54 protein-coding genes are annotated in these 56424 nt (G+C 71.9%); 27 read left to right on the forward strand and 27 right to left on the reverse strand.

Annotated elements, in window-relative coordinates; all coding sequences use genetic code 11:
- From AB0B41_RS18195 to AB0B41_RS18210, 4 genes are all read right to left on the reverse strand, one after another.
- A partial coding sequence (locus AB0B41_RS18195) for an MmgE/PrpD family protein (protein ID WP_358204513.1) occupies window positions 1-519 on the reverse strand: 519 nt, incomplete at its 3' end.
- Complete coding sequence (locus AB0B41_RS18200) at window positions 516-1901, reverse strand: MmgE/PrpD family protein (protein ID WP_358204515.1); 1386 nt, start codon at window positions 1899-1901, stop codon at window positions 516-518. The genes AB0B41_RS18195 and AB0B41_RS18200, both read right to left, overlap by 4 nt.
- Before the next feature lie 9 nt (window positions 1902-1910).
- A complete protein-coding gene (locus AB0B41_RS18205; protein WP_358204517.1) occupies window positions 1911-3038 on the reverse strand; it encodes a citramalate synthase in 1128 nt (375 codons plus the stop codon).
- A complete protein-coding gene (locus tag AB0B41_RS18210) occupies window positions 3031-4167 on the reverse strand; it encodes a CoA transferase (RefSeq protein WP_358204520.1) in 1137 nt (378 codons plus the stop codon). The genes AB0B41_RS18205 and AB0B41_RS18210 overlap by 8 nt, the downstream gene beginning before the upstream one ends.
- Before the next feature lie 224 nt (window positions 4168-4391).
- Between AB0B41_RS18210 and AB0B41_RS18215 the strand changes: the two genes are divergently transcribed.
- Entirely contained in the window at window positions 4392-5645 is a 1254-nt protein-coding gene (locus tag AB0B41_RS18215) for an IS110 family transposase (protein WP_358204522.1), read from the forward strand.
- A gap of 29 nt (window positions 5646-5674) precedes the next feature.
- On the opposite strand, the gene AB0B41_RS18220 is transcribed toward AB0B41_RS18215, so the two are convergent.
- From AB0B41_RS18220 to AB0B41_RS18240, 5 genes are read right to left on the reverse strand one after another with little or no spacing between them, the layout of a single operon-like run.
- Complete coding sequence (locus AB0B41_RS18220) at window positions 5675-6430, reverse strand: N-acyl homoserine lactonase family protein (protein ID WP_358204523.1); 756 nt, start codon at window positions 6428-6430, stop codon at window positions 5675-5677.
- Window positions 6427-7233, reverse strand: a complete 807-nt coding sequence (locus tag AB0B41_RS18225) for an SDR family oxidoreductase (protein WP_358204526.1) — start codon at window positions 7231-7233, stop codon at window positions 6427-6429. Before AB0B41_RS18225 ends, AB0B41_RS18220 begins: the two co-directional genes overlap by 4 nt.
- A 32-nt stretch (window positions 7234-7265) precedes the next feature.
- Entirely contained in the window at window positions 7266-8423 is a 1158-nt protein-coding gene (locus AB0B41_RS18230; protein ID WP_358204528.1) for an acyl-CoA dehydrogenase family protein, read from the reverse strand.
- A 26-nt stretch (window positions 8424-8449) separates the two neighbouring features.
- Window positions 8450-9241, reverse strand: a complete 792-nt coding sequence (locus tag AB0B41_RS18235; RefSeq protein ID WP_358204530.1) for an enoyl-CoA hydratase-related protein — start codon at window positions 9239-9241, stop codon at window positions 8450-8452.
- Entirely contained in the window at window positions 9238-10554 is a 1317-nt protein-coding gene (locus tag AB0B41_RS18240; protein ID WP_358204532.1) for an MFS transporter, read from the reverse strand. The genes AB0B41_RS18235 and AB0B41_RS18240 overlap by 4 nt, the downstream gene beginning before the upstream one ends.
- Window positions 10555-10730: 176 nt before the next feature.
- Between AB0B41_RS18240 and AB0B41_RS18245 the strand changes: the two genes are divergently transcribed.
- Window positions 10731-13052 (forward strand): LuxR C-terminal-related transcriptional regulator, encoded by a 2322-nt coding sequence (locus tag AB0B41_RS18245; protein WP_358204534.1) that lies wholly within the window; start codon window positions 10731-10733, stop codon window positions 13050-13052.
- Window position 13053: 1 nt separating this feature from the next.
- A complete protein-coding gene (locus AB0B41_RS18250) occupies window positions 13054-13845 on the forward strand; it encodes an IclR family transcriptional regulator (RefSeq protein WP_358204536.1) in 792 nt (263 codons plus the stop codon).
- A gap of 2 nt (window positions 13846-13847) precedes the next feature.
- On the opposite strand, the gene dmpG is transcribed toward AB0B41_RS18250, so the two are convergent.
- The 3 genes from dmpG to AB0B41_RS18265 all read right to left on the reverse strand — a co-directional run bounded on the left by dmpG (window position 13848) and on the right by AB0B41_RS18265 (window position 17033).
- Window positions 13848-14900, reverse strand: coding sequence for a 4-hydroxy-2-oxovalerate aldolase (gene dmpG / locus AB0B41_RS18255; protein ID WP_358204539.1), 1053 nt, complete (start codon window positions 14898-14900; stop codon window positions 13848-13850).
- A complete protein-coding gene (locus tag AB0B41_RS18260) occupies window positions 14897-15802 on the reverse strand; it encodes an acetaldehyde dehydrogenase (acetylating) (protein ID WP_358204541.1) in 906 nt (301 codons plus the stop codon). Before AB0B41_RS18260 ends, dmpG begins: the two co-directional genes overlap by 4 nt.
- Window positions 15803-16448: 646 nt before the next feature.
- Window positions 16449-17033 (reverse strand): hypothetical protein, encoded by a 585-nt coding sequence (locus AB0B41_RS18265; RefSeq protein WP_358204543.1) that lies wholly within the window; start codon window positions 17031-17033, stop codon window positions 16449-16451.
- A gap of 308 nt (window positions 17034-17341) precedes the next feature.
- Between AB0B41_RS18265 and AB0B41_RS18270 the strand changes: the two genes are divergently transcribed.
- From AB0B41_RS18270 to AB0B41_RS18280, 3 genes are all read left to right on the forward strand, one after another.
- On the forward strand, window positions 17342-18358 hold the full coding sequence (locus tag AB0B41_RS18270; RefSeq protein ID WP_358204545.1) for a tyrosine-type recombinase/integrase: 1017 nt from the start codon (window positions 17342-17344) through the stop codon (window positions 18356-18358).
- Between the two features lie 109 nt (window positions 18359-18467).
- The gene (locus tag AB0B41_RS18275) at window positions 18468-18758 is read left to right on the forward strand and encodes a hypothetical protein (RefSeq protein WP_358204546.1); all 291 of its coding nucleotides are present in this window, start codon (window positions 18468-18470) and stop codon (window positions 18756-18758) included.
- A gap of 69 nt (window positions 18759-18827) precedes the next feature.
- Window positions 18828-19010: a hypothetical protein gene (locus AB0B41_RS18280; protein WP_358204548.1), complete on the forward strand. Its 183-nt coding sequence runs from the start codon at window positions 18828-18830 to the stop codon at window positions 19008-19010.
- Between the two features lie 503 nt (window positions 19011-19513).
- On the opposite strand, the gene AB0B41_RS18285 is transcribed toward AB0B41_RS18280, so the two are convergent.
- The 4 genes from AB0B41_RS18285 to AB0B41_RS18300 are packed head-to-tail and all read right to left on the reverse strand — an operon-like array spanning window position 19514 to window position 24688.
- Complete coding sequence (locus AB0B41_RS18285) at window positions 19514-20392, reverse strand: enoyl-CoA hydratase (protein WP_358204551.1); 879 nt, start codon at window positions 20390-20392, stop codon at window positions 19514-19516.
- A gap of 1 nt (window position 20393) precedes the next feature.
- Window positions 20394-21200, reverse strand: a complete 807-nt coding sequence (locus AB0B41_RS18290) for a phytanoyl-CoA dioxygenase family protein (protein ID WP_358204553.1) — start codon at window positions 21198-21200, stop codon at window positions 20394-20396.
- A 15-nt stretch (window positions 21201-21215) separates the two neighbouring features.
- Entirely contained in the window at window positions 21216-21899 is a 684-nt protein-coding gene (locus AB0B41_RS18295; RefSeq protein WP_358204555.1) for an ATP-binding cassette domain-containing protein, read from the reverse strand.
- On the reverse strand, window positions 21896-24688 hold the full coding sequence (locus tag AB0B41_RS18300) for a branched-chain amino acid ABC transporter permease/ATP-binding protein (protein WP_358204558.1): 2793 nt from the start codon (window positions 24686-24688) through the stop codon (window positions 21896-21898). Before AB0B41_RS18300 ends, AB0B41_RS18295 begins: the two co-directional genes overlap by 4 nt.
- A gap of 161 nt (window positions 24689-24849) precedes the next feature.
- Between AB0B41_RS18300 and AB0B41_RS18305 the strand changes: the two genes are divergently transcribed.
- From AB0B41_RS18305 to AB0B41_RS18340, 8 genes are all read left to right on the forward strand, one after another.
- A complete protein-coding gene (locus AB0B41_RS18305) occupies window positions 24850-26019 on the forward strand; it encodes an ABC transporter substrate-binding protein (protein WP_358204560.1) in 1170 nt (389 codons plus the stop codon).
- On the forward strand, window positions 26016-26957 hold the full coding sequence (locus AB0B41_RS18310; protein ID WP_358204562.1) for an SDR family NAD(P)-dependent oxidoreductase: 942 nt from the start codon (window positions 26016-26018) through the stop codon (window positions 26955-26957). The genes AB0B41_RS18305 and AB0B41_RS18310 overlap by 4 nt, the downstream gene beginning before the upstream one ends.
- Before the next feature lie 102 nt (window positions 26958-27059).
- Entirely contained in the window at window positions 27060-28205 is a 1146-nt protein-coding gene (locus AB0B41_RS18315) for an LLM class flavin-dependent oxidoreductase (protein WP_358204565.1), read from the forward strand.
- 3 nt (window positions 28206-28208) lie between these two features.
- Window positions 28209-29696 carry an NAD(P)/FAD-dependent oxidoreductase gene (locus tag AB0B41_RS18320; RefSeq protein ID WP_358204567.1) on the forward strand — a complete coding sequence of 496 codons (1488 nt, stop codon included), beginning with the start codon at window positions 28209-28211 and terminating at the stop codon, window positions 29694-29696.
- Window positions 29693-30121, forward strand: a complete 429-nt coding sequence (locus AB0B41_RS18325; protein ID WP_358204569.1) for a nuclear transport factor 2 family protein — start codon at window positions 29693-29695, stop codon at window positions 30119-30121. The genes AB0B41_RS18320 and AB0B41_RS18325 overlap by 4 nt, the downstream gene beginning before the upstream one ends.
- The gene (locus AB0B41_RS18330) at window positions 30118-31077 is read left to right on the forward strand and encodes a cyclase family protein (RefSeq protein ID WP_358204572.1); all 960 of its coding nucleotides are present in this window, start codon (window positions 30118-30120) and stop codon (window positions 31075-31077) included. The genes AB0B41_RS18325 and AB0B41_RS18330 overlap by 4 nt, the downstream gene beginning before the upstream one ends.
- A 9-nt stretch (window positions 31078-31086) precedes the next feature.
- Window positions 31087-32319, forward strand: a complete 1233-nt coding sequence (locus AB0B41_RS18335) for an acyl-CoA dehydrogenase family protein (protein ID WP_358204574.1) — start codon at window positions 31087-31089, stop codon at window positions 32317-32319.
- A gap of 14 nt (window positions 32320-32333) precedes the next feature.
- Window positions 32334-33392, forward strand: coding sequence for an acyl-CoA dehydrogenase family protein (locus AB0B41_RS18340; RefSeq protein ID WP_358204576.1), 1059 nt, complete (start codon window positions 32334-32336; stop codon window positions 33390-33392).
- A gap of 7 nt (window positions 33393-33399) precedes the next feature.
- Here the strand turns inward: AB0B41_RS18340 and AB0B41_RS18345 are convergent, their stop codons facing one another.
- Both AB0B41_RS18345 and AB0B41_RS18350 read right to left on the reverse strand, forming a co-directional pair.
- Window positions 33400-34563, reverse strand: a complete 1164-nt coding sequence (locus tag AB0B41_RS18345; protein WP_358204578.1) for a serine hydrolase domain-containing protein — start codon at window positions 34561-34563, stop codon at window positions 33400-33402.
- Window positions 34560-36197: a class I adenylate-forming enzyme family protein gene (locus AB0B41_RS18350; protein WP_358204581.1), complete on the reverse strand. Its 1638-nt coding sequence runs from the start codon at window positions 36195-36197 to the stop codon at window positions 34560-34562. The genes AB0B41_RS18345 and AB0B41_RS18350 overlap by 4 nt, the downstream gene beginning before the upstream one ends.
- Window positions 36198-36403: 206 nt before the next feature.
- On the opposite strand from AB0B41_RS18350, the gene AB0B41_RS18355 reads away from it, so the two are divergent.
- From AB0B41_RS18355 to AB0B41_RS18390, 8 genes are all read left to right on the forward strand, one after another.
- Entirely contained in the window at window positions 36404-37150 is a 747-nt protein-coding gene (locus AB0B41_RS18355; RefSeq protein ID WP_358204583.1) for an SDR family oxidoreductase, read from the forward strand.
- A gap of 11 nt (window positions 37151-37161) precedes the next feature.
- Window positions 37162-38118: an NADP-dependent oxidoreductase gene (locus AB0B41_RS18360; protein ID WP_358204586.1), complete on the forward strand. Its 957-nt coding sequence runs from the start codon at window positions 37162-37164 to the stop codon at window positions 38116-38118.
- The gene (locus tag AB0B41_RS18365; protein ID WP_358204588.1) at window positions 38115-38870 is read left to right on the forward strand and encodes an SDR family oxidoreductase; all 756 of its coding nucleotides are present in this window, start codon (window positions 38115-38117) and stop codon (window positions 38868-38870) included. Before AB0B41_RS18360 ends, AB0B41_RS18365 begins: the two co-directional genes overlap by 4 nt.
- 99 nt (window positions 38871-38969) lie before the next feature.
- On the forward strand, window positions 38970-39869 hold the full coding sequence (locus tag AB0B41_RS18370; RefSeq protein WP_358204590.1) for an alpha/beta hydrolase: 900 nt from the start codon (window positions 38970-38972) through the stop codon (window positions 39867-39869).
- A 25-nt stretch (window positions 39870-39894) separates the two neighbouring features.
- Entirely contained in the window at window positions 39895-40980 is a 1086-nt protein-coding gene (locus tag AB0B41_RS18375; RefSeq protein ID WP_358204593.1) for an LLM class flavin-dependent oxidoreductase, read from the forward strand.
- Window positions 40981-41007: 27 nt separating this feature from the next.
- Window positions 41008-42234 (forward strand): bifunctional 3,4-dihydroxy-2-butanone-4-phosphate synthase/GTP cyclohydrolase II, encoded by a 1227-nt coding sequence (locus AB0B41_RS18380; RefSeq protein ID WP_358204595.1) that lies wholly within the window; start codon window positions 41008-41010, stop codon window positions 42232-42234.
- 78 nt (window positions 42235-42312) lie between these two features.
- The gene (locus AB0B41_RS18385) at window positions 42313-43002 is read left to right on the forward strand and encodes a GntR family transcriptional regulator (protein WP_358204597.1); all 690 of its coding nucleotides are present in this window, start codon (window positions 42313-42315) and stop codon (window positions 43000-43002) included.
- Window positions 42999-43682, forward strand: coding sequence for a GntR family transcriptional regulator (locus AB0B41_RS18390; RefSeq protein WP_358204599.1), 684 nt, complete (start codon window positions 42999-43001; stop codon window positions 43680-43682). Before AB0B41_RS18385 ends, AB0B41_RS18390 begins: the two co-directional genes overlap by 4 nt.
- Here AB0B41_RS18390 and AB0B41_RS18395 read toward each other — a convergent pair whose 3' ends face one another.
- The 7 genes from AB0B41_RS18395 to AB0B41_RS18425 are packed head-to-tail and all read right to left on the reverse strand — an operon-like array spanning window position 43683 to window position 50059.
- Window positions 43683-44459, reverse strand: a complete 777-nt coding sequence (locus AB0B41_RS18395) for an SDR family oxidoreductase (RefSeq protein WP_358204601.1) — start codon at window positions 44457-44459, stop codon at window positions 43683-43685. It abuts the gene before it with no gap.
- A 14-nt stretch (window positions 44460-44473) separates the two neighbouring features.
- Window positions 44474-44854 (reverse strand): hypothetical protein, encoded by a 381-nt coding sequence (locus AB0B41_RS18400; protein WP_358204604.1) that lies wholly within the window; start codon window positions 44852-44854, stop codon window positions 44474-44476.
- Between the two features lies 1 nt (window position 44855).
- Window positions 44856-45887 carry a phosphotransferase family protein gene (locus tag AB0B41_RS18405; RefSeq protein ID WP_358204606.1) on the reverse strand — a complete coding sequence of 344 codons (1032 nt, stop codon included), beginning with the start codon at window positions 45885-45887 and terminating at the stop codon, window positions 44856-44858.
- Complete coding sequence (locus AB0B41_RS18410; protein ID WP_358204608.1) at window positions 45884-47419, reverse strand: AMP-binding protein; 1536 nt, start codon at window positions 47417-47419, stop codon at window positions 45884-45886. Before AB0B41_RS18410 ends, AB0B41_RS18405 begins: the two co-directional genes overlap by 4 nt.
- Before the next feature lie 12 nt (window positions 47420-47431).
- Entirely contained in the window at window positions 47432-48409 is a 978-nt protein-coding gene (locus AB0B41_RS18415) for a hypothetical protein (protein ID WP_358204611.1), read from the reverse strand.
- A complete protein-coding gene (locus tag AB0B41_RS18420) occupies window positions 48406-49233 on the reverse strand; it encodes an enoyl-CoA hydratase-related protein (RefSeq protein WP_358204613.1) in 828 nt (275 codons plus the stop codon). The genes AB0B41_RS18415 and AB0B41_RS18420 overlap by 4 nt, the downstream gene beginning before the upstream one ends.
- A gap of 4 nt (window positions 49234-49237) precedes the next feature.
- Window positions 49238-50059 (reverse strand): SDR family oxidoreductase, encoded by an 822-nt coding sequence (locus AB0B41_RS18425; protein ID WP_358204615.1) that lies wholly within the window; start codon window positions 50057-50059, stop codon window positions 49238-49240.
- Window positions 50060-50203: 144 nt separating this feature from the next.
- Here AB0B41_RS18425 and AB0B41_RS18430 point away from each other — a divergent pair, with 144 nt between their 5' ends.
- The 5 genes from AB0B41_RS18430 to AB0B41_RS18450 are packed head-to-tail and all read left to right on the forward strand — an operon-like array spanning window position 50204 to window position 54258.
- Entirely contained in the window at window positions 50204-51391 is a 1188-nt protein-coding gene (locus AB0B41_RS18430) for a lipid-transfer protein (protein WP_358204618.1), read from the forward strand.
- Window positions 51391-51855 (forward strand): MaoC family dehydratase N-terminal domain-containing protein, encoded by a 465-nt coding sequence (locus tag AB0B41_RS18435; protein ID WP_358204620.1) that lies wholly within the window; start codon window positions 51391-51393, stop codon window positions 51853-51855. Before AB0B41_RS18430 ends, AB0B41_RS18435 begins: the two co-directional genes overlap by 1 nt.
- A complete protein-coding gene (locus AB0B41_RS18440) occupies window positions 51852-52253 on the forward strand; it encodes a MaoC/PaaZ C-terminal domain-containing protein (protein ID WP_358204623.1) in 402 nt (133 codons plus the stop codon). The genes AB0B41_RS18435 and AB0B41_RS18440 overlap by 4 nt, the downstream gene beginning before the upstream one ends.
- Window positions 52250-53035 (forward strand): SDR family oxidoreductase, encoded by a 786-nt coding sequence (locus tag AB0B41_RS18445; RefSeq protein WP_358204625.1) that lies wholly within the window; start codon window positions 52250-52252, stop codon window positions 53033-53035. Before AB0B41_RS18440 ends, AB0B41_RS18445 begins: the two co-directional genes overlap by 4 nt.
- A gap of 41 nt (window positions 53036-53076) precedes the next feature.
- Window positions 53077-54258: a helix-turn-helix domain-containing protein gene (locus tag AB0B41_RS18450; RefSeq protein ID WP_358204627.1), complete on the forward strand. Its 1182-nt coding sequence runs from the start codon at window positions 53077-53079 to the stop codon at window positions 54256-54258.
- 140 nt (window positions 54259-54398) lie between these two features.
- On the opposite strand, the gene AB0B41_RS18455 is transcribed toward AB0B41_RS18450, so the two are convergent.
- Window positions 54399-54665 (reverse strand): helix-turn-helix domain-containing protein, encoded by a 267-nt coding sequence (locus AB0B41_RS18455; RefSeq protein ID WP_358204629.1) that lies wholly within the window; start codon window positions 54663-54665, stop codon window positions 54399-54401.
- A 421-nt stretch (window positions 54666-55086) separates the two neighbouring features.
- Window positions 55087-56418 (reverse strand): MFS transporter, encoded by a 1332-nt coding sequence (locus AB0B41_RS18460; protein ID WP_358204632.1) that lies wholly within the window; start codon window positions 56416-56418, stop codon window positions 55087-55089.
- Window positions 56419-56424: the final 6 nt, after the last annotated feature.

A 56424-nucleotide genomic window follows, 5' to 3' on the forward strand; every position in this document is an offset into this window, starting at 1 on the left:
GTCGAGCCCGAACGCGCGGGCGGCGGCGGCGCTCGCCCCCGCCGCGGCGAAGGTCGGGCTGGGTCGGTGGCCTCGGCGCATCATCGCAACGGCCACCTCGCCTGCGCCGCCTAGCCAGGCGGTGGTCGAGTAGCCCGCGACTAGGCCGTCGAGCAGCTGGCCGTAGCTCGCTGCGGCTTCGACGGCGGCGGCCACCGCGGCCGGCACGACGAAGCTGCCCGGGTGGCTCCACGACCGCATATCGGTGTCGTCCTGGAAGCGGGCGCACACCGCGGCGGCGTTCGCCTGCACGGCGTCGGCGGCCCCGAGTCGGCGCCCGGACCACCAGGCGAGGTGGTCCCCGTGCCCCGCGCCCAGCTCCAGCAGGTCAGTCGCGCCGGGTACGGAGTCCGCCGCGCGGGCCAGGACCAGGGCGTCGGCCAGCAACGTCCGGACGTGCGCGCGGACCGCGGGATCGGAGTAGGTCTCGTGCGCGACGAACGCTGCGACGGGGTCGAGCAGCGGGTCGGGCGCACTCATCGCGCTGCCGCCAGCGCCCCGAACCCCGTGAACGGGGTGTCGTCGCCGAAGGCCGTCAGCTGGGTGTGCACGGTGTCGGCCGCCGCGCCGAGCCCGGCGAAGTCCAGGCAGTCGACGAACTTGCGGCGTAGGTCGGCGTCGTCCAGCGGGGCCCGGCGGTCGCCGTGCGGAACGTCGACCCGGTTGGTCTCCCGCTTGCCCGACCGGTAGCCCACCTCCAGGACGGCGTAGGCCTGGTCCCACTCGGACGGGCCTAGTGGCGGGCGGGCCTGCTCGGCCACCCAGACCCGGGCGAGAAGTTGCTGCGCGGCGGGGCGGCGCACGGCGTCGGTGGTGTAGGTGCGCAGCCCGATCGCGCGGTCAAGCAGGGCGGCGGCCACCGCGTACTCGGCGCTGAACTTGCCCTCCAGCCCCGTCGTCGGACGGTGGTGGATGAGGGGGTCGAGGCCGCCGGGCTCGACGGTCAGCCGCACCTCGTCGATCTCGGCCGGATCGAGGCCACGGGCGGCGATCTCCAGGGCGGCGTCGAGGGTGCGCTGGGTGTTGTAGCAGGCCGGGTACTTCTTCACGTTCACCCCGTGGGCCAGCACGGCGGTGCCGGGTTCTGCGGGGAGCGCGGGCAGCACGCGATCGAGGTCGCCGGGACCGTCGCCGTACAGGGCGAAGAAGCCGAGCGGACCCTCGAGCTGGGTGGTGTCGGCGGTGAAGCCTGCGGTTGCCAGCCGAGCAGCCAGGACCCCGTCTCGGGCGGCGAGCCCGGCATGCAGCGGCTTGGTCATGGTGCCGAAGTTCTGTCTGCTCCCACCGGCCATGGAGGCGGCGATACCCAGGGCGACCGCCGCCTGCTCGGGGGTGGCGCCGAGGAGGCGGGCCACACCTGCGGCGGCGCCGAGCACGCCGAGGGTGGCGGTGGAGTGCCAGCCGCGGGCGTAGTGCCTGCGCAGGGTGAAGCCCTCGGTCAGGGCCAGTTCCACGTCGAAGGCCACGAGGTAGGCATCAACCAGCTCGCGGGTCGTCGATCCGCGGTCCTCGCCGGTGGCGAGCAGCGCGGGCCATAGGACGGTACTGGGATGGCCGTAGAGCGCGTCGACGACGTCGTCGTAGTCCAGGGCGTGCGCGGCGACCCCGTTGAGCAGCGCCGCGTCGAAGTCGCGGACCGACGTGCCGTCGGTGAGGACCGTGGCCCCACCGCCGCCGGTGCCCACCAGGGTGCGGGCGATCATCACAGCGGGATCGTGCCGTGCTCCGAGGGCGACGCCGACGGTGTCGACGAGTGTGCGGCGGGCCAGGGCCAGGGCCGCCGCCGGGACACCGGAGAGGTCGGCCTCGACGGCGTACCGGCCGAGGGCCGTGGTGAGCCCCGGGCGGCTTCCAGCGGACATGGGCGTCTCCTAACCGTTGGGGCGGAACTCGGATGTGATCGGCTCCCGCCACGGGCGGAGCGGACCGGCGTAGGCGGCGGGGCCGCGGCGGAAGTGGCGAGCCTCGTCGAGGGTCTCGATGAAGGGCATGTCCATCGGGTAGAGGCGATCACCCTTGGGGAACCCGCCTGCTTTGGACACGTGGCCGTACAGAGGGTGCCCCACAATGCGCTCCGCGAGGTGCACGGCGTCGATCAGCCGGTCCGGGTCGATGCCGGTGGGGTAGCCGAGACTGTCGAGGAGCAGGGCGATGTCCTCGGTGGGGGCGAGTGTGGCGGCGCGACCGTTACCACAGTAGGGGCAGCCGGCCATGCCGCCGATGCTCGTGTCGAGCACGAGGCGGCGGCCGGGGCCGAGAGTGGTGAGCGCGGCGTAGAGCGAGATGGGAGCCATCCCACGGGTGTTGTGCAGGTGCAGGTGGATCGTGGTGATCTCGGGCCAGCGGTCGAGGACCGCCTGCAGGTCCGCCGCGACCAGGTGCGGCAGGTTCCAGCCCATGGGGTCACCCAGGAACACCTTCGTCACCGCGATGCCAGCGTCGGTCCACAGCCGGTGCTGTTCGGTAAGGAAGTACAGCCGCTCCTCTGGAGAGAATCGGCCGAGCCAGTTGGACCCCCAGGCGGCGTTCACGCCGATGCCCGCCTCGGTCGCTCGGGCGTCGACAGCGCCCTTCACGATGGCCGGCCAGGCAGCGATCTCGGCTGCCCGGGTGCGGTTGGTGTTGCGCTGGGCGAACACGTCGCAGAGGTGGAGCAGCGTCGCGGGCCGCGGGTCCTCGGGGGACAACGGGTCCGGGATGTACTGGGCCCTGCGCTCGACGCCCCCGGCGTTGAGTGCGAGTGCGGTGTAGCGGACGCCCTCGACCGGGGTGAACCCGCGGATCAGCTCGTCGATCCCGGCCATCTGCGGGGTCCACCTCGGGCTCACGAAGCTGCCCACCACGATGCGGCGCAGACCGGTCACGGACAGCGCGTCGAGCAGCCGGATCTTGTCCGCCACAGGGATCGCGGCGTCCTCGATCTGCAGGCCCTCGCGCATCCCCTCCTCGACCAGCACGACGTCCGGGAGGCCGGCCGGGCCCGGGAACACCTCACTCATCGAGCCACTCCGGGGCGTGCTCGTCCAGCAGCGGGGCGGGTCGGCGCAGCGCCGGATACTCGCCGCCGTTGCGCAGCGGCAGGCGCACTGTGCGGAAGTCCGGGATCCGTGGGTGCGCCACCGCGCCGATCGCGCCCATGCCACGGACCTGCTCGTGCGCCACGACTTGGTCGAGGGTCTGGATCGGCGCGCACGGCACTCCGACGGCCTGCAGGGCCTCGACCCAGGCCGCGGTTCCGCGCTCGGCCAGCGACTTCGACAGCTCGGCGAACAGCTCGTCGCGGTGGGCGACGCGATCCGGGTTCTCGGCGAACCGGGGATCGGTCACCAGATCGGGCCGCGCGAGCAGCTCGCATAGGGCGAGCCACAGCGACTGGTTGCCCGCAGAGATCACCACCCAGCCGTCCGCCGTCGGGAAGGCGGCGTAGGGGTAGATGCCGATGGTGCCGGAGCCGAGCCGGCCGGGGACAGTGCCGTTGGCGAAGTAGTTGCCCAGCTGGGCGGGCTGCCACATCAGGGCGGTTCCGAGCAGGGAGACCTCGAGGTGGGTGCCGGAGCCGGTGCGGTCACGCTCGCGGAGCGCGTCGAGCACCGCGATGGCTGCCCACATCCCGGTGCCCTGGTCCAGGATGGACACCGGGATCCGGGCGGGTGGCCCGCCGTCCTCGCCGGTGATCGCCATCAGCCCGGAGAAGGCCTGCATCAGCGGGTCGTAGGCGGGTAGGTCGGCCAGGGGGCCGCCGGAGCCGTAGCCGGTCATCTCGCAGTAGATCAGTCGGGGGTTGCGTCGCAGCGCCTCCTCCGGGCCGAACCCGTTGCGCGCCAGCGCCCCGGGCCGCAAGTTCTGCACCAGGACGTCTGCGGTGTCGACGAGCTTGCCGAAGGTCTCGGCGTCCGCGGGGTCCTTGAGATTCAGGGCAACGCTGCGCTTGTTGCGGTTGAGCGCGGTGAAGTGCGGGCTCTCGCCCGCCCAGAAGGGTGGGCCCCAGCGGCGGGTGTCGTCTCCGCTGCCGCGCCGCTCGACCTTGAGCACGTCAGCGCCCAGGTCCCCGAGGATCAGCGCGGCGAACGGGCCCGCCACGCTGGTCGTGACGTCCAGGACGCGGATCCCGCCGAGCGAGCCGGTCACTGGTCCACCCTCTTCTGTGCAGGGGTCATGGGTGCCTCTGTGGTAGGAAGCGGTCGGGAACCGGGGTGACGGCCCGAGTCGGTCGCCGTGAGACGGCCGCGATGACACTGCCGCCCCCGGTTCCTGCCCGGTCTGAGATCGACGACAGAGGGCTGCTGCCGGGTGGAGTGCCGGTCAGTGACCACTCGACTCGCGGCCGGGCTCTCGACCGTCTCCTGCCCACTGTGGACAGGAAGGCGACGGGCGTGTCGCTGGTGGGTGCGGAGTTCTTCGTGGGGATCGACTGGGCCGCCAAGACCCATGCGGTATGTGTGCTCGACTCGACCGGCCGGCAGAGGGCCGGGTTCGCTGTCGAGCACACCGCGGCCGGGTTCACCGGCCTGATCCGCCGCCTGGGCAGGCTGGGTGAGCCGGGCGGGGTGCCGGTGGCGATCGAGCGCCCGGACGGGCGGCTGGTCGACGCGCTGCTCGTGGCCGGGCACCCGGTGGTGCCGGTGAAGCCGAACGCGATCAAGACCTGGCGCGAGGGTGAGGTGATCTCCGGGGCGAAGTCCGACCCGGGCGACGCCTACGTGATCGCCGAGTACCTGCGCCTGCGGGCGCACCGGCTGCGCGCGGCGACCCCGCTGACCGAGGACACCACCGCGCTGCGCCTGGTGTCGCGCACCCGCACCGACCTCGTCGGCGCCCGGGTCGCAGCGGGCAACCAGCTCGCTGCGCTGCTCGAGCACGCCTGGCCCGGGGCGAAGGAGATCTTCGCCGACGTCACCTCGGCGATCAGCCTGGCGTTCCTGCACCGCTACCCCACACCCGGCCATGCCGCGCACCTGGGCGAGAAGCGGATGGCCGCGTTCTGCATCAAGCACGGCTACTCCGGGCGCCGCACACCCGCCGAGTTGCTCGCGCGGCTGCCTGGCGCTCCGGCCGGTGTCAGCGGCCCGACCGTGACCGACGCGCTGCGCGACGCCGTCCTCGCCCTGATCACCGTGCTGGGCGCGCTCAACGCCGCGATCAAGGACCTCGACCGGTCCAACACCGCGCACCTGCACGCCCACCCCGACGGGGCCGTGTTCACCAGCTTCCCCCGGGCCGGGCAGGTCAACGCCGCCCAGATCCGAGCCGAGCTCGCCGAGCCCGACGCCTACACCGGTCCCGACGCCATCGCCGCCCTCGCCGGACTCGTGCCGGTCACCCGCGCCAGCGGCAAACACCGCTCGGTCGGGTTCCGCTGGGCCTGCAACAAACGGCTGCGGGTCGCGTTGACCACCTTCGCCGACAACTCCCGCCACCAGAGCCCCTGGGCCGCCGAGGTCTACCGCCGAGCCATCGCCTCCGGGAAGGACCACCCCCACGCCATCCGCATCCTCGCCCGAGCCTGGGTCCGCATCATCTGGCGGTGCTGGAACGACGGGCAGCCCTACGACCCCACCCGACACGGCGGCGCAGCCCGCCAACTCCCCCCACCCGCAGCGGCCTAACGATCTTGAGGTTGACACAGAGGGTGTCATCAGCCGTACACCCCCTTCTCCAGCACCGCGGCGTCGTGGCTGGGGACCACCTCGGCACCGAGGCGCTCGATCCGCGTGAAGCTGTCCATGTAGGCCGCGAGGTCGGTGAACGAGCCCGACGGGATGTGGCGGGCTTTCGCGTCGCCCTCCCAGTTGGCCCGGGTGTCGATCGTGTCCCCGGCGAGCAGGTGCGCTCCCGCGTCGGTCTCGACGAGCACGCCCTGCGATCCCGGGGTGTGTCCGGGCAGCGGTACCACCCGGACCCCGGGCGCGACCTCGGCCTCGCCGTCCACCGTGGTGAAGCGGTTCAGCAGCGGGGCCCAGGGCGGGGCGATCTCGGCGGTGTTCTCGAAGGCCGTGCGCGAGGGTTCCAGAGGATCGACGGCATAGGCGAGCTCGGCCTTCTGCACGACGAACCGGGCATCGGGGAAGAGGTGGTTGTTGCCGCAGTGGTCCCAGTGCAGGTGGGTGTGCACCACCACGAGGCCGACATCGGCGGGGGAGACCCCGATCTCGGCAAGCGTCGCCTCGGGAGCGTGCGCGGCCGGACGTTCGAAGTCGTAGCCGTGGTGCTTGCGGACGAACTCCGGGTCGGGGGTGCCGCTGTCGACGACGATCGGGAAGGCCCCGCCGGTGATCACGAACATGATCATCGGGGTGTCGTGGAACTCGCCCCACCCGCGTTGGTACCGCACAGCCGCGACCGGGAAGTCCCGAATCACCCCCGCGGGCAGTGCGTGGATCCGCAGGCTCATGACTTGTCGTCCCCGCCGTCGGCGACCAGTACGGCGCCGTTGACGAACGCAGACCGGTCCGACGCGGCGTAGACGATCAGGTCGGCGAGTTCCTCCGGCGTGCCCCACTCCTTGCCGGGGCGGGTGATGCCCGGGGCCCATTCGCGCATGCGCGCGGTGACCTCCTCGGTGGTGGACCGCGGGCCGAGCTCGGCCTGCCACTTGGCCAGCCGCTCCTCGGTGCGGACATAGCCGGGCACGACGGCATTGACCCGGATGCCGCGCTCGCCGAATTCGCTGGCGAGGATCTTGGTCAGCCGGTTCTCGGCGGCCTTCGACGGGCCGGTGCACGCGGACCAGAACGGCGGGGTGGTGACCCGGATCCCAGTCTCGCCGGTCACGTTGACGATCACGCCGGAGCCCTGCTCGAGCATCGCCGGGATCACCCGCTGGCAGAGGCGGAACTGGGCGAAGAAGTTCACCGCAGTGCCGTGCACGAGCTCGTCGTCGGTGACCTCGAGGAACGGCCTGTACACACCGTCGCCAGCGTTGTTCACCAGGATGTCGATGCGGCCGTGCAGGTCCAGTGCGGTGCGGACGAGCCGGTCGAGGGCCGCGGGATCGCGCACGTCGGTGGCCACCCCGTCGACCCGCACCCCGGTGGCGTCGGTGACCGAACGCGCAGCGGCCTCGAGCACCTCGGGGCGGCGCGCAGCGATGACGACGCGGGCACCCTCCTCGGCGAACAGCCGGGCCGCGGCCAGGCCGATCCCGCTGCTGCCGCCGGTGACGATGACGGACTTGTCCTTGAGGTTGAGATCCATGGTGGGACCCTCCGGGTTCTCGATACGCGGTATCAGTACGACTTGGGCATGCCGAGCACCTGGTGCCCGATGTAGGCGAGGACGAGGTTGTTGTTGATCGGCGCGACGAGCGGCAGTCGAGCCTCACGGAACTTGCGCTCGATCCCGTACTCCTCGGCAAGGCCGAACCCGCCGAAGGTGTCCATGGCGGCGTTGCCCGCGGCCCAGCTGGCTCTGGAGGCGAGCAGCTTTGCCGCATTGGCCTCGAACCCGGGCTGCTGCCCGGCGTCGAACAGCGACGCCGCGCGCCAGCGCATGAGGCTCGCAGCGGAGAGGTCGGCGTAGGCCTGGGCGAGGGGGAACTGGACGCCCTGGTTCTGGCCGATCGGGCGGCCGAACACCATCCGCTCCCGGCTGTATCGGGTGGCCTGGTCGACGAACCAGAACCCGTCTCCCAGTACCTCCGAGGCGATCAGGATCCGCTCGGCGTTGAGCCCGGAGAGGATGTAGCGGAAACCCTTGCCCTCCTCCCCGACGAGGTTCTCCACCGGCACCCGCAGGTCGGAGATGAACACCTCGTTGGTCTCGTGCGCGGTCATGGTCCGGATGGGGCGGACGGCGATCGCGTCGCCGGCCTCGCGCAGGTCCACCAGCAGCACCGACATGCCGTCGGACTTCTTGACGACGTCCTCGTAGGGGGTCGTGCGGACCAGCAGGAGCATGTAGTCGGAGTGCCGGAACCGCGAGGTCCAGATCTTGGCGCCGTTGACGACGTAGTGGTCGCCGGTCCGGCGGGCGAAGGTGCGGATCCGGGTGGTGTCCGAGCCGGCGTCGGGTTCGGTGACGCCGAAGGCCTGCAGCCGAAGCCGGTTCGCGGCGATCTCGGGCAGCAGCCGCTTCTTCTGCTCGTCCGATCCGTGCCGCAGGATCGTGCCCATCGTGTACATCTGCGCGTGGGCGGGCACTCCGGTGCCGCCGGAGCGGTTGATCGTCTCCAGGATCAGGGCCGCGTCGCTGAGCGTGCCCCCGCCGCCGCCGTACTCCTCCGGGATGAGCACCGAGAGCCAGCCGGCCTCGCCCAGGGCGTCGACGAACTCCTCGGGGTACTCCAGGTTCGCGTCCCGCTCGCGCCAGTACTCCAGCGGGAACCGGGCGCAGAGGTCCTCCACGGCCCCGCGGATCGCCAGCTGGTCGTCGGTCAGGTCGTGCACGTGATTCTCCTTGTCGAGAGGACGGTTCACCGGCCCTGCCACCGCGGCGGACGTTTCTCGAGGAAGGCGCGGATGCCCTCCGCACGGTCCTCGGACAGGTAGGGGTTCGGGCCGACACCGAGCCGCAGCGCCGCGGCGACGGGCAGCTCCCAGCCCTTGAACGTCATCTCCTTGTAGCGGCGCAGCGTCAGCGGGGCGTTCCCGACAATCGCCTCGACGTACTTCGCGCTCTCCGCCGCCAGCTCGGTGCGGTCGACGACCCGGTTGATCAAACCCCAGCCGAGCGCGGTGCGGGCGGAGACCGGCTCGCCGAGGTAGAGCATCTCCAGCGCGACCGCCCGAGGGAGCAGCCGCGGGAGCAGCACGGTCGCGAAGTTCGCGCCCATCCCGCGCTTGGCCTCGGGCATAACGACGAACGCGTGCTCGGCGGCGATCCGCAGGTCGCAGGCCAGCGCCAACTCGAAGCCGCCGGCCACCGCAGGCCCGTTCAGCACCGCGATCGTGGGCTTCGGGGTCTCGGCGACGACCTCGTAGACGTTGCGGTCGGAGCCGGACATCGGGACCGGGATCTGCTCGCCCCGGCGCGCCATCTCGTCGAACTCCTTCAGGTCCGCGCCGGCGCAGAACGCCGCGTCCCCCGCACCGGTGAGGACCACCGCCCTCACGTCGTCGGTGGTCGAGGCGTGCGCGAAGCACTCGATCAGCGTGCTCATCACGCTCTGGGACAACGAGTTGCGCCGTTCGGGGCGGTCGAGGGTGACCGTTGCGAGGTGGTCGGCGACTGTGTAGCGGACCTCGTCGGAGCCGGGGAGGGTCACTGCAGGTCACTGCCCTTCGTCTCGGGGGAGAAGGCGGCCGTGACCAGCCCGATCAGGGCCAGCACCACGGTGTAGAGGCCGAACACCCACTCCAGGCCCTGAGCGGAGAGCCAGGTCAGCAGGTACGGGGCCGAGCCGCCGAGGATCGCCACGGTCAACGACGAGCCGATACCGACGCCGCTTGCCCGGACCCTGGTGGGAAACAGCTCGGAGAAGTACGCGGGCATGTTGCCGACGAACGCGCCCATCAGCACCAGGGCCACCGTCATGAGCACACCGAGGCGCACGGCGGAGTCGTCGAGCAGCGCGAGCAGGGGATAGGCCACCAGCGCCATCGCGATGCCGTAGGCCAGGTAGACCGGGCGGCGACCGACGCGGTCCGAGAGGAGGCCCCACAGCGGGAGGGTGATCATGAAGAGCGTGTTCGCGACGACCGTCGCCCAGAGCGCGTGCGTCGGGTCCACCCCGCGAGTGCTGATCGCGAACCCGGAGATGCCGACGGCCCAAACGTAGTAGATGACCGTGATCCCGGCCGTCAGCCCGATGGTCCGGGCCAGGTTGACGCGGTTGCGGCCCAGGTCAGCGGCGAGGGAGCGCAGCGTCCTGGGTGCGGGCTCCGCCTCCTGGAAGGCCGTGGTCTCGTGCAGGCTCCGCCGCAGGTAGAGGCCGACGAGGCCCAGGGCGCCGCCGATCAGGAAGGGGATGCGCCAGGCCCACTGGCGCAGGTCCTCCGCACCGAAGATCGTCGAGGCGAGGGCGCCGATCAGTGAGGCGCTCAGGATGCCCGCGGTCACCGAGACGTAGACCGTGGTCGACCACAATCCGCGTCGGTGGCGCGGGGCGATCTCGGCGATGTAGGTGTAGGACGCCGAGATCTCGCCGCCGTGCGCGAGACCCTGCACGAGGCGGGCGACGACGAGCAGCACGGCCGCCCAGATGCCGATCTGCCCGTGGGTGGGCGAGACGCCGATCAGCAGGCTGCCGCCTGCCATCATCATCATCGATGTGGTCATCGCGAAGCGGCGGCCGCGGCGGTCCGCGACCCACCCGAAGAGGAACCCGCCGAGCGGCCGCATCAGGAAACCGACCGCGAAGATCGCGAGGGTCGACAGCACGGCGCCGAGGGCGCCGTCGTCGACGAAGAACTGCGTAGCGAAGAACGTCGCGAAGATCGCGTACACGCTCCAGTCGAACCACTCGAGCATGTTGCCCACACCGGCACCAAGGAGGATGCGCGCAGTGCTGCGGGGTGGTGCCGTGGACCGGCTGTCCGCCTCGTCCGGCGCGGCGAGGGGAGGAAGGGGATCCGTCATGAGGCGACTCCACGATGAGTTCGTCGGCCGTCCAGGCCGCCGGGTGCGTCCGGTCGGTGTCGACCCTGCTCGCCCGCTTCGGGCCGCCGGTACGGGGAGAACACCTAAGCCACCACGGAGATGCCTGGGCGCGCGCTTGACCGCCCGTCACGAGGCTGGCTAGCGTCCCGCCCGAGATGACCACGCCACCGGCGCCGCACACCAGCGGACTCCCCGCCGAGCTCACCGCCTTCGTCGGCAGACGGACCGAACTCGCCGCGGTCAAGCGCACCCTCAGCGCCCACCGCCTCGTCACACTGATCGGGCCGGGCGGTGTGGGCAAGACCCGGCTGGCCCTGCGCACCACCGACGAGGTCCGCCGCCGGTTCGCCGACGGTGTCCGCCTGGTGGAGTTCGCCGAGGTTTCCAGCGCCGGGCACGTGGCCGAGGCCGTCGGGGCGGCGTTGGACCTTCGCGACCAGTCGGCCAGCGACCCGGTGGACGGGATCGTCGAGTACCTGTGCCGCCGACGGGTGCTCCTCGTGCTGGACAACTGCGAGCACCTCTCCGAGGAGATCGCCGCCCTGGTGCGCCGAATCCTGCGCTGGGCCCCGGAGGTACGGGTCCTCGCCACCAGCAGGCAGGCGCTCGGCGTCAGCGGCGAGCACCTCGTAGTCGTCCCTCCGCTGTCGGCGCCCAGCGGTGGCACGGCCGTGTTCGGAGACGTCCCGCTCGCCGAGCTGCTGCGCTACGAGGCGGTGCAACTGTTCGTCGATCGGGCCGCCGCGGTGGCCCCGGGATTCACCATCGACGAGTCTGAACGGGCCGCCGTACGGACGCTCTGCGCGCGGCTCGAGGGGATCCCCCTCGCCATCGAGCTGGCCGCCGCCCGGCTCCGTTCGATGACCCTCGACCAGGTCGCCGCGCGGGTTGACGACCTCGTCGGCCTGTTGACGGGGAGCAACGCCGGGGCCGAGCCCCGCCAGCGCGCCCTGACGGCGCTGATGGACTGGAGCTTCGAGCTCTGCACACCGGCCGAACGAGCGGCCTGGGCCCGGGCGTCGGTGTTCGAGGGCTCCTTCGATCTCGACGGGGCGACGGCGGTGTGCGGCGCGGACGCCCTCGACGCCCTCGCCGGTCTCGTTGACAAGTCCGTCCTCACCCTTGTCCCGGGGCCCCCGGCTCGCTACCGGTTCCTGGAGCCGATCCGACAGTTCGGCCGCGCACGCCTGGCCGCCTTCGGAGACGAGGCGGAAGTTCGCGGACTCCACGGTGCGTACGTCCGCGAGCTCGTGCTCCGGGCCGACGAGGACTGCTTCACCGCGGCCCAGCTCGTCGGCCTGGCACGGATCCAGCAGTTCAACCCCGATGTCCGCGCCGTGCTGGATCGCTCCCTGGCCGGAGACGGTGTGGATGCCGCAGACATGGCGGGTGCCCTGCGCGTCTACTGGCACGCTGTCGGCTCGTTGAGCGAGGGCGCTCGGTGGGTGGACCGCGTCCTAGAGGTGCGCACGAGCGAAGATCACCGCCGCGGGGTGGCCCTCTGGACCCGGGCATGGCTCGCCCTGATGCAGGGCGACGCCGACGCAGCGGCACCCCTGCTCACCGAAGGCGGCCGGCTGGCGGACCGCCTCGGGGCCCCCGACTTGCGGGACGAGTTCCTGCTCGCGCAAGGGGTGGCGGCCCTGCACGTCGGTGACCTCGACACCGCGCGCGAGCGACTGTCCAGAGCGCACCACGGCTTCCGTGCCCGGGACGAGCGGGTTGGTACGGCGATCGCGCTCGTCCAGCTCGCCCTGCTGGCCGTGGTGGCCGACGACCTGGAGGCCGCCGCCGCGCACGCCGCAGCCTGTGTGCGGTTGAGCGAACGCTACGGCGAGTCCTGGTACCGGGCGCACGGGCACTGGGTCCTCGGGCTGGCCTGGTGGCGGTCCGGCCGGACCGCGGAGGCCGAGCAGGAGCTGAAGCAGAGCATCTCCGTGATGCGCGACTTCGGCGAGCAGCTGGTGATGGCGCGGTCCTTCGAGGTCCTCGGCTGGATCGCCAACGACCGCGGTGATCCCGAGCGGGCGGCCAGGCTGCTCGGCATGGCAGACCGGGTCTGGAGCAAGACGAAGGCGACGCTCTCGGCCTTCGGCAGGCTGACCACCTATCACCGGGACCGCATAGAGGCGCTGACAGTCCAGCTCGGTGCGCCCGCACTGGAGAAGGGCATGCGGGAGGGCGCCGCGCTCGACCTGCCCGACGCGATCGCCGCCGCCCTCGGCGAGCGGACCGAGCGACCGGTCGCCGCCCCGCACCGCGCCGCGAGCACCTCGGAACTGACCCGCCGCGAGGAGGAGGTCGCCGCCCTGGTGGCGGACGGGCTGTCGAACCGGGAGATCGCAGCCCGGCTGGTGCTCTCGCTGCGCACGGTGGAGGCCCACATGGAGCGGATCCTGAACAAGCTCGGATTCCGATCCCGGGCGCAGGTCGCCGCCTGGGTGTCGGCCCGGGCCGCCGCGGAGCAGGGCAGCTGACGTGCCTCCGCGCACCCCCGATGCGCCGCCGTCCGTGATCGGGCGGGTCTCTGCGGTCTTCGACGCCTTCACCACCGAGGACGCCGACCTCTCGGTCGGCGAGATCGCCCGACGGTCGGCGCTGGCGAAGGCGACCGCCTCCCGGCTGGTGACGGAGCTGGTCGGGTACGGCTTCCTCGAGCGATCCGGCCGACGGATCCGGCTCGGCTTGCGCTTCTTCGAACTCGGCGAGCGGGCGGCGCGGCCGCGGGAGTTGCGCAGGCTGGCGCTGGCCACAATGGCCGACCTGCGCAGCGCCACCCGACAGACCGTCCACCTTGCTGTTCTCGACGGGACAGAGGTCGTCTACGTGATGATCCTCCACAGTCGGGACGCTCCGCGGCTGGCCTCTAGAGTCGGCGGGCGGATACCCGCGCACGCCACCGCTGTCGGCAAAGCCCTGCTCGCGTGGGCGCCCCAGGCCGAAGTAGACGCCGTCATCGCCGCGGGCCTGCCTGCAGTCGGCCCCGCCACGATCACCGACGAGGCGGCGCTGCGGGCGGAGCTGGCCACGGTCCGGGAGCGAGGGGTGGCCTACGAGCGCAACGAGTCGGGTCCAGGTGTGCTCTGTGCGGCCGCGCCGATCACCGGTTCCCGGTCCGGTCCCATCGCCGCCGTCTCGGTCAGTGCCGGGGTAGGCATCGTCGAACCCGATCAGGTCGGGCTCGCCGTCCGGACCGCCGCGAACGCGTTGAGCAGGCAGGCAGCCCTGATCCCGGGGCTCGACCGGGACGTGTGGGCCGACCTGCCTTGAGCTCAGGCCGCCGAGCCCGTTTCCGCGGCGAGGCCGAGCGCCACGTCGATGATCATGTCCTCCTGGCCGCCGACGTAGCCGCGCTCGCCGCAGCGGCGCAGGATCGCGTGGGCGGGCACCTTGTAGCGCTCGGCAGCCCGCTCGGCGTGCAGCAGGAACGAGGAGTAGACCCCGGCCCAGCCCTGGACGATGGCGTTGCGGTCCATCTTCGGCCAGCGGGTCAGGTACGGGCGGACGACCTCCTCCGCGGCGTCGAGCAGCCGCCCGACGTCGAGCCCGGTGTCCACGCCGAGCCGGTCGAAGACCGCCGCGAGCACCTCGGTGGGGGAGTTGCCCGCGCCGGCGCCGAGCGCGCACAGCGAGCCGTCGATGTAGCGGACGCCGACCTCGTGGGCGATGACGGAGTTGGCGACGCCGAAGCTGAGGTTCTGGTGGCCGTGGTAGCCGACCCAGGCGTCGTTCCCGACCTCGACGAGCAGGGCCTCGAACCGGGCCCGGGCCTGGTGCATGAGCAGCGCGCCAGCCGAGTCGGTGACATAGGGGGCCTGGCAGCCGGCGTCGACCATGATCCGGGCCTGCTTCGCCAGGTCCTCGGGGCTGGTCTTGTGCGCCATCATCAGGAACCCGGCGGTCTGCATGCCCAGCTCGCGGGCGGCGGCGAAGTGCTGCGCGGAGACGTCGGCCTCGGTGCAGTGGGTGGCCACGCGGACCATCTCGGCGCCGGCGTCGTGGGCGCGCTTGAGGTCGTCGACGGTGCCGATCCCGGGGACGAGCAGCACGGCGATCTTCGCCTGGCGGGCCTCGTCGCGGGCGGCGGCAATCAGGCGCATCTCGTCGGTGCCGGAGAAGCCGTAGTTGAACGACGAGCCGCCGACGCCGTCGCCGTGGCTGACCTCGATCCACTCGATCCCGGCGGCGTCGAGCGCGCGGACGATGTCGCGGACCTGGGTCTCGGTGAACCGGTGCGCCATGGCGTGGCTGCCGTCGCGCAGGGTGGTATCGATGATGCAGACGTCGTCGCGCAGCGCGGGACGAGAAAGGGCGGGGCGAGTCATGCAGCCACCTCCAGCTGGGCGCGGGCCATCAGCTCGCCGATCCGGGCGGCCGCGGCAGTCATGATGTCGAGGTTGCCGGCGTACGGGGGCAGGTAGTCACCGTTGCCCCTGACCTCGAGGAACACCGCCACGCGGGCGTGCCCGTCCCAGGCCTGGGTGGGCTCGTCGAACTGCGGCTCGGCGCGCAGCGTATAGCCGGGCACGTACTCCTGCACCGCGGCGACCATCTCGTGGATCGAGGCGGTGATCGCGGCACGGTCGGCGTGGGCGCCGATCATGCAGTAAACCGTGTCGCGCATGATCATCGGCGGTTCCACCGGGTTCAGGATGATGATCGCCTTGCCGCGCCCGGCCCCGCCGACCTCGGCCACGGCCCGGCTGGTGGTGTGGGTGAACTCGTCGATGTTCGCCCGGGTGCCCGCCCCGGCCGAGCGGGACGCGATGGACGCCACGATCTCGGCGTAAGGGACCGGGGTGATCCGCGAGACGGCGTGCACGATCGGGATCGTCGCCTGTCCCCCGCAGGTGATCATCGAGACGTTGGGCGAGGCGAGGTGGTCGGCGCCGTTGACCGCGGGCGAGACCATCGGACCCAGGTGCGCGGGGGTGAGGTCGACGGCCTGGATGCCCGCCTCGGCGTAGCGCGGGGCGTTGGCGGCGTGCGCCTTGGCCGAGGTCGCCTCGAACACGATCGTCGGCAACGGGTCCTGGCGGAGCAGCCAGTCCACCCCGTCCGCGCTGGCCTCGATCCCGCGCGCCCGGGCGCGGGCCAGACCCTCGGACTCGACGACGCCGACGACGTACCGGACGTCGAGCACCGGGCTGTCGGCGAGCTTCGCCAGCAGATCGGTGCCAATGTTCCCGGGGCCGACGATCGCGGCCGGGATCCTCTGCTGCTGCATGCCGGAACTGTCACACCGTCCCCAGGCCGACGGGAATATTCGACTCGCTCAGTGGAACGCTGGTAGCTCGAGCGACGGATTCGTCAAAGTGGCGGGCGACGTCTCCAGCTCGTCAGCCAGTCCCGGCGGGTCCCGCCGTCATGGGCAGAGGCGCCTGGATGCCGTAAAGGCCAGCGTCTTCCGACCCGGCACCCGGCGGCTCACGTCCGAGAAACCTCCTCGTGGTCACGAGCTCCCTCAGCTGATCTGGGTGGCGGGGATCAGCTTCATCAGCTCAGCGGGACGCTTGTTCGCTGTGGCCCCTGAGGATCGCGACGAAGCCGTCGTCACGGACGACGTGCGGATCAGCTGGAAGGCTTGCGCGGTGCAATAAGCCGAATCCAAACATCACAGCTCGGCGGACGAGTTCGCCAACGATTCGATCGCGGCGAGAAGCGCTCAAAAGCTCCTTCCCATGACACCACTCGTGACACGAAATCCCGTTGAAGGGCGCGGTCGGAGGGGTTGAAGAGGGATCTCGTGCCAGCGTTGGCGCTGGTAAAAGGCCTGAGAGGGAAGTGCCGCGCGCTTTACACCCGAGCGGTCGCAGGTTCGATCCCTGCCGCGCCCACCCTCCCTGACCAGGTCTGATGCGTGCGCGACACGCTCAGCGGTCGCGTGTCGTGACACGGTTCATGACACGAACGTTCCTAACTTTCAGGTCATGCCCCGTGCTCAGGCAGGCCGCAAGCGGACCCGCGGCAGCGTCGACCGCCTCCCCAGCGGCGCCTACCGCGTGCGCGTCTACGGAGGCGTCGACGCCGTCAGCGGGCGTCGGCACGACCTCATCGAGATCATTCCGCCCGGACCTCGTGCGCACGCTCAGGCTGAGGCCGCGCGCACGCGGATGCTCAACGAGGTCGACGAGCGCCGGAACCCGCGAACGACGGCGACGGTCAACCAGCTGCTCGACCGCTACCTCGAGATGATCGACGTCAGCCCGAGCACGCACCTCATGTACACGCGATACCTCGAGAATCACGTCCGCCCCTTCATCGGCGGACTCAAGGCCGGCGCGGTCGACCCCGACGTGCTCGACTCGCTCTACGCCGAGCTCCGGCGCTGCCGCATCCACTGCCGGCCGAAGAGCCGGCAGATCGACCATCGCACGCCCCAGCCGCACGAGTGCGACGAGCGTTGCCGGCCGCACGTGTGCAAGCCACTGTCGAACACGACGATCCGGCACGTCCACCACATCCTGAACGGCGCATACAAGAAGGCCGTCCGCTGGCGCTGGATCGCAACCAGCCCGGTGGTCCAGGCCGAAGCACCGCCGCCGAAGCCGCCGGACCCGCGCCCGCCGACGCCGGCGGAGGCGGCGAAGCTGATCGAGGAGGCGTCGCTGGATCCGGGCTGGGGCGCGCTGGTCTGGTTCACCATGACGACGGGCGCGCGGCGGGGCGAGGTGTGCGCTTTGCGGTGGCGCAATGTGGACCTGGACCTCGAGCAGGGCCTGGTCGAGATCCGCCGAGCCCTGGGACCGACGGCCGCAGCAACCTGGTGGAGAAGGACACGAAGACCCACCAGCAGCGCCGCGTCACGATCGACGACGAGACGCGCGAGGTACTGGCCGAGCACCGACTGCGCGCCGAGGAGGCGGCGGCGCAGGTCGGCAAGCTGCTCACTGGGCAGGGGTTCGTGTTCTCCCAGACGCCGGACAGCAGCGAGCCGCTGGTGCCGTCGTCAGTGGGGCAGCGCTACACGCGGATGGCCAAGCGGCTCGGGATCGAGACGCACTTCCACGCCCTGCGGCACTACTCGGCGACCGAACTGATCGCCGCCGGAATGGACATTCTGACCGTCGCCGGCCGGCTCGGGCACAGCGGAGGAGGTATCACCACGCTGCGGGTCTACAGCGCCTGGCTGGCCGAAGCCGACCAGCGTGCCGCCGCCGGTATCGCGGCGCGGCTGCCCGAGCGTCCGAAGGTGGCTGCGTCCGCGAGCGAGCGGGCGAAGACGGCGCCACGCCTCCCGTTCGAAAAGGTCGCGTCGACGATCCGCCTGCAGATCCTGACAGGCGAGCTCGCACCCGGCGATCAGCTGCTCGCCGTGAACGCCCTGGCCAAGCGGCACGAGGTCGGCGTCGGCACCGTGTACAAGGCGCTGCAGCTCCTCGAGGAGTGGGGTCTGGTCCTCCTCAAGAGCGGAGGACGGCCGATCGTCCTCGAGATCGCTGACGTCGACGACTCTGCGACGTCGTCCCCGTCCGACGCAATGCCCGGGACTCAGGAGCCCGAGCCGGAGATCACCGAGGTCGAGCCGGCGCAGCCTGCCCCACCCACTTCTGCATCGGCGAGGCTCCTCGACTTCGTTGTTCGGCGCCGCGGCTACGTCATCGCCGACTTCTCCGCCGAGGCCGACCCGAACAACGCGGCCCAGCTGCGTCAGCTCCTCGTCGACGCCGTCCGCCGGGATGGCCGCGACCCGAGCGACCTCGGCGACTTCACCATGGAGGTCGCCGACCCCGAGCTGAAGGAGCGCATCCGCACTTTCGTCGCGCCGAGCACGGCTTCCTGAGGCTCGCTCGACCTTGCGCAACCGAAGAGTGACCTGCCGCGGCTGGAGACGACAGCTGTGACGCCCGTCGTACGATCTCGAACATGCGTTCGAGTAGGAGGCGGTGCCCATGCGCAGGATGGTGAAGCCCGTCTACGTTGACTTGCGGTGCATATTCGGCCCGCAGGAGCGACGAAACATCGACATCAGTAAGCCCGGCGTGCTCGACGTCGCCGGCCTCGCGAACGGCGAGCTCCACTCGTGGTTCCGCGGGCTCGACGCGCGCTGGTACGGGCTTGTCACGTTCCCCATCATGTGGGCGTCGCGGAACCCCTCGTTACGCCTGAGGCTGGTGGACCAGCTCGTGCCGGCCGAGGCGCTGAAGCTCCGCCGCTACAACGGCCAGACCTACCGGAGCTGACCGATGAACCCCGAAGAGGTGAGCGAGCCGACGGCATCCGCCGGGGTGCAGCGGAAGTTTGATCCTGACGTGAGCGACGCGGAGCAGGCTGAGGAGATCCCGACGGTCCGGACCCGCCTCGCGGCGATGCTGTCGGAGGACCGGATTGCCGCCCATCTCGAGCGGAAGGTGATCAAGCTCGACGGGATGGTCGTCGAGGACCTGGACACTCCGGCTCCGCCGGGAACAAGGATCGTCTTCGGCGGGTCCTGACTTCGACTGATCTCTGCTCTGCGGGGCAGCTGCGGCGCCTGCCACCCCGCGAAGCCCACGCAACCATCCGCTCCGGCCTCGTCGCCGGGATCCGCCGCCCGCGCGGCCTCCCCGCTGCGTGGACGAGCTGAATGAGTCGATCCTGGACAGGCGGATCTCACTTCCGGCCTCGCGCTGATCCTTCGGACCGGTTGCCTGCGCTGCCTCCTCTGGTGGAGGAGCTGCGGCGAACACTGGTCCGGCGGTCGCGAACCGACTCAGATCCAGCGTGACCTACCCGGCTGCCTCGCTCTGGCCGCGCAGATCACGGTGCAGGTCAGCCAAGGCGCGGCCACAAAGAAGATCGCGTTTCGCGGCCCGATGCTCTCGGTGATCCGGCGGGCGTCGGCGCCGAGCTCACTGCGGAACCGGGCGGCGCCGAGATCGGCCAACAGCAGAATGCCGTGTGTGCTCGCGAGGGCTGGTGACAGGTCGAGGATGCGGAGATCGTCGAGCGTTACCGCTCACGGCTCGTCGCGCCGGGCCGGGCGAACGGGCGGTGCGGTGCGCCAGTCCGGCAGACCGTGCTCGGCCGTGCCGACGATCGAGGTTCCGCCGGACTCGACGGTCCAGTGGGCGTGGTTGAGCTGGTGGGCGGTGAAGGCGGCGTCGAGCGCGGCGGGGAAGCCCATCGCGTCGACGGCCTGGTTCACCGACTCCTTGATCAGCAGCGACGCGATGGTCGGCACCTGCGCGATCCGCGAGGCGAACGCGAGTGTGCGGTCGTCGAGCTCGTCGACCGGGAAGATCTTGGACACCATGCCCAGCTGGTGTGCCTCAACGGCGTCGATCGAATCTCCGGTGAGCAACAGCTCCTTTGCCTTGCGTGGACCGAACTCCCACGGGTGCCCGAAGTACTCGACCCCGCACATCCCCAACCGGGTCCCGACGACGTCGGCGAAGGTCGCGTCGTCTGCCGCGACGATGAGGTCGCAGCACCAGGCGAGCATCAACGCCGCCGAGTAGACGCTGCCGTGGACCTGCGCGACTGTGATCTTGCGGAGGTTGCGCCAGCGCCGGGTGTTGGCGAAGTAGTGGTGCCACTCCTGCCGGTGCCGCATCTCCACGGGCGGCGCGGTGCCGCCGTTGCAGGCGTAGCTCGGGTGCCCGCCGGGCGCGCGCTCGGCCAGCGCGTCCTTCGACCCGAGATCGTGGCCCGAGGAGAAGACCGGGCCGTTGCCCTTGAGGATCACCACGCGGACCGTGTCGTCGGCCTCCGCGCGGGCGAACGCCTCGTCGAGTTCGATGAGCAGGCCGCGGTTCTGCGCGTTGCGTTGTCGCGGCCGGTCGAGGGCGATCCGGGCGACGCGGCCCTCGTCGAGGGTCTCGTACCTGAGGTACATGTCAGCGGCTCCCGAAACCGGTGAAGACCTCGTAGGAGGCGAAGGACTCATTGGGCGTGAGGTCGAAGGTGTCGTAGTGGTGGTGCGGGGTCCCGGTGTAGAGGACGTCGGCGGGCATGTAGCGCGCGGTGTAGGCAGAGCGGGTGCGCGGGGTGCTGTTCGGCTGCGAGCCGTGCACAGTGAGGTCGTGGTGCACGGTGGCGTCGCCCGCACGCAGGTGCAGGCCGCCCTCCAGGGGGAACCGGTCGGCCAGCCATGGGTTGGCGGCGCGCATGTCGTCCCCCGCCTTGCGGTTGTACCGGCCCAGCGGCCCGACGGTGTGGGAGCCGGACAGGAACTCCAGGGTGCCCATGTCCGGGGTCATGTCCGTGAGCGCTACCCAGACGGTCATGGTGCCCGGTCGGTCGAAGGGCGAGAAGGGGAAGTCCTGGTGCATGGAGCTCTCGGCGCCGTGCTCCGCGGGCTTGACGAACGCCATGTCGTGGACGAACTGCCCCGGCTCGCCACCCAGCAGGGCTTGGGCCAGCGAGGTCATGCGCGGCGAGGTCGCGATCGAGTGGAAGAGGTCGTCCTTCCAGGCCATCCCGTTGTAGATACTGAGGATGTCGGTGAACTTCTCGTCCTCGATCCAGTTCTCGTTGCGGCTCGGCTTCACTCGGAAGCCCTCGCCGATGCGGGCGAGCATCTCCTGGGTGAGGTCGGCGGGGAGCAGCTCCGGCACGTGCACCCAGCCCACCCGCTGGTAGTGGGTGACCTGCTCGTCGGACACCGGGTAGGGGGTCTGCAGCGGCGATGCGGTGGTGGTCATGACGAGTCCTCCTGGTCAGAGATAGAGGTCTTGAAGGTCGTCGAGCCGCCCGCGAACGTCCGCGACCGGCCCTTCGAGGGCGATCTTGCCGCGGCGCAGCACCACGACCCGGTCGGCGACGGCGAGCGCCTTGGGCACCTGTTGCTCCACGAGCAGCAGCCCGAGGCCGTCCTCGATGCACGCGGTGCGCAGCGCGCCGAGGATGCGGTCCACGACCAACGGGGCGAGGCCGAGGGAGAGCTCGTCGGCGAGCAGCACGTCCGGCTTGCGGGCGATTGCCCTGGCCACGGCCAGCATCTGCTGCTGGCCCCCGGAGAGCAGGCCGACCGTACGGCCGAGGTGCGGACGCAGCTCGGGGAAGGCCTCGACGGCCCGGCCGGGGTCCACCCCGCCCGCCCGCAAGTTGTCCCGCGCGGTCAGCCCCATGAACACGCAGCGCTGCTGGGTGATGAACCCGAGGCCCTGCTGCGCCCGACGGTGCAGCGCGGACCGGACTGTGCGCCCGCGCAGCTCGACGTGCCCCTCCTGGGCAGCCAGCGCGCCAGCGAGGCCGAGCAGGGTGGTGCTTTTGCCCGCCCCGTTCGCCCCTAGCAGCGCGACGATCTCACCGGGGTGCACCTCGAGGTCGAGGCCGGTGACGAAGGGTCGGGCACCGTGCCCGACGCCGAGGCCGCGCGCTGCGATCACCGGGATCGTCATACCTGTTCCTCCACAACCGGCTCAGAGTCGTCGCGACCGAGGTAGGCGTCCACGACGATCGGGTTGCGTCGGACTTCGTCGGGCGGCCCCGCCGCCACGATCCGGCCGAAGTTCAGGGCGGTCACGGAGTCGCTGACCGACATCACGAACTCGACGTCGTGCTCGATGAGCAGCACCCCGATCCCGCGGACGTCTACGGTCCGGCGCACCAGCCGGGCGAGCTCGGCGGTCTCGCGGTCGTCGAGGCCCGCGGCGGGCTCGTCGAGCAGCACGACGTCCGAATCCGCTGCGAGAGCGCGGGCGATCCCGACGAGCTGACGCACCCCGTGAGGCACCTCGTCGATCTTCTTGGTCAGCTGGTCGGTGAGCTCGAGAAGCTCGATGGCCTGCCAGGCGGCGGGGCCGAGGTCGTCGGACTGGGGGCGTACGAGGTCGCCCGCGAGGCCGAAACGGCTGCGGGCTCGGGTCGCGACCCGGATGTTGTCCAGCACGGTCAGGTCGTCGAACAGCTCGAGGCTCTGGAAGGAACGGCCGAGGCCGAGAAGCGAGCGTTGCCATGTGGGTACGCCGTCGAACGAGTGCCCGCCGAGGGAAATCCGCCCCGCAGCCGGGGCGGCAAACCCGCTCACCGCGTCGAGGAGCGTGGTCTTGCCCGCGCCGTTCGGTCCGATGAGGCCGTGCACACGGCCCGGTTCGACGGTGAGAGACACCCCGTCGAGCACGTGCACCGCGCCGAACGAGACGTGCAGGTCCTCGACCGCGAGGGCACCGCGCGGTCGGGCATGGGCGGTCTCTGCCGGCTTGCTCGGCGCCGGCGGTGTGGGTGGCGGCTCCGGTGGAAAGAACCGCCGCAGGCTGTGCTTCGCCACGGCGGCGACGCCGTCCGGGTTCATGATCAGGGTGAGCAGAACCAGAAGCCCGCCGATCAGTGGGAGCAGGGCGAAGTCGTCCGTGTAGACGGTGTCGATCACCTGGGTGCCCAGGCCGCCGGGCACGAAACCCATGCCCAGCAGCGGCCCGGCGACGAATCCCACGCCACCGATCACCGTCCAGGCGAGCTGGTCGACCGAGCCCAGGACGTCGAAGTCGGTCCAGACGACCGAGGTGGTGCGGAAGGCCAGCAGCACCCCACCGATCGCGGCGATGACCGCGGAGATCGCGAAGGCACTGATCTTGACCCGGGCCACGTCGATGCCCACCGCCGCGGCGGCGCGCTCGTTACCGCGGACGGCCACGAACCGTCGGCCGGTCCGGCTGCGGCGTAGGTTCGCGACGGCCAGCGCCAGCACCGCGAACACCACCACGACCAGCGTGAGGTACCGCTCGGGATGCAGGATCGGGCTCAGGTCGAGGCCGAAGAGGCTGGGCCGCGGCACGGTGATCACCTGCGCCCGGCTGAACACGGTCGCCGCGAGGAGCACGTTGAACGCGAGGGTGACCACTGCCAGGCTCGCGCCCCGCATCCGGGTGGCGGGCAGCGCCAGCAGAATCCCTACAGGGACCGCGCCGACCGCGGCGGCGAGCAGCAGCAGCGGGAACGGCAGTCCGACGTACGTGCCGAGCAGTGACGCGATCACCGCTCCCACTCCGGCCAGGGCGAACTGTGCCAGGGACAGCTGTCCGGCGAACCCGGTGACCACGACGATCGACAGCATCACGACAGCGACGAGCATGCTGGTGAGCAGCGCGTCGTTCCAGACGTCGGGCAGCACCAGCCAGATCAGTACGAGCCCGACGACCAGCACGCCCCCGACGATCGGCCACCGGATCCGCCCGCTCCCCAACGCGGGCAACCGGGCGCCCAGGAACCCGCGCAGCGGAATGCTCCGCCCACGCAGGACCATGAGTCCCACGATGATCACGAAGGTCGCGATCGTGCTGGCACCGCGCAGCGGGATGTGCAGCGACGCCTGCGACTGCGCGAGCACGATGACGATCCCGCCGAGCACGGTGAGCGGGAAGGACACCAGCCCGCCGAACAACGCCGCCCCGAGCGCGGGGACGATCAGGTTGAGCATCGTGGTGAGGTCGAGCCCGCTGATCGGGGCCAGCAACGCACCGGCGAGCCCGGCGAGCGCACCGCCGAGGAACCAGTTGCCCATCGCGAGCCGGTTCGGGTCGTGCCCGAGCGCGGCACCGGCCATCGCGTTCTCCGCGGATGCGGCGGTGGCGATGCCGAAGGTGGTGAACCGGTAGAGCAGCCACAGCGCGAGCATGACGACCAGGGCGACGACGATCAGCAGCAGTCGGTCGAGACCGATCGTGACCTCGCCGCCGAGCGGGACGGGGCCAGTGGGCAGCAGCGAGGGGACGTTGCGCCCGTTGCTGCCGTAGCGGAGCAGGAGCAGCGACTGGATCACGATCAGCACACCCGCCGACGCGATGAGGTGGGTGAGCGGTGAGGCGCCCGCGAGCCTGCGCATCACGAGCACCTGGATCAGGACGCCGCAGAGTCCGCTGACCACGATCGCGACGACGAGCGCGAGGGCGGGCGAGAGGCCCAGGCCGACGGTGGCGTCCCAGTAGACGAAGCCGCCGAGCGCGGCTTGCGAGCCGTGGGCGAGGTTGAGCGTGCCGGTTCCGCGATAGATGAGCACGATGCCCAGCGCCAGCAGCCCGAGCATCGCGCCCGGTCCGAGCGCCAGAGCGGCGACCTGGAGTGTCTGGATCCCCACGAGCGACTCCTTCGTCGGCCTCGAGACGTGGCGCGCTGAGGGCGACGCCGGGTGGGAGGGTCCGAGTGCAGCCCGCCTCGGTGCGCCAAAATCTATATCAAATCGTCTGTGCATGGAAAGGCGCGATCTGTTTTCGCAGGCGAGAGCGTCGAGTGTTGAGCTTCACCCGTTCGGTGTGTTAGACATCCGCCGCCACGCGCGCAGCCCCGCGACCCGGTGCGTCCTCGCGTCCGACCGTCCTGTGGTCGGTCGCCTTCTCATCGATGGAGACGAGAATGAAGCTGCGATCATGCGTGCTCGCGGCCGTCCTGGTGACGGCCACCGCCTGTGGGACCTCGGGCGGCGGCGGGGGGTCGGGGGCCACCCTCGAGCTGTTCCAGATCGGCCCGATCGAGTCCCAGACGGCGTCGCTCCCGATGCTGCAGACCGGTGCGCAGGCGGCCGTCGACGAGATCAACGCGGCAGGCGGTGTCCACGGCAAGCAGATCAAGCTCACCACCTGCAACGACCGCTACGACGCCAACGAGGCCCTGCGCTGCGCCCAGGAGGGGGCGCGCGGGGATGCCGTCGCCCTCGTCGGGTCGCTGTCGAACTTCGGGGCCCAGGTCCTGCCGGTGCTGGAGGAGGCGGGGCTGCCGTCGATCGGCGCGGACGCCATCACGCCGGTCGACGCCCAGAGCACGGCCAACTACCTGTTCGACCCCGGTGTCCCCGCCTTCGCGGGCATGCCGTTCGTGGCGGCCCAGCAGATGGGGGCGACGAAGATCGCCTCCATCCACATCGAGACCGCAGGGACGGCCACCACCCAGAGCTACTTCGACCTCGGGGCGAAGGCGGCGGGCGTGCAGAACGTCGCTGTCTACGAAATCCCCGCGGACACCCTCGACTACGCCACCTATATCGCCCAGGCCACAGCGGCGGGCGCTCAGGTGTTCGTGTCCTCGATGTCGCCCGAGGCGAACCTCAAGTTGTGGAAGGCGATCGCCGACGCCGGGTCGCCGATCAAGGTGGTCGCCAGCGCGGGCACCGTGTCCGAGGCGGTGATCACCGAGGCCGGGGCCGCGGCGGAGGGCAGTTACGTCGTGGCGGGCACGCCGGACGCGAACCCCACCAACCCGACGGGCCAGGCGTTCACGGCGGCGCTGCAGAAGTACTCGCCGGGGACCGCGTCGTCGGGACTCGGACTGCGGGCGTGGGCGTCGGTGCACCTGTTCGCAGAGGTCGCCGGGGGCATCCAGGGCGACGTCACGCGGGAGTCGCTGACCGCGGCGCTGAACCAGGTCGACGGCCTGGACTTCCTCTGGATCGACGGGCTCTCGTTCGCCAAGCCGGGCCCGATCGCCGAACTGCCGCGGATCGCGTCCGCCACGGTGTTCCCGTCCCGCATCCAGGGCGGGAAGCTCGTGCCGCTGGACTCGCTCGACCCGTTCGGCGCCACCCCGTGACGGTCCACTTCGGTGGGCGCGTCGTGATCGTCACCGGCGCCGGGCGGGGGATGGGTCGCAGCCACGCGCTGCTGCTCGCCTCGCGCGGCGCCCGGGTCGTGGTCAACGACGTGGGCTCGGCGGTCGACGGCACCTCGCCCGGAGGTGACCCGGCCGCCGAGGTCGTGGCGGAGATCGTCGCGGCGGAGGGTGAGGCGGTGGCCGACGCCTCCGACGTCGGCGACCCACAGGGCTGCGCCGATCTGGTCGACGCGGCGCTGACCGCCTACGGGCGGATCGACGCGATCGTGCACAACGCCGCCGTCGTCACGTTCCAGCCGTTCGCCGAGCTCACCGCCGAGGTCTGGGACCGGGTCCTGCGGGTCAACCTGTCGGGCCCGTTCCACCTCACCCGCGCGGCCTGGCCGCACCTGATCGCGGGCGGGGGCGGGCGGCTGCTCTACATCGGCTCGGCGGGGCCGCTCTACGGCGTTCCGGCGCTGGCGCACTACGGCGCGAGCAAGACAGGGCTGATCGGCCTGGCCGGGAGCGTGCGCTGCGACGGTGCCCCACACGGCATCCGCGCCAACGTGCTCTGCGTGGGTGCCCACACCCGGATGACCGCCGCGATGCTCAAGGAGGACCCGGAGCGCGAGGCCTGGTTCCGCGAGCACTACCGCCCGGAGCGCACCAGCGCCGCCGCGGCGTGGCTCGTGCATCCGGACTGCCCGGCGGACGGCGGGCTGTTCCAGTGCGTCGGCAGCAGGCTCGCGCTGGTCCGGATCGCCGAGACCGAGGGGCTCGTCGTCCCCGGTCTCGACCTCGACGACGTGGCCTCCCGCTTCGTCGAGGTGGAGCGCGGCGAGCTCATCGCATTCCCGGACCAGGCGACCTTCGCCGCGTACGTCACCGTCGTCCACCAGCGGATATGGGAGTCGACGGGTCAGCCCTCGACGTAATCAAGTCGTTTGTATATGGTTGACGGACCGGCGCGTGGAGCCCTCTCCCGCGGCCCGCGCCGGTTCCGGACACCGCAGTCCCCGGCATCAGAGGAGAGTTCCGTGAAGGCTGGCGTGTCGTTCCTGTTCGCGAACCACGACGACTGGGGTCGCTTCGAGGCCCAGGAGCGTGGCGAGGACGTGCCCGGTCGCTCCGCCAAGCCGGACGACCAGGTCTGGCGTGAGGAGCTGGCGCTGGGCGCACTCGTCGAGCCGCTCGGCTTCGACTCGCTCTGGACCGTCGAGCACCACACGACCCCGTACACCATGCAGCCCAACCCGCTGCAGCTGCTCGCGTACTTCGCGGGCGCCACCACCAGGATCGACTTCGGCACGATGGTGCTGGTCTTGCCCTGGCACAATCCGCTGCGCGTCGCCGAGGACCTCACGGCGCTGCAGAACATGATCGGCCCGGACCGGCGGATCTACGCCGGCGTCGGCCGCGGCGCGGCCCGCCGCGAGTTCGGCTCGCTGCAGATCCCGATGGGGGAATCCCGGCAGCGCTGGGTCGAGTCCGTGGAGATCATACGCAAGGCGATCACCGAGGACCGCTTCACCTACGACGGCAAGATCTTCCAGCTGCCGGAGACCTCGCTGCGGCCCGCGCCCGTCAGCACCCAGGTCGCCGACGACATGCACGCCGCCTGGGGCAACCCGCAGACGATCCCGTACGCCGCCGAGCTGGGGCTCAAGCCGATCATCATCCCCAAGAAGACCTGGGACGAGTACGCCGTCGAGCTGGCCGAGTACGGTGCCCTGCGCGCGCAGCACGGCTTCGAGCCGGTGCAGCCCATCATCGCGGTGTCCTGCTACGTCCACACGGACGGCGAAGCGGGCGACAAGCGCGCCTACCAGCACTTCCTGGAGTACGGCGAGAGCTCGCTGAAGCACTACGAGCTCGGTGGCAGCCACTTCGCCGACATCCCCGGCTACGAGGCCTACCGGGACAACGCCGCGATGTATCGGGACGGCGCGGGCAAGTGGGCGGACGTGTTCGTGAAGAACAACGTCTGGGGCTCGCCCGAGCAGGTCGTCGCCGGCATCGAGGAGATCCGGCAGAAGGTCAATCCGTCGCAGTTCGTGTTCCTGCTGCGGTTCGGGTCGATGAGCGCCGCGGACGGCGAGCGCAACATGCGGCTGTTCGCCGAGAAGGTGCTGCCCGCCGTGCACGCGATGCCGGCCGGGGAGCCGGTCGCGGCCGCGAGCTGAGGCATGGGCGAGCTGCGGGTAGTGATCGTCGGGGCCGGGATGTCCGGGCTCTACATGGCCAAGATGCTGGCCGACCGCGGGATCGGCTTCACGGTCCTGGAGAAGGCCGGGGAGGTCGGCGGGACCTGGCGGGACAACCGGTACCCGGGGCTGTCCGTGGACATCCCCGCGGCCCGCTACCAGCTGGAGTTCTCTCCGAAGTACGACTTCTCCGCCGCCTTCCCGAGCGGGCCGGAGATCCAGGACTACCTCGTCGGGGTCACCGACGAGCACGACCTCCGCCGGCACATCCGGTTCGGCGTGGAGGTCGTGGACTGCCGGTGGACTGGTGGGGAGTGGCTGCTGACCCTTTCCGACGGGGACGAGCTGGGGGCCGACGTCGTCGTGGCGGCGACCGGGTTCCTCCGGGTCCCCACGCTGCCGCGGCTGCCGGGGCTCGACTCCTTCGCCGGGCCGGCGTTCCACTCGTCGGCCTGGCCCGAGGGGCTGGAGCTGGCCGGGAAGCGGATCGGGATCGTCGGGAGTGGGTCCAGTGGGATCCAGCTCACGGCCGAGCTGGGCGCACGCGGACACGCCGTCACCCAGTTCGTGCGCACGCCTCAGTGGATCGAGACCAACCTCAACCCCGCGCTGGCGCCGGACGAGCTCGACCGGGCCCGGTCCGGCCCCGAGCAGGGCGCGGAGGTCCTCGCCGCGCTGATGGGGCGGATCGGGCAGGACCCCCGGCTGTCGGACCCGTACTGGAAGCTGGCCGGGGCGGGGGACAAGCGCCCCCTCGCCCAGCAGGCGCTGCGCGACGACGTCGCGGCGATCCGCGACCCGGAGCTGCGCGCCGCGCTGACCCCGGACTTCCCGCCCGGCTGCAAGCGGATCCCGAAGTCCCCCACGTACTACGACGTGGTGCAGCGGGAGAACGTGCGGATCGTGCGGGCGGGCGTCGAGCGCGTCGTGCCAGAGGGGCTCGTGACCCCGGACGGCACCGTCCACGAACTCGACGTGGTGGTGTGGGCGACCGGTTTCGACACCCACGCCTACACCAGCCCGATGACCGTTCACGGCCGCGACGGCCGCACCCTGCACGAGGTCTGGGCGGGCAGGCCGTACTCCTACCGCGGGGTGTCGGTGCCCGGCTTTCCCAACCTGTTCCTGCTGCACGGCCCGTTCAGCCCAATCAACAACGTCCCGGTCCCCGACACCCTGCGCGACGAGACGGGCTACCTGTGCCGGCTCGTCGAGATCGCCGCGCGGGACCAGGTGGCGCTCGAACCCACCCACGAGGCCACTGAGGCCTTCCGCGCTCGGTTGGCAGAGCTGATCCCGCAGACCGTGTGGGGCAGCGGCTGCACCAGCTGGTACCAGGGTGCGGACGGGCTCCCGGTGATCTGGCCGTGGTTCGAGGCCGAGCATCGCGCGCTGTTCGCCGACCTCGCGGAGCAGGACCTCCTGCGAGTCCCGCTGGGGGTCCCGGTCGCCGCCGGGGAGGGCGCATGAGCCGCGAGCTGCTCGACCGGCTGGAGATTCTGGAGCTCTACAGCCGCTACGCGCTGGGCATGGACCGGGCCGACCGCGAGCTGTTCGTCTCGGCCTGGGCGCCCGACGCGACCTTCGTGTGCGAGGCCCTGAAGCTCGACGCCGTGGGCCGTGACGCGATCCTGGACTGGTTCGACCGCGGCCCCGGCAAGGGCACCCCGATCCCGGGTGCGGGCGGCAACGTCAGGCTGGCGGGCAACCACGTGATCGAGCTGGCGGGGGACCGGGCCACCGGCCGCGCAGAGCTCGCCGCGTTCCGCTACACCGGGACCGTCGTGCACCCGTACGCCATCGGGAGCTACGACGACGTGTTCGTCCGGACCGCCGAGGGCTGGCGGATCGCCCACCGCGACATGGTCGTCAACCCGGTGGTGCCCGCGCCATGAGCAATCCCGCAAGTGCCCCGGGCCGGCGCACCCACACCCGCGCGCACGTCGAGGCCCTCGCCGCGAAGTACCGCACGTGGGGCCACTGGGGCCCCGACGACGAGCTGGGCGCGGCCAACCGGGTCACCCCCGAGCGGATCGTGGCCGCGGCCGGCCTGGTGCGCCGCGGCGCGGTGTTCTCCCTCGCCCTCCCGATGGACGGCGAAGGGCCGATGACCGGGCGCAACGGCCGGGTCAACCCCCAGCACGTCATGCTGCGCGACGGTGGCGACATGGCCCCCGGTGACGTCCAGGGCTATACCGACGACGCCGTCTACCTGCCGCTACAGGCCTCCACGCAGTGGGATGCGCTGTGCCACTTCTTCCACGAGGGCCGCGCCTACAACGACCGCGGGCCCGAGTCGGTGACCAGTCGGGGCGCGGTGCACAACAGCATCACCGGGCTGCGGGACCGCGCCATCGGCCGCGGTGTCCTGCTGGACCTGCCGCGCGCCGCGGGCAGGCCGTGGTGGGAACCGGGCGAGGCGATCCAGCCCGAGGACCTGGAGCGATGCGCCGCCGTGCAGGGCGTCGAGGTCCGGGAGGGCGACTTCCTGCTGGTCCGGACCGGGGAGATCGCCCGGAGACGCGCCGCGGGTGGCTGGGGCGACTACGCCGGTGGCCCCGCGCCCGGGCTCGGTGTGGACAGCGCGGAGTTCCTCTGCCCGCGCGGGATCGTGGGCGTCGCGACGGACACCTGGGGGATCGAGGCGATCCCGTACGAGGCGCCGCTACTCGCCCCGCTGCACGTGATCCTGCTGGTCAACGCCGGAATCTACATCGGCGAGATGTGGGACATGGAGGAGCTGGCGGACGACTGTGCCGCCGACGGCGTGGGCGAGTTCCTGCTCACCGCGCCGCCGTTGACGATCACCGGTGCGGTCGGGTCCCCGCTGAACCCGATCGCCGTCAAGTGAGGGGGACCGGTGGACCTGAGCTACCCACCTGCGGCGGACGACTTCCGTGAGGAGATCCGCGGGTTCCTGCGAGAGCACCTCCCGCAGGGCTGGACCGGCTGGGGCGCGCTGCCGCCCGCCGAGCGTGAGACGTTCGTGCGGGACTGGCGGGCCCTGCTCGTCGAGCACCGGTTCCTGGGCCTGACCTGGCCCGCCGAGTACGGCGGAGGAGGGCGCGGGCTGCTGGAGCAGTCCATCCTGATCGAGGAGTTCGTGCGCATCGGGGTGCCGTTCCTGCCGCACCCGAACGACACGTTCAGCCTCAACCTGCTCGGCCCGACGCTGCTGCACGCGGGGACCGAGGAGCAGCGGTCGCGGTTCCTGCGGCCCACGCTGACCGGCGAGATGCGCTGGGCCCAGGGCTTCTCCGAGCCCGACGCGGGCTCGGACCTGTTCAACCTGCGCACCCGCGGGGTCGTCGATGGCGACGAGCTGGTGCTCGACGGGCAGAAGGTCTGGCAGACCGCGGGCACCACCGCGAACTGGATGTTCACCCTGGTCCGCACGGACCCGGCGGCGAGCCGGGCCAAGGGGCTGTCCTTCGTGCTCGTCCCGCTGGACCAGCCAGGCGTCGAGGTGCGGGGGATCCGCACAGCGGCCGGGGAGGTCGAGTTCGCCGAGGTGTTCCTGACGGGGGCCCGCGCGGCGCTCGGCGACGTCGTCGGGGGGCTGGGGAACGGAGCCGCGGTCGCGCTCGCGCTGCTCGGCTACGAGCGCGGCGCTGGCGGGGTGGCGGCGGCGCTGGGCATGGCGATCGAGCTGGAACGGCTCGTCGAGCTGGCCCGCGCGAACGGCGCGGCCGCCGACGCCCGCCTCCGGTCCCGGGTCGGGGCCTGCTGGACGCGGGTGCACGTGCTGCGCTGCGTCGCGCTGCGGGCGCTGTCCGCCGGGCTCGAGGGCAAACCACCCGGCCCGGAGTCCTCGCTGGTCAAGGCCCTGACCGCGGAGCATCACCAGGTGGCCACCGAGCTGGCCATGGACATCCTCGGGCCGGCGGCGCTCACCCCGAACGGGCCCCAGCCAGCCGAATGGCTCCGGCCCCAGCCCCGCGGCTTCGACCCACTGTCCAGCACCGCGTGGGTGTCGGACTTCCTCAACGCGCGGGCCGGGACCATCTACGGCGGCTCGAGCGAGATCCAGCGCACCACGATCGCGGAACGGATCCTCGGCCTGCCTGCCGAGGTCCGGGGAACCGCCCGCTGACGGAAGGAGCTGTCGTGCGGTTCTCGCTCGACGACGACCAACAGGATCTCCGGCGCACCGTGCGCACCCTGCTGGAGCGCACCGCCGACGCACGGGCGGCCGTACCCGCGGGAGAGCCGGACCGGGCCCTGTGGGACCGGCTCTCCGGCGAGCTCGGCCTCGCCGGATTGGCCGTCCCTGAGAAGCACGGCGGCGCCGGGGCAGGCATGGTCGAGCTGGCCGTGGTCGCGGAAGAGCTCGGGGCGGCGCTGGCCGCGGTCCCGTTCCTGTCCACGGCAGTCGTCGCCGCCTCGGCACTGCAGCTGACCGGCGACGACGCCGCTGCGGCCCGCCACCTGCCCGAGATCGCGAAGGGCTCGGTGGTCGCCGTCGTCCTGGGCGAGCCCGCCCGGGTGCACGGGGACGTGCTGTCCGGGGCCTGGCCAGCGGTCCCCGACGCGGCGGACGCCGACCTGCTCCTGGTGCCGGGAGCCGGGCCCGGCGGGCTGTCGCTGTACGCGGTGGACCCCACCGCTCCGGCGGTCCGACGCACGGTGCCCGAGGCGCTGCTCGACCCGAGCAGCCCGCTCGCCGCGGTGGAGCTGGCCGGCGCAGCGGGGACGCGGCTCGGTGCCGCGGGCGGCGCTGCGGGCTGGTGGGACCGACTTCGTGCCCTGGCCGCGGTGGGGCTGGCCGCCGAACAGCTCGGCGGCGCGCGGCACTGCCTCGACACCACCACGGACTACCTGCGCTCCCGGATCGCCTTCGGCCGCCCGATCGGCTCCTTCCAGGCGCTCAAGCACCGGTGCGCCGGGCTGTACCTGGAGGTCGAGGCTGCCCGCGCGGTCGTCTACCACGCCGCCTGGTCCGCCGCGGCCGGCGCCGACCTGGACCTGATCGCCGACGCCACCGCCGCCCACACCAGCGAGACCTTCCGCCGGGTGGCGGGCGAGGCCATCCAGTTACACGGCGGGATCGGCTTCACCTGGGAGCACGAGGCCCACCGCTACCTGCGACGGGCCTGGGCGACCCGACAGCTGTTCGACACCCCCGACACCCGCTACGACCGCATCGCCGAGGGACTCGGTGCCTAGGAGCCCGTCAGCGATCCAGCGCCGCCCGAGCGGCCTCGGCGACGCCGACCGCGCGGGGGTCACCGAGCAACGACATCCGCAGCTGGTTCGTCACGTAGGCGAACCCGCTGCGGCGCACCGGATCCGCGAAGGCCAGCGAGCCGCCCGCGCCGGGATGGCCGAAGCAGCCAGGGCCGAACATGGGCACCGCCTCGTTGGCGAGCTGGTAGCCGAGACCGAACCGGGTGGGGCGCAACGTGATCCGGTCCTCCCCGTCGGACACGACCACGGCCGCGGCGGCGACCGTGTCCGGCGCCAGCAGCGGGTCCGTCGCCCGCACGCATGCGCCGTACATCTCGGCCAGGGCGCGGGCGTTCGTCACGGCGTTGGCGGCGGGGATCTCCGCGGCCCGCACCACGGGGTCGTTCCAGGCCGCGGCGTCGGGCGTGGGCAGCACCCCGTTGGTGGTCAGCGCCCGCACCAGCGGCGAGCCCGGGTCGGACCGCGCCGCCAGCAGCCGGTCGACGGCCGCCAGCGCGGCCGGATCGGTGATCAGGTCCCGTTCCGCGGGGCGCGGCACGTCTGCGACGAGCGGGGCGATCCCCACCTGCTCGGCGACGGGTACCCCGATCCGCAGCCCTGGGCCCACCTCGGCGCCCAGCTCCCGGGCCACGAACGCGCCCACGGAGGTCCCGGCCACCCGACGCACCAGCTCACCGACGAGCCATCCCCAGGTCAGGGCGTGGTAGCCGTGCGTGGAGCCGGGCTCCCAGAGTGGCGCCTGCTCGGCGAGGACGGCGGCCGCCCCGCCGGCGAGCACCTCGGCCAGCGTCAGCGGCTTCTCGACCACCGGCAGCCCCGCCCGATGTGCCAGCAGCTCCCGCACCGTGATCCCGGATTTGCCCGCGGCACCGAACTCCGGCCAGTAGCGCGCCACCGTCCGGTCCGGATCGAGCGCGCCGCGCTGCACCAGGAGGTTCACCGCGGTCGCGACGACTCCCTTGGTCGCGGAGTACACGACCGTCGTGGTGTTGCGCTCCCAACCCGCTCCGCCCCACAGATCGACGACCAGCTCGCCGTCCCGGACCAGCGCGCAGCTGCCGCCGGAGCGGTCGAGGGAGTTTACCGTGGCGGCGAAGGCCTCCCGCACGCTGTCGAATCCGGGGACGGTCCACCCCTGCACGGCGCTCACGCGCCGGCCAGCTCGGTCGCGAACTCCGCCCGAACCTGGGCCTTGACGATCTTCCCGGTCGCGGTGCGCGGCAACGGTCTGTCGGTCAGCACCAGCGTCGACGGAACCTTGAACGCCGCCATCCGGTCGCCGAGCAGGGCCCGCAGGTCCGCGGCCGTGGGCGCCTCGCCGCCAACCCGGACCACAGCGCACACCTCCTCGCCCAGCACCTCGTGCGGGCGGCCGAGCACCGCGGACTCCCGCACCCCGGGCAGCCCGTCGAGCACCGCCTCCAGCTCCTCGCAGTACACGTTCTCCCCGCCCCGGATGATGACGTCCTTCTGCCGGCCCGCGAGGTGCAGGAACCCGTCGTCGTCGACTGTCACGAGGTCCCCGGTGCGAAACCAGCCGTCGCGGAACGCGGCGGCGGTCTCGGCGGGCAACCCGTGGTAGCCCGCGGCGACCTGCGGCCCGCGGACGTGCAGCTCGCCGACCTCGCCCGGCCGGACGAGCCGGTCCTCCTGGTCGACCACCCGGACCTCGACCGTCGGCAGCGGCCTGCCGATGCTGGTGGGACGCTCCACGAAACCCGGCCCGCTCAGCGCGACGACCGCGGACGTCGTCTCGGTGAGCCCGTAGCCCGTCGACGGCTTCACGGCGGCGCCGTAGGTCTCGGCCACCTGCGCCACCGCGCGGGGTGGGGCCAGCGCGCCCCCGAACCCGAGCCTGCGCAGGCTGGGCAGCGGGACGCCGCCCGCCGCATCGAGCAGGCCTGCGACGACCGTCGGCGGGCCGACGAGGTCGCGGATCCCCTCCGCCCGCACCAGTCGCACCGCCGCGGCCGGGTCCCAGCGGTACATCAGCGCGATCGTGCTGCCGCGGAACGCGTTCCCGGTCAGCAGCGTCAGCCCCGCGATGTGGAAGAGCGGGAACACGATCAGCGTGGCGGCCGCCTCGCCCGTCGGGCTCTGGCGCAGCTCGGCCTCGGCCCGCAGGCCCATGCTGAGGATCGTCGTGGTGTGGTTGCGGTGGGTGCCGAGCACGCCCTTGGGGCGCCCGGTGGTGCCGGAGGTGTAGAGGATCGTCGCCACGTCCTCGGGCGTCGCGGGCGCCGGCTCGGTGATCGGCCGGCCCTCCAGGAGCTCCTCGAACTGCACGACTCCAGGCCGCGGCGTCGCGCGCACGCCGACGACACCGCGCAGCCACGGCGCCGCGTGCAGGTCCGTGGTGCGATCGAGGCGGTCGTCGTCGGCGACGAGCACGGCCGGGCGACAGTCCTCCAGCACCGGCCGCAGCTCGTCGGCGACGTGCCAGGCGTTCAGCGGCACCACGACCGCCCCGAGCAGCTGCGCGGCCCAGAAGGTGAAGACCCACTCCGGGTAGTTGCGCAGCCCGATCGCGACCCGGTCGCCCGGCCCCACGCCGAAGCGCTCGCGCAGCGCGCCCGCCGCGGCCGTGACCGTGGACCACTGGTCCGCATAGGTCCAGCGCTCGCCCGCGTAGACGAGCGCCGTGCGGTCGCCGTGCTCCCGGGTCGCCGCGAAGGCCTCCCCGAGAGTGCGGGGCGCGCGGTCGAAGACCGCCATCGGCACGCCGCCGACGGTCTCGCGGCGCAGCGGGTACGGCCCGGCGGGCCCGGTCAGCTCCTCGAACACGCGGGTCGACCTCCGTTGGTCCTGCGGTCTCCGTCGAACCTAGCGCTCGTGAAGAATGTGTCAAGACGATTGTGTACGAAATGGAGCGCTGCTAGCGTTCGCGTCGTTGACCAGGGTCGGTCACTGCGGACAGCGCCGGGGGCGCCCGCACCGGCCCCTCGGCGGATCCGTTCCCGGCCGCCGGACTGCGGACCGAGGAGCGGCGCATGGATTTCGACAAGCGCGTGGTGATCGTGACGGGCGCGGCCAGCGGGATCGGCGAGGCGGCGAGCAGGCTGTTCGCCTCCCGCAACGCGCGGCTGGTGCTGGCGGACAGGTCGGCGGGCCCGCTGGCCGAGCTCGCCGAAGAGCTCGGCGGCACCACCGACGCCGTCGCGGTGCCCACCGACCTCGCTCGCGAGGACGACATCGCACGGCTGTTCGCCCAGGCCGTCGCCGAGTTCGGCACGGTCGACCACCTCTACAACAACGCCGGCATCCTCGACGAGACCGGCCCGCTGCTCGACACCACCGCGGACACCGTCGACCGGCTGCTCGCCGTCAACACCCGAGCGCCCTTCCTCTGTCTGCGCGAGTTCGCCAGGATCCTCGTCGGTCAGGGCAAGCCGGGGTCCACCGTGGCCACCGGCTCGGTGGCGGGGACCAAGGGGGTCAAGGGCGAGACGGCCTACTCGATGAGCAAGCACGCCATCATCGGCATGACCCGCTCGGCTGCGGCGGAGCTCGGCCCGCATGACATCCGCGTCAACATCGTGCTCCCGGGTCGGATCGAGACGCCCATGATCACGTCGCTGGGCGACCAGGCGGTCCATGCGCAGGTCACCTCCACCCGCCCGATCGGCCGGGTGGGACGTCCCGAGGAGATCGCGGCGCTGGCGGCCTGGCTGATGGGCGACGAGGCCGGTTTCGTCACCGGGGCGGTCTTCACCGCTGACGGCGGCTTCACCTGCTGAGGACACCTCGGATGCGCGCAGTGGTGGTGACCCGCCCCGGCGGGCCGGAGGTGCTCGAGGTCCGGGAGCTGCCGGAGCCCGAGGCCGGCGGTGGGCAGGTCCGGATCCGGGTGGCGGCCGCGGTCGTCAACCCGACCGACACAATGTTCCGCACACGGGGCCCGGACGAGACCGACGACGCACCCGGGCCCTGGATCCCCGGCATGGAGCTGGCGGGCCGGGTCGACGCCGTGGGCCCGGGCTCGCGCTTCCGGGTCGGTGACCGGGTGATGGCGGTGACCACCCCGCGCAGGCCCGAGGGTGGGGCGCAGGCGGAGCTCGTCGTCGTGCCCGAGGGCGGCGTGACCGCCGTCCCCGAGCGACTGTCCGACGCCGAGGCTGCCGGGATCCCGATGAACGGCCTGACTGCGCTCGGGGCGGTGGACCACCTCGGCCTGGAGGCGGGAGGAACGATCGGGGTCACCGGCGCCGCGGGTGCGGTCGGCGGGTACGTCGTCGAGATCGCGAAGGCCCGAGGTCTGCGGGTGCTCGCCGACGCCGCTCCGGCCGACGAGGAGCTCGTCCGCGGGTTGGGAGCCGACGTCGTGGTCCCGCGCGGCCCGGACGTCGCGAAACACTTCCTCGACGCCACGGACGGTGCGGGTGTGGACGGCCTGGTGGACGGGGCCGTGCTCGACGCCGCCGCCCTCCCCGCAGTCCGCAACGGAGGCACGCTCGTCACTGTCCGGTTCTGGGCGGCCCCAGCTGAGCGGGGTGTGCGGGTGGTTCCGGTGCTGGTCCGCCGGATGCTGGAGGACACCGCGGGCCTCGAGACCCTCGCCGGGATGGCCGTCGAGGGCACCCTCACCCCCCGAGTCGCCCGGATCGCGCCGCTGAGGGACGTGGTTGAGGTGCACCGGACCCTCGAACGCGGCGGCACCCGCGGGCGGCTCGTCCTGGATCTCACCGAAGACGGGAGCGACGCATGACCGGACGGTTCGACGGCAAGACCCTGTTCGCCACGGGTGCGGGCGGGGCGGGCATCGGCGCCGCCGTGGCCACGCGGTTCGCCGAGGAGGGCGGGCGGGTCGCGGTCGTCGACCTCGACGGCGACTCCGCAGCGGCGGTGGCCGACCGGCTCAAGGGCGCCGTCGCGCTGCAGTGCGACGTCGCGGACCCGGACGCGGTGCGCGCGGCGGTCGACACCGCGGTCGCCGAGCTGGGCTCGCTCGACTGCGTCTACACCGCGGCCGGGCACGCGGACGTGGGGCCGATCGCGGAGTGGAGCCTCGAGCGATGGAACCGCATGATCGGGGTCCACGCGGGCGGCACCTTCCTGGTCTGCCAGGCCGTGCTCGACCACCTCGCCCCCGACGCCTCGATTGTCACGACGGCGTCGTTGGCCACCGTCGTCGCCCAGCCCTTCAATGCCCCCTACGGCGCGGCCAAGGGCGCGGTCGCCTCCTTCTCCCGGCAGCTCGCCTTCGAGCTGGCGGGCCGGGCGCGGGTCAACTGCGTGGCCCCGGGCCGCGTCCGAACCCCCATGACCGTGCCCCTCTACGCGATCCGCGGCGGCGGCGACCTCGCCGAGGGGGAGCGGCTCGCCGGGTCGACGACCCTGCGCCGCTCCGTCGCCACCCCCGAGGAGCTGGCCGGGCCGGTCTGCTTCCTGCTGTCCGCGGACGCGAGCTTCGTGACCGGTCAGCTGCTCGTGGTCGACGGCGGGGAGACCGTCGTCTGACCGTCGATCCACACGTCAGTACCGCAAGACGACAGGCACTACCCCACCTCGCCGGTCGGCTCCCTCGAGCCGCCCGGCTTCGCGTCAGGGAGGACGCAGATGGTCTCGCAGCGGGTGAACGCGGTCGCCACCGGCAGATACGCCTTCATGTTGGAGAACCCCGAGCTCGGGCTGGAGGACTTCCGGATCGGCTTCGACCGGATGCTCCCGGACCCGCCGGCCGACGTCGTCGTCCGGGAGGCGACGGTCGGCGGCGTGTCCGGGCGTTGGATCGAGGTGCCGGAGAGCGGCCCGACCACGCTCCTGCACATGCACGCGGGCGGCTTCATGATCGGCTCGTCCTACTCGCACCGGGAGATGGCCTCGCGGATCGCGCGGGCCGCAGGCGCCCGGGTCTTCCTGCTCGACTACCGGCTGGCCCCGGAGAACCCCTACCCGGCCGCGCTCGACGACGTCCTCGCGGCCTACCGCGGTCTGCTCGCCGAGGGCGTCTCGCCCGCCGACCTGGTGATCTCCGGTGACTCCGCGGGCGGCGGCCTGGCCGCTGCGGCACTGATCGCCCTGCGCGACGCCGGTGACCCGCTGCCCGCGGCAGGGGTCTTGCTCTCGCCGTGGGCGGACCTCACGCTCACCGGCGACTCGATGATCGCCCACGAGTCCATCGACCCGTTGGTGCGCAAGGACCTCCTCGAAGGCATGCGGCAGGCCTATGCCGCCGAGGCGGACAAGGCCGACGTCCGGCTCTCTGCGGTCTTCGCGGACTACACCGGCATCCCGCCGCTGCTGGTCCAGGTCGGCTCCACCGAGGTCCTGCTCGACGACTCGGTGCGGATCGTCGACCGCGCCCTCGCCGCGGGCGTCCGAGCCGAGCTGCAGGTCGGCTACGAAATGGTCCACGTCTACCAGATGTTCGCCGACGAGCTGCCCGAGGCGCAGGCCGCCATCGAGCGCATCGGCACGTTCCTCCGGTCCCTCGCCCCCGTGCCCACCGGCGCCTGACTCCCCACCGAACCAGGAGAACCCCGTGAGGATCACCTACCAGATGTTCTTCTCCAACCCGGCGCGGCTGTCGGACGAGGAGTTCTACCGCAAGGAGATGGACCTGGCGCTGCTCGCCGAGCCGCTGGGCTTCGACGGAATCTGGTGCGTCGAGCACCACTTCGACAGCGACTACGCGATGTCCCCGGACAACGTGCTGGTGCTCGGCTACCTCGCCGCCCGGACCGAGAAGGTCACGCTGACCACCGGCGCGGTGATCGTGCCCTGGAACGACCCGCTGCGCGTCGCGGAGAAGATCTCCGTGCTCGACCAGCTGTCCGGCGGGCGGGTGCAGCTCGGCATCGGCCGCGGCCTGGCTAAGATCGAGTACAACCTCTTCGGCATCGACATGGCCGAGTCCCGGGAGCGGTTCGACGAGGCGTCGGCAATGATCCTCTCCGCGCTGGAGAAGGGCGTCATCTCCGGTGACGGTCCCTTCTACCCGCAGGCGGAGGCCCCGATCCGGCCGGGCCCGCGGCGGGACTTCAACGACCGCACGGTCTGCATCGCCATGTCGCCGGACTCTCGCGAGCAGGCCGCGGACATGGGCGTCGCCATCTCGACGTTCTCGCAGTTCCCGCTCGAGGTGCACATCCAGGGCTTCGAGGAGTACCGGGCGCGGTTCCAGGAGAAGCACGGCAGGCCCGCGCCACCGGTCACCATGAGTGACCAGGTCTACTGCTCCGAGGACGCCGACGAGTGTGCCGCCACCGCCCGAGAGTACACCGCGCGCCACCTCGCCCTGGCGCTCAAGCACTACAAGTTCGACGACGCCGAGCACTTCCGGAACCTCAAGGGCTACCAGTCCTACACCGCCGCGGCCGAGCAGATGGCGGCCGCCGGTCAGGAGGCCGCCTCCGAGGGGTACTACCAGACGCAGCTGACCGGGACCCCGGACCAGATCGTGGAACGGATCCAGCATCGTCGCGAGCAGATCGGTGAGTACCACCAGAACTGCGGTTTCTCCTTCGCGGGTCTCCCGCACGACAAGGCGGAGAAGAGCATGCGGCTGTTCGCCACGGAGGTCCTGCCGCGGCTGGAGAAGCTGGGTCTGCGCGAGCCCTCCGCCTGAGCACGCGGACCGGACGAGAGGGATGAGATGAACGCCGTGGACCGTGTCGAGGCCGCTCTGACGGAGCTGCGTCGGGGCCGGATGGTTCTGGTCGTCGACGACGAGGACCGGGAGGACGAGGGCGACCTCGTCATGGCCGCGGAGCACGTCACCGCCGCGGACGCGGCGTTCCTCATCCGGCATACCAGCGGTGTGCTGTGCGTGGCGATGCCCGACGGGCGGGCCGACGAGCTGGACCTGCCGCTGATGGTCGCCGCGGGCGACGACCCCCGGCACACCGCCTTCACCGTCACGGTGGACCTCAAGGCGGGCACCACGACCGGGGTGTCGGCCGCGGACCGCGCTGCGACCATCACCGCGCTCGCCCACCACGGCACCCGGCCCGCCGACCTGTCCCGACCGGGCCATGTGTTCCCGCTGCGGGCGCGGGCGGGCGGGGTCCTGGTCCGGGGCGGGCACACCGAGGCGACGGTCGACCTGTGCCGGCTCGCGGGGCTGGCCCCGGTCGGGGTGCTCGGCGAGGTCACCTCCGACGACGGGACGATGACACGCGGCCCGGCGCTGCGGCGGTTCGCCGCTGACCACGGCCTGGTACTGCTGTCGGTCGCCGACGTCGTGGCCTACCGGCGGGCGCACGAGACGGTCGTCCTCCGGCGGGACTCCGCGCGGCTGCCGACAGCCCACGGCGAGTTCGCGATGACCGCGTTCAGCGATCTCGTGACCGGCGCCGAGCACCTGGCCCTGGTCCGCGGCGAGGTCCGCGCGGGGGCGGGTGTGCTCGTGCGGGTGCACTCCGAGTGCCTGACCGGGGACGTCCTGGGCTCGCGGCGCTGCGACTGCGGGCAGCAGCTCGACGAGTCGCTGCGGCGGATCGCCGAGGAGGGCCGTGGGGTGCTCGTCTACCTGCGCGGACACGAGGGGCGAGGGATCGGGTTGGCCGCGAAGGTCCGGGCCTACGACCTGCAAGACGGTGGTCTCGACACCGTCGACGCCAACCTCGCCCAGGGCCTCGGCACCGACCTGCGGGACTACACCGCGGCGGCCGAGATCCTGCACGCGCTCGGCGTCCGCGGCGTCCGGCTGCTGACCAACAACCCGGACAAGGCCCGCGCGCTGCGCGAGCACGGCATCGACGTCGCCGCGCGGATCGCGCTCCGGATCACCCCGAACGCCGACAACCTGCACTACCTCGCCACGAAGTCCGCGCGGCTCGGGCACGACCTCGCCGAGCCGAGCGGTGCGCGGGTCGGGTGAGACCGTGACACCGGGTGCCCGCCCGCTCACCGGTGAGTCGCTGTGCCGGACCGCCGTGACGGTAGGATACTGCGCACGATGACCAGCCTGGAGGCCTCCGGCCCTGCGCGAGGCCACCGCCCGCAGCAGCTCTCGCGGCACGTGGCCAACCACGTCCGCGAGCGGATCATGTCGGGCCAGCTCCGCCCGGGCGACCGGCTGCGCCTCGAGCACATCGCCGCGGACCTCGGGATCAGCGTCACCCCGGTGCGGGAGGCCCTGGCCGGTCTGGCGGGGGAGGGGTTCGTCGAGGCCCAGCCGCGGCGCGGGTTCGTGGTGTCCACGCTGGACCGCGGCGACATCGCCGACGTCTTCCAGATCCAGGCCTACATCGCTGCGGACCTGTGTGCCCGTGCGGCCCGCACGATCTCCGAGCAGTCGCTCGCGGAGCTGACACAGATCCAGACCGACCTGGAGACGGCCCACGACCACGAGGACTTCGAGGAGGAGGGCCGGCTCAACTTCCGATTCCACTCTCTGATCAACTCACTGTCGGACTCGCCCAAGATGCTGTGGTTCCTGCGGACGGCGGTCCGCTACGCCCCGCTGTCGTCGTACGGCGAGGTCGACGGTTGGCCGGAGTGCTCGGTGAGCGACCACCGGCTGATCCTCGAGGCCCTGGAGGCTCACGACGAGGACGGCGCGCACAAGTACATGCGCGAGCATGTCGTCCGGTCCGGCCAACTCCTCGTCGAGCACCTCGAGCGGCTCGGGCTGTGGTCGCGGTGAGCGCCTCGCGCGCCCAGCGGTCGGAGACCGCCCCGGGCTCGGGTGGGGTGTCGCTGCGCCAGCTGGCCTCGCCGCAGGCCGCCGCGATCGTCGAGCTGCGTGGGCAGATCGTCGACGGCGACCTGCTGCCGGGCGCCAAGATCTTCCCAGACCAGCTCGCCCGGCAGCTCGGCCTGTCCAAGGCCCCCGTGCAGGAGGCGTTGCGCGTCCTCGAGGCGGGCGGGGAGGTGGTCCACCGCGCCCATCAGGGCTTCTCGGTCGTCGAGCTGGACCGCGAGGAGCTGCAGGAGATCTTCCACCTCCGGAGGATGCTGGAGAATGACGCGTTGCGGCAGGCGGCCCGCAGGCTGACCGAGATGGACCTCGAGCGGCTCGCCGAGCTCGCGGTGGCGGTCGCGGCCGCGGACCCAACCGACCGGCTTGGCCAGTGGGCGGCCGAGAAGCGGTTCTTCGCGGCGATCTTCGCGCTGGCCGGATCGCCCCGCGAGGTGCGGCTGATCGAGCAACTCTGGGGACCGTGCGCCCCCTACACCGCGCGTGCTATCTCCGAGCTCGACCTCGACGACGGCACCCCGGCGGCCATGGTCGCCGCGCTGCGCGCGGCGGACTCCGCCGAGGCCGTGCGGCTGCTCAACGAGCGCCGCAAGCATCTCCACGACGTCCTCAAGCGGCTCGTCTGATCACCCCGTCACGCCGCCGTTCGGACCACCGCCGTCGATCTCGATGCGCTGGCCCGTCAGGTACTCGGCATCGGCCGAGGCGAGAAAGGAGATGACGCCGGCGACGTCCGCGGGCCGGGCCACCCGGCCGAAAGGGAAGTCCGACTCGACCTCCGCGAGCGTCCTCCCACCCGCGGCGACGAGGCGTTCGCCCATGTCCGTCGCCACCAGGCCGGGGGCGACGATGTGTACCCGGATGCCGTGCTCCCGTTCCTCCTTGGCCAGGGTCCGGGCGGCCGCCTCGATCGCGACCTTCGCCATCGTGTACGGCGCGCAGTTCGCCGGGAAGTGGGTGCTGAGCACGCTGGAGACGATCACCACGTCCGCGCGGCCCGCCTCGCGGAGCTCCGGCAGCAGGCGGTGGACGAGGTCGAGCGGCCCGAGCGCGTGGACGCGGAACAGCCGCAGGTACTCGTCCTGGTCGGTGTGCGCGATCGGCTTGCCGCGGCTCGCGGTCCCCGCGTTGCTGACAAGCAGATCGACGGGGCCGAGGTCCGCTCGGACGGAGTCCACCATGGCTGCCACCGCGTCGGGGTCGTCGATCGACGCGCTGTAGGGCACCGCGACGCCCCCCGCGGCCTCGATGTCGGCGACGGTCTGCTTGGCGGCCTCGGTGTCTCGTCGGTAGTTGACCGCCACGGCTGCGCCGTCCGCGGCCAGCCGCAGGGCGATCCCGCGGCCGACGCCGCGCGAACCACCGGTGACGAGGGCGATGCGACCCGCGAGGGGCTTGGACACTGTTCTCTCCACAGTCAGTTCTTCAGCGAGCCGGTGGTGACGAGGTCCTCCTCGGCGGCGAACTCCGCCTCGACGAGGGCGCGCACGTCCGGCATCGAGCCACCGGTGTATAGCGAGTCGACGAGCGCTCCGACGGCCTCGCGGGCGGCGCGCAGCCGCTCCTCGGGGGTGTCCCCGGTCGGTTCGGCGCCTGCGGCCCGCTCGCTGCGGGCGGCAGTCTCGGCGACCAGCGCAGGATCCCAGGTGGCGCGCGGCGCGAGGTTGGTCATGAGCTCGGCGATGGCCCGGACCTGCATCTTCGCGTAGTCGTCCGCCAGCTCGGGGAGGACGTCCTCGCGCAGGGTGCGGGCCACCCCGGTGAGGATCGCGGGCAACGACATGCTGTGGAAGGTCACGTCAGTCTCCCCAGTGTCCGTCGCGGAGGGTCTCCAAGAGCCACCGCATCGCGTGGTGCATCTGGTAGGCCATGTTCAGGTAGCGCACGTCCGTGGTGGTGCCGCGCTCGAAGGACTTGGACGCCTTGACCGAGCCGATGATCCCCTTGGTCAGCTCCATGCAGGTCCAGTAGCGCAGCGCCCGCTCGTCGGGCCGCCAGCCGGTGACGGCCTCGTACGCGGCGAGGTAACGGTCCATCTCGATCACCTGTCCGGCCAGGGGCGACCGGCCGCGGAAGGTGGGGATGTCGAACTTGGCGAGGTCGGCGGCGGGGTCGGTGAAGCGGGCGGTCTCCCAGTCGAGGACCGCGGCGACCGAGCCCCCGTCGTCCACGATGACGTTGCCGATGCGCAGGTCGTTGTGCACCAGGGCCAGCCGCCTCGACACGTGGTCACCACGGGCGTCCAGCCAGGCCAGCGCCAGGTCGATCAGCGGGATGCGGACGGTGCGATTCTCCTCGTAGACTGTGCGCCAGCGGGCGGCCTCGTCGGCGCCGGTGGCCCCGGCGTCGGCAGGCACCTCGAGCCCGGGCAGCGTCATCCGGGTGATGTCCGCGTTGTGCAGCCGTCCCATTACCTGCGCGATCTCGACGCCGAGTGCGCGACGACGGTCCAGGTCCGGGATCTGCTTCTTGACGTTCCACGGCATCGGCACGGATCCGGGGACCCGCTCCATGACGTAGAAGTCCCGCGCGCCGAGCCGCGAGCCGTGCACCGCGGGCACCGGGATGCCGACGGCGGCGGCCGTCTCCAACAGCGCCACCTCGAGCCCCACGTCGTAGCTGCCGAGGATGCCGTCCGCGGGCTCGCGCTTGACCGCGAGCCGGACGGGGCCCTCGGGGCGCGTGACGTCCACGAGGTAGGTCTCCCAGGACCAGCCCTCGCCGCGGCGGTCCACCTCGGCGATCCGGGCCTCGGTGCCGAAGGTCTCCCGGACGAACTCCGCCAGCTCGGTGCGGAAGTCCGTGATCTGCTCGAGAGCGGACGCACTCACGCGTCCACCGCCTTCCAGTACTGCTCGCGGAGCTGCTTCTTGTAGAGCTTGCCGGTGGGCAGCCGCGGCAGCGAGTCGACGAAGTCGACGCTGCGGGGGCACTTGAACCGGGCGAGCTGCGCCCGGCAGTAGTCGATCAGCTCCTGCTCGGTCGCCACGGCGCCCGGCGCGAGCTGGACGACGGCCTTGACCGCCTCGCCCATGTCCTCGTCCGGCACGCCGATCACGGCGGCGTCGAGCACCGCGGGGTGCCCGATCAGCAGGTTCTCGACCTCCTGCGGGTAGATGTTCACCCCGCCGGAGATGATCACGAACGCGTGCCGGTCGGTGAGGAAGAGGTAGCCCTCCTCGTCGAGGTAGCCGATGTCCCCGACCATCGTCATGGTGCCCGAGGAGTCGCGCGCGGCGGCCGTCTTCTCCGGGTCGTTGAGGTAGGTGAAGTTCGCGTTGCCGCCCTTGAACCAGATCGTGCCGGGCACGCCGGGCGGGCAGACGCCGCCCTCATCGTCCCGGATCACCGGCTCGCCGAGCACCGGCCGGCCGACGGTGCCGGGGCGCTCCAGCCACTCTTGCGGGGTGACGCCGCAGATGCCGTTGGCCTCGGTGGCGCCGTAGTACTCGTAGATCACCGGGCCCCACCAGTCCAGCATCTGCTGCTTGATCGGCACCGGGCACGGGGCGGCCCCGTGCACCACGACCTCGAGCGAGGACACGTCCGCGGCCGCGCGCACCGTGTCGGGGAGCTTGAGCAGCCGGGAGAACATCGTGGGCACGACCATGGTGTGGGTGATCCCGTGCTCGGCGACCAGCCTCAGGAACCCCTCGGCGTCGAACCGCTCCATGATCACCGACGTGGCGCCGAGCCGCAGCGCGATGGCCACGCTGGACTGCGGGCCGGAGTGGTAGAGCGGGGCGGGGGACAGGAACCGCATCCCCTCGCGGAGGTGGAAGACGATCCGGCCGAACTCCTCGATCTCCAGCATCTCGTCCGGGCGGGCGTCGGGCAGGCCGCGGACGATCGCCTTCGGACGCCCCGTGGTGCCGGAGGAGTAGAACATCGGCGTGCCCAGCCGCTCGTCCGGCCGGGGGTCGCTCGGGAACGCAGCGACGGCCGGTCCGTAGGGCTCGAAGGGGCCGTCCGGCGCCTCGGCGTCGATCATCAGCCAGCGCTCGACGCCCGGGCACAGGCCCGGCAGCTCCCGCGCCGTCTCCGCCTTCGCCGCCGAGCTGATCACCAGCTTCGCCCCGGAGTCGTTGACGATGTAGGCCGCCTCGGCCGCCGAGAGGTAGGAGTTGATCGGGGTGTAGTAGAGGCCGGACCGCTCGGCTGCGGCCATGGCGATGAGCAGCTCCACATGGTTCTCGACGAGGTAGGCCACGTGCTCGGTGCGCTGCAGTCCCTGGGCGCGGAAGAGCCGGGCCAGCCGGTTGGCGCGCGCCTCGAACTGCGCGAAGGTGACCGTCTCGCCGCTGCCCGCCATGATCAGGGCGGGCTGGTCGGGGTGCGTGCGGGCGTGCTCGCCGGGGTACATGCGGCCTCCCTCTCAGACGCGGATCGGGCGGAGGAACTCGGCGACGGCCCAGCCGCCCTCCGGTCCCACGAAGTCGACGGTCATCTGCGCCATCCGCACGCCGCGGTCCTCGGTGGCCTGGGTGACGGGCGTCAGGTGCCGAATGGTCCCGTCGAGCGGAATCAGCGGCAGCCCCTCCGCCTGGACGACGGCGCGGTAGCGCCCCGAATAGGTGGCCTCGCCCGCATAGTCGGTGAAGACCTTGTACTCGGTGATCGGGTGCAGGTTCCCCGCGAAGTGGACCATACCGCCCACGGAACGGGCGCCGGAGTCCTCGATCTCGCTGTAGGCCGTGATCGACGTCCCATCGGCCAGGTAGGCGCACAGCCACTCACCGGTGAACGACGACCACTCCCGCGGGCCCCACGAGTGGTCCCGCATGGACCTGGCGCCGGTCAGCCGCCAGGTACGCGGGCCCACCGTGATCTCGCCGGTCACCGTGCCGAACTGCTCGTAGTGGTCAGCGGCGATGACGGAGCTGCCCGGTGTGCAGTCGCCGTCCTCGGCGGTGTCGAAGAGTGGGGAGGTGGCCTCCCACGTCAGCGCGATCGAGCAGTCCTCGGCCGGGCTGTTCTTGAGCACCTTGCGGGCGCCGGAGGCCAGCTGGGACGGGATGGCGATCCGGGCGACGCTGCGCTCGTAGCGGATCTCCAGGGTGCGGGTCGGGTCCTTGACCGCGAACTCCAGGCCCTGGCTGGCGAAGTCTGCGTTCGAGGTGCTCTGCTCGCGCCCGGCGCGGAAGGCGATCGCCCCGCCGGGCAGCGTGAGCTGCACCGACGCCTCGCGGTACCCGAGCCCGGGCCGGTTCCCGACCCGGAGCAGCCCGCCGACCTGGGTCACCGGGTCCAGGAAGTTGACGTAGACGCTCTCGTTGTAGTTCGCGATCCCCTGGTGGTCGTGGGTGCGTTCGGCGTCCGCGCCGTACTTGCACGCGGTGAACGGGGCGCTCATCGGGCCTCCTCGGTGCCGGTGGTCGTGAACGCGGGTGGGCGCCGCTCCAGGAAGGACACCACACCCTCCTTCGCGTCGGGCGAGTCCAGCAGGCTGGCGTAGATTCGGGACTCGGCGCGGGCCGAGACGGCGGGTTCGACGGCACCCCAGGACTCCGCGAGCAGCCTGCGCACGTGCGCGACGGACGACGGCGAGGTCGTGCCGGTGAACTGGCGGGCGTACTCCAGCGCGGTCGAGAGCACCTCCTCGACGGGCACGAGCCGGGCGACGAACCCCGCTTCCAGGGCCTCCGCGGCCGTGAACACGCGGCCGGAGACGAGCCAGTCGGTGGCCCGGCCCAGTCCAACCAGCCGGGGCAGGAACCAGGTGGAGGCGCCCTCGGCGACCACGCCGCGGCGGGTGAACACGAATCCGAAGCGGGCCGTCTCGGCGGCGACCCGGTAGTCCATGGCCGCGAGGATCGTGGCGCCGCCGCCCACCGCGTCGCCGTTCACCGCGCCGATCACCGGGATCCGCATCGCGGTGATGCGCTCGGTGATCCGGCCCGCGGGCTCGCGGTAGCCCTCGGGGGTGTGGCCGCGGGTGTCGGCCTCCATCGCCAGGCGCAGGGTGTCCGGCCCGTTCAGCTCGGCACCGACCGAGAACGCGGGCCCCGCCCCGGTGACCACGACGGCGCGGACCGCCGGGTCGGCGTCGGCCCGGTCGAGGGCGTCCTCGATGCCGTGCATGAACGGGACCGTCATCGCGTTGCGCCGCTCCGGTCGGTGCAGCGTGACCACGGCGACGCCGGCATCGACCTCGTACAGGACTGGCTCGGCGGTCACGACGTTACAGCCCGCCGCTGCAGACCAGCGTCTGGCCCGTGATGTAGCTGGACTCCGGGGTGCAGAGCAGGTAAACGGCCCCGGCCGCCTCCTCCGGCGAGCCCGCCCGGCCGAGCGGGATCATCTGCTCGGCCGCGGCGAGGACCTGCGGGTTGATGCCCACCGTGATCTCGTTGCCGCCGACGTCGATCGTGGAGCCGCCGTCCGCGGCCACGGTGAGCCGGGTGGAGATCACGCCGAACGCGACCGCGTTGACGGTGACGTTGTAGCGGCCCCACTCCTTGGCCAGCGTCTTCGTCAGCCCCACGATGCCGGACTTCGCGGCCGCGTAGTTGACCTGCCCGGCGTTGCCGTCCAGCCCGGCGATGGAGGAGATGTTGACGACCTTGCGGGTGGGGATCGCGGTGCCCTCGGCCTTGGCCTTCTTCACCGCGGCGCTGATCACCGGCTGGGCGGCGCGCAGGATGCGGAAGGGGGCGGTGAGGTGCACGTCGAGGATCGCCGACCACTGCTCGTCGGACATCTTCTGGATGACGGTGTCCCAGGTGTAGCCGGCGTTGTTCACGACGATGTCCACGCCGCCGAACGTGTCCACGGCGGTCTGGACGAAGCGGTCGCCGAAGTCCGGCTCGGTGACGGAGCCCGCGCAGGCGACGGCCTGGCCGCCCGCGGCCTCGATGGCGGCGACGGTCTCCTTGGCCGGGCCCTCGTCCAGATCGTTGACCACGATCCGGGCGCCCTCGGAGGCGAGCTTCTCCGCCACCGCGCGACCGATGCCGCGGCCCGACCCCGAGACCAGGGCGACCTTGTTGTCCAGCTTGCTCATCCGGCGGAACCTCCAGGCGCGTCGATGGACCGATGAGTGAAAGCTAGTTGCAGTCACATGGAGGGTCAAGTGGCGTTCCGAACTGGTTCTTCTCATGTAGTGTTAGTCAGCATTCTGCTTCAACATGGAGATGGGGTGGGCTCGATGGAGCGCACGGTCTGCATCGCCGGGGTCGGGATGATCCCGTTCGCCAAGCCGGGGAAGAGCGCGAACTACGACGAGATGGGCGCGGACGCCGCCCGGGCGGCCTTGGCGGACGCGGGGGTCGACTACGACCAGGTCGGCCAGGCTTATGTCGGGTACGTCTACGGGGACTCGACCTCGGGCCAGGCGGCGCTCTACTACCTGGGGCTCTCCGGGATCCCGATGGTGAACGTCAACAACAACTGCTCCACCGGCTCGTCGGCGCTGTGGCTGGCGCGCCAGGCGGTGGAGGCGGGGATCGCCGAATGCGTGCTCGCGGTCGGGTTCGAGCAGATGCGGCCCGGCGCGCTCGTCGCGCAGTGGGACGACCGGCCCAGCTCCACCGAAAGGTTCGAGGAGGTCGCGCTCACCCAGTCCGGCGCCGACCCGCAGGCCCCGATGGCCGCGATGCTGTTCGGCGGCGCGGGCGTGGCGCACATGGAGCGGTTCGGCACCAAGCCCGAGACGCTGGGCTTGATCTCGGTCAAGGCCCGTAAGCACGCCGCCAACAACCCGTTCGCGGTGTTCCGGACCCCGGTCACCCTCGAGGAGGTCATGGGGTCTCCGCAGATCTGGGGACCGCTGACCCGGCTGCAGTGCTGCCCGCCCACGTGTGGTGCGGCGGCGGCGGTGGTGTGCAGCGAGGAGTTCGCCCGCGCACATGGGCTGGACGCGAGCGTGCGGCTGCGGGCGCAGTCGCTGGTCACCGACCTGCCCGGGGCTTTCGACGGCAGCGACATGCGCAAGGTCGTGGGCTACGACATGACCGCCAAGGCAGCCGTGGAGGTCTACGAGTCCGCCGGTGTGGGCCCGGAGGACATTCCGGTGGTCGAGCTGCACGACTGCTTCACGGCCAATGAGCTGATCACCTACGAGGGCCTCGGTCTGACCCCGGAGGGCACGGCGGAGAAGTTCATCGTCGACGGGGACAACACCTACGGCGGCAAGGTCGTCACCAACCCCTCCGGTGGGCTGCTGTCCAAGGGACACCCGCTGGGCGCCACCGGGCTGGCGCAGTGCGCGGAGCTGGTGTGGCAGCTGCGCGGGCAGGCGGGTGACCGACAGGTCGAGGGGGCCCGGCTGGCGCTGCAGCACAACCTCGGGCTCGGCGGCGCCTGCGTGGTCTCGCTCTACGAGAAGGTCGGCTGATGGCCGAGGCGAGCCGGACCATCGCCGCGATCGTCGGGCAGGAACAGGGCCCGGTCACCGTGGAGGTAGAGCGGGGACGGCTGGTCGCGTTCGGCCGGGCGATCGGCGAGACCGACCCGACGTACACCGACGTCGAGGCGGCCCGCGCGGCAGGACACCCGGACCTGCCCGCACCGCCGACCTTCCTGTTCGGGCTGGACCTCGAGACCGCGGACACCCTCGGGTTCCTGGCCGCCCGCGGGGTGGACCTCGGTGCGGTGCTGCACGGCGAGCAGGCCTTCACCTACCACGCGCCGGTGCACGCCGGGGACACGCTGACCTTCGCCTCGACCTTCGCCGAGGCGTACTCCAAGGCGGGCGGCAAGCTCGACTTCCTGGTCCGGCGCACCCGGGTGACCCGGGCGGGCGAGCTGGTCGCCGAGCTGGACAACACTGCCGTGATCCGGAACGGGGGACCGTCGTGACCGCGAGCGCCACAGTCGAGATGGGCACCGAGCTGCCCCCGCTGGTCCTGCCACCGATCAGCAGGACCACCCTCGCGCTGTTCGCGGGTGCATCCGGGGACCGCAACGCCATCCACATCGACATCGACGCCGCGCACGCCGCCGGCCTCGAGGACGTCTTCGCCCACGGCATGCTCTCCATGGCTTACCTCGGCAGGCTGCTCACCTCCTGGGTGCCGCAGTCCCGTCTGCGGTCCTGGTCGGTGCGGTTCACCGCGATCACCCCGGTGCTGGCCGAGCCGACGTGTACCGGCACCGTCACCGCCGTCGACGGCCGGACCGCCACCGTCGACCTGGCGGTCGCCCTGCCGGACGGCGCGGTCACGCTGACCGGCACGGCCATTGTGGAACTGCCGTGAGCCTCGCCGGGCGGGTCGCCGTGGTCTCCGGCTCGGGGCGGGGGATCGGGCGGGCCGTGGCGGAGAAGCTGGCCGCGGAGGGCGCCGCGGTGGTGGTCAACGACCTCGACGAGGCGGCTGCCAAGGACACCGTGGCCGCGATCGAGGCGGCCGGCGGGGCCGCCACTGCCTGCGTCGGGTCGGTCACCGAGCCGGACTTCGGCGAGCGTTTCGTCCAGACCGCCGTCGACACCTTCGGCGGGCTGGACGTGGTGGTGAACAACGCCGGCATCGTGCGGAACGCCTACCTCGTCCGGATGACGGACGAGCAGTGGTCCGAGGTGCTCGACGTGCACCTCACCGCCGCGTTCCGCATCTTGCGCGCGGCCCAGCCCGTCTTCTCCGCCGAGGCGAAGGCCGAGGCCGCGGCTGGGCTCCCGCGGTCGCGTCGGGTGGTGAACGTGTCCTCCATCGTGGGCACCGCGGGCAGCCCGAGCCAGGCGAACTACGCGTCGGCGAAGTCCGGGCTGCTCGGGCTGACCCGCACGCTCGCGAAGGAGTGGGGTCGCTACCGGGTCACGGTGAACGCCGTGGCCTTCGGGATCATCGACACCCGGATGACCCGGGAGGGCGGACCGGAGGCGCAGGAGGTGCTGCGCCGCGGCGCAGCCGCCGCGCCGCTGGGCCGGGCCGGGACCGTCGACGAGGCCGCGGGCGCGGTCTGGATGCTGTGCGCGCCCGAGGCGGACTACGTGACCGGGCAGGTCCTGTACTGCGGCGGCGGGCTGACGTCGGTCGGCTGATCGTATGGTGATGCCCTCGGTGGGTGTCGGGAGGGGGAACCGTGGCACAACCGGTCCGCTCACAGGAGCGGCGCAACCTGCGGCGCACCCAGCTGCTCACGGCGGCAGCCCGGCTCTTCCAGGAGTTCGGGTACCACAACGTCAGCATGGACGACATCGCCACGGCCGTCGGCATCACCGGCCCGGCGCTCTACCGGCACTTCCGCAACAAGCACGACGTGCTCGCGCAGGCGCTGATGAGCCAGCTCTCCGCGGTGGAGGGCACGGCCCGCCGCGCCCTCGAACTGCCCCCCGACCAGCGGCTCGCGGCCTTCCACGCCGAGCTGTCGGCCGTGGTGATGGAGCGAGAGGAGGCACTGCTCTGGAAGCGGGAGCGGCGCCACCTCACCGGGGTGGAGCAGACCGAGTTCCGGCAGCGCCTGCGCGACGTGCTGGACCTGACCCTGCAGATCCTGTCCGCCACCCGACCGGACCTCGCGGGCCAGGAGGCGGCGCTGCTCGGCTGGGCGGTGCTCAGCGTCTACTCGAACACCCGCGACTACCGCCACGAGCTGGACCGCGGGCGCACGCCCGAGCTGCTCACCCGGATGTCCGCGGCCCTGCTCGAGTGCGACCTGGCGGCCGTCCCCGAGCCCCGGCCCGCGCCCGCGGTGCCGCTCGATCGCATCCCGGCGGGGCGTCGGGAGCGGATCCTGCACGCCGCGGTCGACCTGTTCGACGCGCGCGGCTACTACGCCGTGTCCATCGAGGACATCGCGGCCGCCGCGGACGTCGCGATCGCCACGCTGTACCAGCACTTCAGCGGCAAGGTCGAGCTGCTGCACGCCGTGCTCGCGCGCGGTGCCGAGGGCGTGGCCTACGTCGTCACCCACCGCCTGGCCTACGCCCCCACCCCGACGGAGTGCCTGGACGTCCTGGTCGACACGTTCGTCGAGCTCGCCCTGGGACCCCACCGCAGGCTGCTGGGGATCCTGGCCGCGGACCTGCTCTACCTGCCGCCCGAGGGCCAGCAGGTGATCCGCAAGAGCGAGCGGGAGTTCGTCGAGGAGTGGGTCGTCGCGCTCTGCGCCGTCCGGCCCGAGCTCGGTACGGCCGAGGCCCGGGGGCTCGCGCAGTCCGCCATCGGGATCGTCATCGACCTCGCCCAGACCCCCGGCCTGCGCGCCCGGCCCACCTTCCGCGGCGAGCTGCACATGCTCGCGAACGCCCTGCTGCACAGCTGAGGCGAACCGGGACGTGCGGGCTTGCGGCTCGCGGCGGGGGCGGCGGCGGGCGCGGCCGGTGCGCAACGCCGCGGCGAGCTCGCGGCGCAGCCCACCGCGGGCCTGCAGGTAAAGCTGCGAGTCGGCCGCGAGCTTGGCGGTCATGGGCGAGCCCTGCGCGTAGCTGCGGCCCGATGCGCGGCGTGAGGTCGGTACTCGCCGCGCTCGTCGCTGTTGCGGGCAAGCTCGCGGCTGACCGTCGAGGGTGCACGGCCCGGCGCATCGGCGATCTTGCGGATCGAGACCCCGGCCCGGCGCAGGTCGGCCATGGTCTCGCGCTCGGTCACCGACACGAACCGCTCGTGGAGCACCTTCTCCACCCGAGCCAGCGGCAACCCTATCGTGATCATCCCGCTGGTGTAGTCCACGCGGCGCCGATCGGGGTAGGTCCGGCTGTTGCCCGCCTTCCGGACGCCGTAGTCCCAGTCTCTGGCGGTCCGCACGTTCACCCCGACCGTGCGGGCCGCCGCAGCACGAGAAGCGCCCCGCCCGCGCATCCGCTCGTACTCGTCTCGACCCGGATGAGGTCCCCGTCCCGGGGCGGCCGCACGATTGCTTCCCGGCCCGGCGGACTCAGCCCGCGGCGGTGTGACGGTTGATGCCCATCTCCCGAGCGACGACCGTGGCTGAGCCCACCAGGTCGAACCGGGCCAGGAACTCCTCACGCCGCCGAGCCGACTCGGCCCGACTCACACCCAGCCCCACAACGGCCACGGTCGCTGCAACTCCTCATGATCAAGGTGTTGCAGCGACCGCTAGAACCCGCCGCGGATGCGGGCGGGCCCGAGGTCAGCGGAGGACGGCGTGCTCCTCCCGGGGCGCGGTTCGATCCGAGCGCCGCCAGGCCCACCCGACCGCCGCGATCGCGATCGCGCAGGCGCCGAGGATCGCGGCGACGACGGGCGGGGTGTCGGTGAGCCGCCCGTCGTTGGCCTGGAGGACCCAGCCGAAGGCGAAGGGGCCGACGAAGCCGCCGGTGATGCCGATGGCGTTGATCAGGGCGATGGTGCCCGCGGCGGTCTGGGCGCGGCCGAGCCGCGGGGTCACCACGGCCCAGAACACCCCGGTGTAGGCGGTGGTCGGGATGGCGATCGCGGCGGCGCCGAGGACCAGCAGCAGCAGGTTGTCCTCGCCGGGGGCGATCAGCGCCAGACCGGCGACGCCGATCAGGCACATCACGAACAGGATCGCGAAGGGCTTGCGGGTGCGCTCGGCCAGCGGCCCCGCGGCGAGACAGGCCAGGACCGCCCCCAGCGGCGGGATCGACACCAGCAGGCTGATCGTCATGGTGCTGAGGCCGGCGAAGCCCTTGAGCAGGGTTGGCAGGAAGAAGGTCAGCGCGTAGCCGGTGGTCAGCAGCAGGAACAGCACCACGGTCAGGACGAGGAGACCCGGTCGCTCCACGAGCCTGCGGAAGGAAGACAGCTGTGCCCGGATCGACCGGTCATGCGGCTCGGGCGCCGCCCCGTGCCGCTCGACGACGGCGCGCTCGTCCGCGGTCAACCAGCGGGCCCCGCCGGGGGTGGCGGGCAGGACCCGCAGCAGCAGGAACGCGACCAGCACGGTCGCCGCGCCGCTGATCAGGAAGAGCCAGCGCCAGCCCGGCAGGCCGCCGGTCCAGCTCAGGATCCAGCCCGAGAGCGGGTTGCCGAGCAGCAGGGCGAGCAGGGCACCGATCGAGAACTGCGAGATCACCCGGGCCCGCAGGTGCGGTGGGAACCAGCTCGCCAGGTAGACGAGCATGCAGGGCATCAGGCCCGCCTCGGCGACCCCGAGCAGGACCCGCACGGTGTAGAAGCTCGCGGGCCCCTGGACGGCCGCGGTGGCGAGGGTGACCAGGCCCCAGGTGACCATGATGCGGAACATCCACAGGCGCGGCCCGACCTTGGTCATGACCAGGTTGCTGGGCACCTCGAGCGCGGCGTAGGCGAGGAAGAAGATGCCGGCTCCTAGCCCGAACGCCGCCGTGCTGAGGCCGATGTCGGCGTTCATCTGCAGCGCGGCGAGGCTGACGTTCGTCCGGTCCCAGATGGACAAGAACAGGACGAGCATGCAGAAAGGCACCAGATGGCGCCGCGCCTTCGCGAAGACGGCGGCGTCGGTGGCGGAGAGCGGGTCCATGAGGCC

This window comes from Pseudonocardia sp. NPDC049154 (genome assembly GCF_040648315.1).
GTDB lineage: Bacteria > Actinomycetota > Actinomycetes > Mycobacteriales > Pseudonocardiaceae > Pseudonocardia.

Bases quoted from the DNA above. Each gene is read 5' to 3' on its own strand.
- AB0B41_RS18200 (WP_358204515.1), bottom strand. From the start codon at position 1,901: ATGTCCGCTGGAAGCCGCCCGGGGCTCACCACGGCCCTCGGCCGGTAC.
- AB0B41_RS18205 (WP_358204517.1), bottom strand. From the start codon at position 3,038: ATGAGTGAGGTGTTCCCGGGCCCGGCCGGCCTCCCGGACGTCGTGCTG.
- AB0B41_RS18220 (WP_358204523.1), bottom strand. From the start codon at position 6,430: ATGAGCCTGCGGATCCACGCACTGCCCGCGGGGGTGATTCGGGACTTC.
- AB0B41_RS18225 (WP_358204526.1), bottom strand. From the start codon at position 7,233: ATGGATCTCAACCTCAAGGACAAGTCCGTCATCGTCACCGGCGGCAGC.
- AB0B41_RS18240 (WP_358204532.1), bottom strand. From the start codon at position 10,554: ATGACGGATCCCCTTCCTCCCCTCGCCGCGCCGGACGAGGCGGACAGC.
- AB0B41_RS18245 (WP_358204534.1), top strand. From the start codon at position 10,731: ATGACCACGCCACCGGCGCCGCACACCAGCGGACTCCCCGCCGAGCTC.
- dmpG (WP_358204539.1), bottom strand. From the start codon at position 14,900: ATGACTCGCCCCGCCCTTTCTCGTCCCGCGCTGCGCGACGACGTCTGC.
- AB0B41_RS18260 (WP_358204541.1), bottom strand. From the start codon at position 15,802: ATGCAGCAGCAGAGGATCCCGGCCGCGATCGTCGGCCCCGGGAACATT.
- AB0B41_RS18275 (WP_358204546.1), top strand. From the start codon at position 18,468: ATGCGCAGGATGGTGAAGCCCGTCTACGTTGACTTGCGGTGCATATTC.
- AB0B41_RS18285 (WP_358204551.1), bottom strand. From the start codon at position 20,392: ATGTACCTCAGGTACGAGACCCTCGACGAGGGCCGCGTCGCCCGGATC.
- AB0B41_RS18290 (WP_358204553.1), bottom strand. From the start codon at position 21,200: ATGACCACCACCGCATCGCCGCTGCAGACCCCCTACCCGGTGTCCGAC.
- AB0B41_RS18295 (WP_358204555.1), bottom strand. From the start codon at position 21,899: ATGACGATCCCGGTGATCGCAGCGCGCGGCCTCGGCGTCGGGCACGGT.
- AB0B41_RS18300 (WP_358204558.1), bottom strand. From the start codon at position 24,688: ATGCACAGACGATTTGATATAGATTTTGGCGCACCGAGGCGGGCTGCA.
- AB0B41_RS18305 (WP_358204560.1), top strand. From the start codon at position 24,850: ATGAAGCTGCGATCATGCGTGCTCGCGGCCGTCCTGGTGACGGCCACC.
- AB0B41_RS18320 (WP_358204567.1), top strand. From the start codon at position 28,209: ATGGGCGAGCTGCGGGTAGTGATCGTCGGGGCCGGGATGTCCGGGCTC.
- AB0B41_RS18325 (WP_358204569.1), top strand. From the start codon at position 29,693: ATGAGCCGCGAGCTGCTCGACCGGCTGGAGATTCTGGAGCTCTACAGC.
- AB0B41_RS18330 (WP_358204572.1), top strand. From the start codon at position 30,118: ATGAGCAATCCCGCAAGTGCCCCGGGCCGGCGCACCCACACCCGCGCG.
- AB0B41_RS18355 (WP_358204583.1), top strand. From the start codon at position 36,404: ATGGATTTCGACAAGCGCGTGGTGATCGTGACGGGCGCGGCCAGCGGG.
- AB0B41_RS18360 (WP_358204586.1), top strand. From the start codon at position 37,162: ATGCGCGCAGTGGTGGTGACCCGCCCCGGCGGGCCGGAGGTGCTCGAG.
- AB0B41_RS18365 (WP_358204588.1), top strand. From the start codon at position 38,115: ATGACCGGACGGTTCGACGGCAAGACCCTGTTCGCCACGGGTGCGGGC.
- AB0B41_RS18370 (WP_358204590.1), top strand. From the start codon at position 38,970: ATGGTCTCGCAGCGGGTGAACGCGGTCGCCACCGGCAGATACGCCTTC.
- AB0B41_RS18380 (WP_358204595.1), top strand. From the start codon at position 41,008: ATGAACGCCGTGGACCGTGTCGAGGCCGCTCTGACGGAGCTGCGTCGG.
- AB0B41_RS18385 (WP_358204597.1), top strand. From the start codon at position 42,313: ATGACCAGCCTGGAGGCCTCCGGCCCTGCGCGAGGCCACCGCCCGCAG.
- AB0B41_RS18410 (WP_358204608.1), bottom strand. From the start codon at position 47,419: ATGTACCCCGGCGAGCACGCCCGCACGCACCCCGACCAGCCCGCCCTG.
- AB0B41_RS18415 (WP_358204611.1), bottom strand. From the start codon at position 48,409: ATGAGCGCCCCGTTCACCGCGTGCAAGTACGGCGCGGACGCCGAACGC.
- AB0B41_RS18425 (WP_358204615.1), bottom strand. From the start codon at position 50,059: ATGAGCAAGCTGGACAACAAGGTCGCCCTGGTCTCGGGGTCGGGCCGC.
- AB0B41_RS18430 (WP_358204618.1), top strand. From the start codon at position 50,204: ATGGAGCGCACGGTCTGCATCGCCGGGGTCGGGATGATCCCGTTCGCC.
- AB0B41_RS18435 (WP_358204620.1), top strand. From the start codon at position 51,391: ATGGCCGAGGCGAGCCGGACCATCGCCGCGATCGTCGGGCAGGAACAG.
- AB0B41_RS18460 (WP_358204632.1), bottom strand. From the start codon at position 56,418: ATGGACCCGCTCTCCGCCACCGACGCCGCCGTCTTCGCGAAGGCGCGG.